The 55,566-nt window shown below is 71.9% G+C and carries 55 protein-coding genes (1 of these 55 only partly in view); 40 read left to right on the top strand and 15 right to left on the bottom strand.

The genetic code is table 11. The features are described from left to right. The 6 genes from MKK60_RS14990 to MKK60_RS14965 all read left to right on the top strand — a co-directional run. On the top strand, nt 1-1,213 hold the final stretch of the coding sequence (locus tag MKK60_RS14990) for a glycoside hydrolase/phage tail family protein (RefSeq protein WP_243986858.1). It extends 2,681 nt beyond the left edge of the window; 1,213 of the gene's 3,894 nt are visible here — the last part of the coding sequence; its start codon lies off the left edge, out of view; the stop codon is at nt 1,211-1,213. A 28-nt stretch (nt 1,214-1,241) separates the two neighbouring features. Continuing rightward, nucleotides 1,242-2,837 (top strand): DUF2793 domain-containing protein, encoded by a 1,596-nt coding sequence (locus MKK60_RS14985; RefSeq protein WP_243986856.1) that lies wholly within the window; start codon nt 1,242-1,244, stop codon nt 2,835-2,837. Between the two features lie 49 nt (nt 2,838-2,886). Continuing rightward, entirely contained in the window at nt 2,887-3,513 is a 627-nt protein-coding gene (locus tag MKK60_RS14980) for a lysozyme (RefSeq protein ID WP_243945578.1), read from the top strand. Between the two features lie 71 nt (nt 3,514-3,584). Further along, on the top strand, nt 3,585-4,091 hold the full coding sequence (locus tag MKK60_RS14975; protein ID WP_147844812.1) for a hypothetical protein: 507 nt from the start codon (nt 3,585-3,587) through the stop codon (nt 4,089-4,091). 81 nt (nt 4,092-4,172) lie between these two features. Beyond that, the gene (locus MKK60_RS14970) at nt 4,173-4,595 is read left to right on the top strand and encodes a hypothetical protein (RefSeq protein WP_243937274.1); all 423 of its coding nucleotides are present in this window, start codon (nt 4,173-4,175) and stop codon (nt 4,593-4,595) included. Further along, nucleotides 4,592-5,101 carry a hypothetical protein gene (locus MKK60_RS14965; protein ID WP_243986854.1) on the top strand — a complete coding sequence of 170 codons (510 nt, stop codon included), beginning with the start codon at nt 4,592-4,594 and terminating at the stop codon, nt 5,099-5,101. Before MKK60_RS14970 ends, MKK60_RS14965 begins: the two co-directional genes overlap by 4 nt. Here the strand turns inward: MKK60_RS14965 and MKK60_RS14960 are convergent. Continuing rightward, entirely contained in the window at nt 5,061-6,347 is a 1,287-nt protein-coding gene (locus MKK60_RS14960; protein WP_243986853.1) for a family 16 glycosylhydrolase, read from the bottom strand. The genes MKK60_RS14965 and MKK60_RS14960 overlap by 41 nt on opposite strands. Before the next feature lie 447 nt (nt 6,348-6,794). Between MKK60_RS14960 and MKK60_RS14955 the strand changes: the two genes are divergently transcribed. From MKK60_RS14955 to MKK60_RS14920, 8 genes are all read left to right on the top strand, one after another. Further along, the gene (locus tag MKK60_RS14955; protein WP_147844218.1) at nt 6,795-7,169 is read left to right on the top strand and encodes a PepSY domain-containing protein; all 375 of its coding nucleotides are present in this window, start codon (nt 6,795-6,797) and stop codon (nt 7,167-7,169) included. A gap of 36 nt (nt 7,170-7,205) precedes the next feature. Next, on the top strand, nt 7,206-7,883 hold the full coding sequence (locus MKK60_RS14950; RefSeq protein WP_147729507.1) for a response regulator transcription factor: 678 nt from the start codon (nt 7,206-7,208) through the stop codon (nt 7,881-7,883). Nucleotides 7,884-8,007: 124 nt separating this feature from the next. Further along, the gene (locus tag MKK60_RS14945; protein WP_147729508.1) at nt 8,008-9,426 is read left to right on the top strand and encodes a sensor histidine kinase; all 1,419 of its coding nucleotides are present in this window, start codon (nt 8,008-8,010) and stop codon (nt 9,424-9,426) included. 266 nt (nt 9,427-9,692) lie between these two features. Next, entirely contained in the window at nt 9,693-11,177 is a 1,485-nt protein-coding gene (ccmI, locus tag MKK60_RS14940) for a c-type cytochrome biogenesis protein CcmI (protein WP_243986852.1), read from the top strand. 144 nt (nt 11,178-11,321) lie between these two features. After that, nucleotides 11,322-11,843: a cytochrome c maturation protein CcmE gene (ccmE, locus tag MKK60_RS14935; RefSeq protein ID WP_147729140.1), complete on the top strand. Its 522-nt coding sequence runs from the start codon at nt 11,322-11,324 to the stop codon at nt 11,841-11,843. Between the two features lie 52 nt (nt 11,844-11,895). Beyond that, the gene (locus MKK60_RS14930; protein WP_147842916.1) at nt 11,896-13,899 is read left to right on the top strand and encodes a heme lyase CcmF/NrfE family subunit; all 2,004 of its coding nucleotides are present in this window, start codon (nt 11,896-11,898) and stop codon (nt 13,897-13,899) included. Continuing rightward, entirely contained in the window at nt 13,896-14,366 is a 471-nt protein-coding gene (locus MKK60_RS14925) for a cytochrome c-type biogenesis protein (protein WP_147842915.1), read from the top strand. Before MKK60_RS14930 ends, MKK60_RS14925 begins: the two co-directional genes overlap by 4 nt. A gap of 129 nt (nt 14,367-14,495) precedes the next feature. Next, nucleotides 14,496-15,152, top strand: coding sequence for a glutathione S-transferase family protein (locus MKK60_RS14920; RefSeq protein WP_147728451.1), 657 nt, complete (start codon nt 14,496-14,498; stop codon nt 15,150-15,152). Nucleotides 15,153-15,217: 65 nt separating this feature from the next. Here the strand turns inward: MKK60_RS14920 and leuC are convergent, their stop codons facing one another. Next, nucleotides 15,218-16,630 carry a 3-isopropylmalate dehydratase large subunit gene (gene leuC / locus MKK60_RS14915; protein ID WP_243986849.1) on the bottom strand — a complete coding sequence of 471 codons (1,413 nt, stop codon included), beginning with the start codon at nt 16,628-16,630 and terminating at the stop codon, nt 15,218-15,220. A 156-nt stretch (nt 16,631-16,786) separates the two neighbouring features. After that, nucleotides 16,787-16,996 carry a DUF1127 domain-containing protein gene (locus MKK60_RS14910; protein ID WP_243986847.1) on the bottom strand — a complete coding sequence of 70 codons (210 nt, stop codon included), beginning with the start codon at nt 16,994-16,996 and terminating at the stop codon, nt 16,787-16,789. Nucleotides 16,997-17,111: 115 nt separating this feature from the next. On the opposite strand from MKK60_RS14910, the gene MKK60_RS14905 reads away from it, so the two are divergent. The 3 genes from MKK60_RS14905 to MKK60_RS14895 all read left to right on the top strand — a co-directional run bounded on the left by MKK60_RS14905 (nt 17,112) and on the right by MKK60_RS14895 (nt 20,388). Then, nucleotides 17,112-18,452, top strand: coding sequence for a PLP-dependent aminotransferase family protein (locus MKK60_RS14905; RefSeq protein WP_243986845.1), 1,341 nt, complete (start codon nt 17,112-17,114; stop codon nt 18,450-18,452). Between the two features lie 125 nt (nt 18,453-18,577). Beyond that, nucleotides 18,578-19,531: a 2-hydroxyacid dehydrogenase gene (locus MKK60_RS14900; protein ID WP_243987063.1), complete on the top strand. Its 954-nt coding sequence runs from the start codon at nt 18,578-18,580 to the stop codon at nt 19,529-19,531. Then, complete coding sequence (locus MKK60_RS14895) at nt 19,528-20,388, top strand: AprI/Inh family metalloprotease inhibitor (RefSeq protein WP_243986842.1); 861 nt, start codon at nt 19,528-19,530, stop codon at nt 20,386-20,388. Before MKK60_RS14900 ends, MKK60_RS14895 begins: the two co-directional genes overlap by 4 nt. 42 nt (nt 20,389-20,430) lie before the next feature. Here MKK60_RS14895 and MKK60_RS28600 read toward each other — a convergent pair whose 3' ends face one another. After that, a complete protein-coding gene (locus tag MKK60_RS28600; RefSeq protein WP_313901130.1) occupies nt 20,431-21,060 on the bottom strand; it encodes a PRC-barrel domain-containing protein in 630 nt (209 codons plus the stop codon). Nucleotides 21,061-21,276: 216 nt separating this feature from the next. Between MKK60_RS28600 and MKK60_RS14885 the strand changes: the two genes are divergently transcribed. After that, nucleotides 21,277-21,843: a glutathione peroxidase gene (locus tag MKK60_RS14885; RefSeq protein ID WP_243986840.1), complete on the top strand. Its 567-nt coding sequence runs from the start codon at nt 21,277-21,279 to the stop codon at nt 21,841-21,843. Nucleotides 21,844-21,860: 17 nt separating this feature from the next. Here MKK60_RS14885 and MKK60_RS14880 read toward each other — a convergent pair whose 3' ends face one another. Both MKK60_RS14880 and MKK60_RS14875 read right to left on the bottom strand, forming a co-directional pair. Next, nucleotides 21,861-22,427 (bottom strand): NAD(P)H-dependent oxidoreductase, encoded by a 567-nt coding sequence (locus tag MKK60_RS14880; RefSeq protein ID WP_409566093.1) that lies wholly within the window; start codon nt 22,425-22,427, stop codon nt 21,861-21,863. Between the two features lie 441 nt (nt 22,428-22,868). After that, nucleotides 22,869-23,015 (bottom strand): hypothetical protein, encoded by a 147-nt coding sequence (locus MKK60_RS14875; RefSeq protein WP_243986838.1) that lies wholly within the window; start codon nt 23,013-23,015, stop codon nt 22,869-22,871. A gap of 170 nt (nt 23,016-23,185) precedes the next feature. Between MKK60_RS14875 and MKK60_RS14870 the strand changes: the two genes are divergently transcribed. Then, on the top strand, nt 23,186-23,593 hold the full coding sequence (locus MKK60_RS14870; protein WP_147842910.1) for a DoxX family protein: 408 nt from the start codon (nt 23,186-23,188) through the stop codon (nt 23,591-23,593). Here the strand turns inward: MKK60_RS14870 and MKK60_RS14865 are convergent. Then, entirely contained in the window at nt 23,587-24,777 is a 1,191-nt protein-coding gene (locus MKK60_RS14865) for an SMP-30/gluconolactonase/LRE family protein (RefSeq protein WP_243986836.1), read from the bottom strand. The genes MKK60_RS14870 and MKK60_RS14865 overlap by 7 nt on opposite strands. Nucleotides 24,778-24,790: 13 nt before the next feature. Then, entirely contained in the window at nt 24,791-25,774 is a 984-nt protein-coding gene (locus tag MKK60_RS14860; RefSeq protein ID WP_243986834.1) for an SMP-30/gluconolactonase/LRE family protein, read from the bottom strand. Between the two features lie 347 nt (nt 25,775-26,121). Here MKK60_RS14860 and MKK60_RS14855 point away from each other — a divergent pair, with 347 nt between their 5' ends. Then, entirely contained in the window at nt 26,122-26,823 is a 702-nt protein-coding gene (locus tag MKK60_RS14855; RefSeq protein WP_279604110.1) for a ParA family protein, read from the top strand. Nucleotides 26,824-26,850: 27 nt separating this feature from the next. Here MKK60_RS14855 and MKK60_RS14850 read toward each other — a convergent pair whose 3' ends face one another. Next, nucleotides 26,851-28,236, bottom strand: coding sequence for a M20/M25/M40 family metallo-hydrolase (locus MKK60_RS14850; protein WP_147727411.1), 1,386 nt, complete (start codon nt 28,234-28,236; stop codon nt 26,851-26,853). A gap of 270 nt (nt 28,237-28,506) precedes the next feature. On the opposite strand from MKK60_RS14850, the gene MKK60_RS14845 reads away from it, so the two are divergent. From MKK60_RS14845 to MKK60_RS14780, 14 genes are all read left to right on the top strand, one after another. Continuing rightward, nucleotides 28,507-29,034 (top strand): (2Fe-2S)-binding protein, encoded by a 528-nt coding sequence (locus tag MKK60_RS14845; protein WP_243986833.1) that lies wholly within the window; start codon nt 28,507-28,509, stop codon nt 29,032-29,034. After that, nucleotides 29,031-30,044, top strand: coding sequence for an FAD binding domain-containing protein (locus tag MKK60_RS14840; protein ID WP_243986832.1), 1,014 nt, complete (start codon nt 29,031-29,033; stop codon nt 30,042-30,044). Before MKK60_RS14845 ends, MKK60_RS14840 begins: the two co-directional genes overlap by 4 nt. Before the next feature lie 7 nt (nt 30,045-30,051). After that, nucleotides 30,052-32,307 carry a xanthine dehydrogenase family protein molybdopterin-binding subunit gene (locus MKK60_RS14835; protein ID WP_243986831.1) on the top strand — a complete coding sequence of 752 codons (2,256 nt, stop codon included), beginning with the start codon at nt 30,052-30,054 and terminating at the stop codon, nt 32,305-32,307. Between the two features lie 210 nt (nt 32,308-32,517). Continuing rightward, complete coding sequence (gene crcB / locus MKK60_RS14830; RefSeq protein WP_243986830.1) at nt 32,518-32,886, top strand: fluoride efflux transporter CrcB; 369 nt, start codon at nt 32,518-32,520, stop codon at nt 32,884-32,886. 13 nt (nt 32,887-32,899) lie between these two features. Then, nucleotides 32,900-33,337 carry an EamA family transporter gene (locus tag MKK60_RS14825; protein ID WP_243937256.1) on the top strand — a complete coding sequence of 146 codons (438 nt, stop codon included), beginning with the start codon at nt 32,900-32,902 and terminating at the stop codon, nt 33,335-33,337. Nucleotides 33,338-33,540: 203 nt separating this feature from the next. Further along, entirely contained in the window at nt 33,541-33,687 is a 147-nt protein-coding gene (locus MKK60_RS14820) for a hypothetical protein (RefSeq protein WP_243986829.1), read from the top strand. Further along, a complete protein-coding gene (locus MKK60_RS14815) occupies nt 33,684-34,004 on the top strand; it encodes a hypothetical protein (RefSeq protein ID WP_147841997.1) in 321 nt (106 codons plus the stop codon). The genes MKK60_RS14820 and MKK60_RS14815 overlap by 4 nt, the downstream gene beginning before the upstream one ends. A gap of 129 nt (nt 34,005-34,133) precedes the next feature. After that, complete coding sequence (locus tag MKK60_RS14810; RefSeq protein WP_187274828.1) at nt 34,134-34,289, top strand: hypothetical protein; 156 nt, start codon at nt 34,134-34,136, stop codon at nt 34,287-34,289. A gap of 268 nt (nt 34,290-34,557) precedes the next feature. Further along, complete coding sequence (locus MKK60_RS14805) at nt 34,558-35,895, top strand: MFS transporter (protein WP_147728166.1); 1,338 nt, start codon at nt 34,558-34,560, stop codon at nt 35,893-35,895. A gap of 93 nt (nt 35,896-35,988) precedes the next feature. Beyond that, complete coding sequence (cyoA, locus tag MKK60_RS14800; RefSeq protein ID WP_409567405.1) at nt 35,989-37,185, top strand: ubiquinol oxidase subunit II; 1,197 nt, start codon at nt 35,989-35,991, stop codon at nt 37,183-37,185. Nucleotides 37,186-37,228: 43 nt separating this feature from the next. Further along, nucleotides 37,229-39,232, top strand: a complete 2,004-nt coding sequence (cyoB, locus tag MKK60_RS14795; RefSeq protein ID WP_243986828.1) for a cytochrome o ubiquinol oxidase subunit I — start codon at nt 37,229-37,231, stop codon at nt 39,230-39,232. A 4-nt stretch (nt 39,233-39,236) separates the two neighbouring features. Further along, on the top strand, nt 39,237-39,863 hold the full coding sequence (gene cyoC / locus MKK60_RS14790; RefSeq protein WP_147728169.1) for a cytochrome o ubiquinol oxidase subunit III: 627 nt from the start codon (nt 39,237-39,239) through the stop codon (nt 39,861-39,863). Further along, nucleotides 39,860-40,285, top strand: a complete 426-nt coding sequence (cyoD, locus tag MKK60_RS14785; protein ID WP_243986826.1) for a cytochrome o ubiquinol oxidase subunit IV — start codon at nt 39,860-39,862, stop codon at nt 40,283-40,285. Before cyoC ends, cyoD begins: the two co-directional genes overlap by 4 nt. A gap of 44 nt (nt 40,286-40,329) precedes the next feature. Next, nucleotides 40,330-40,989: an SURF1 family protein gene (locus MKK60_RS14780; RefSeq protein WP_313901129.1), complete on the top strand. Its 660-nt coding sequence runs from the start codon at nt 40,330-40,332 to the stop codon at nt 40,987-40,989. A 346-nt stretch (nt 40,990-41,335) separates the two neighbouring features. Here the strand turns inward: MKK60_RS14780 and MKK60_RS14775 are convergent, their stop codons facing one another. Further along, nucleotides 41,336-42,625 carry a PQQ-dependent sugar dehydrogenase gene (locus MKK60_RS14775; RefSeq protein WP_147728407.1) on the bottom strand — a complete coding sequence of 430 codons (1,290 nt, stop codon included), beginning with the start codon at nt 42,623-42,625 and terminating at the stop codon, nt 41,336-41,338. Between the two features lie 297 nt (nt 42,626-42,922). Here MKK60_RS14775 and trxA point away from each other — a divergent pair, with 297 nt between their 5' ends. Next, the gene (gene trxA, locus MKK60_RS14770; protein ID WP_147751865.1) at nt 42,923-43,252 is read left to right on the top strand and encodes a thioredoxin; all 330 of its coding nucleotides are present in this window, start codon (nt 42,923-42,925) and stop codon (nt 43,250-43,252) included. Between the two features lie 199 nt (nt 43,253-43,451). On the opposite strand, the gene MKK60_RS14765 is transcribed toward trxA, so the two are convergent. The 4 genes from MKK60_RS14765 to trpA form a co-directional block, all read right to left on the bottom strand. After that, on the bottom strand, nt 43,452-44,303 hold the full coding sequence (locus MKK60_RS14765; RefSeq protein WP_243986825.1) for an outer membrane protein: 852 nt from the start codon (nt 44,301-44,303) through the stop codon (nt 43,452-43,454). A gap of 167 nt (nt 44,304-44,470) precedes the next feature. Further along, nucleotides 44,471-45,796, bottom strand: coding sequence for a bifunctional folylpolyglutamate synthase/dihydrofolate synthase (locus tag MKK60_RS14760; protein WP_147728403.1), 1,326 nt, complete (start codon nt 45,794-45,796; stop codon nt 44,471-44,473). Between the two features lie 14 nt (nt 45,797-45,810). Then, nucleotides 45,811-46,722, bottom strand: coding sequence for an acetyl-CoA carboxylase, carboxyltransferase subunit beta (accD, locus tag MKK60_RS14755; protein WP_243987054.1), 912 nt, complete (start codon nt 46,720-46,722; stop codon nt 45,811-45,813). Nucleotides 46,723-46,828: 106 nt separating this feature from the next. Continuing rightward, the gene (gene trpA, locus MKK60_RS14750) at nt 46,829-47,665 is read right to left on the bottom strand and encodes a tryptophan synthase subunit alpha (protein WP_243986824.1); all 837 of its coding nucleotides are present in this window, start codon (nt 47,663-47,665) and stop codon (nt 46,829-46,831) included. Nucleotides 47,666-47,995: 330 nt separating this feature from the next. Between trpA and MKK60_RS14745 the strand changes: the two genes are divergently transcribed. The 5 genes from MKK60_RS14745 to MKK60_RS14725 all read left to right on the top strand — a co-directional run bounded on the left by MKK60_RS14745 (nt 47,996) and on the right by MKK60_RS14725 (nt 53,096). Then, on the top strand, nt 47,996-48,541 hold the full coding sequence (locus MKK60_RS14745) for a hypothetical protein (protein ID WP_243986817.1): 546 nt from the start codon (nt 47,996-47,998) through the stop codon (nt 48,539-48,541). Between the two features lie 168 nt (nt 48,542-48,709). Further along, complete coding sequence (locus MKK60_RS14740) at nt 48,710-49,558, top strand: oxidoreductase (protein WP_243986815.1); 849 nt, start codon at nt 48,710-48,712, stop codon at nt 49,556-49,558. Nucleotides 49,559-49,672: 114 nt separating this feature from the next. Continuing rightward, entirely contained in the window at nt 49,673-51,697 is a 2,025-nt protein-coding gene (locus MKK60_RS14735; RefSeq protein ID WP_243986813.1) for an ATP-binding protein, read from the top strand. 32 nt (nt 51,698-51,729) lie between these two features. After that, nucleotides 51,730-52,026: a hypothetical protein gene (locus tag MKK60_RS14730; RefSeq protein WP_243945604.1), complete on the top strand. Its 297-nt coding sequence runs from the start codon at nt 51,730-51,732 to the stop codon at nt 52,024-52,026. Further along, complete coding sequence (locus tag MKK60_RS14725) at nt 52,023-53,096, top strand: glutamate--tRNA ligase family protein (RefSeq protein WP_243986811.1); 1,074 nt, start codon at nt 52,023-52,025, stop codon at nt 53,094-53,096. The genes MKK60_RS14730 and MKK60_RS14725 overlap by 4 nt, the downstream gene beginning before the upstream one ends. A 28-nt stretch (nt 53,097-53,124) precedes the next feature. On the opposite strand, the gene MKK60_RS14720 is transcribed toward MKK60_RS14725, so the two are convergent. Continuing rightward, the gene (locus MKK60_RS14720; RefSeq protein ID WP_243987052.1) at nt 53,125-55,197 is read right to left on the bottom strand and encodes a M23 family metallopeptidase; all 2,073 of its coding nucleotides are present in this window, start codon (nt 55,195-55,197) and stop codon (nt 53,125-53,127) included. Nucleotides 55,198-55,566 lie beyond the last annotated feature (369 nt).

Raw genomic sequence — 55,566 nt, 5'->3', positions numbered from 1 at the left:
GACCGCAGAAAACCTTGCCGAGGCGCTCCTCGACCGGGCCATCGCGGGCCGCGACACCGCCGGGCTGACGCTCAGCCCGCGACGCCTCGATCTCGAGCCCGGCGATCTGCTGGCGACGCCGGCCGGCCTCCAGCGCATCGTGCGCATCGACGACGGGCCGGCCGGCCGCCGGCTCGAGACCCGCGGCGTGCCGCTGCACGGGCCGGGCACGCGGCCGGCGCGCCGCGCGTCGACGACCCGGCCCGTCCGGCCTCCGCTGCTCGCCGGCGCCCCGTTCGCGCTCGCCCTCGACCTGCCCGCCGACCGCGGAACCCCGACCGCGCTTCAGTACCTCGCGGCGACCGCCGAGCCGTGGCCCGGCGCGCTGGCGATCTGGCGCTCGGACGGCGCGGGCGCGCCGCTGACGCTCCACGGCACCGCCGACTACCCGGCCTGCCTCGGGCGGACGCTGACGGCGCTGCCCCCGGGGCCGCTCTGGCGTCTCGACCGCGCGACGCGCCTCGACGCGACCCTGCGCAACGCCGGCGCGCTCGGCAGCCTCGACCTGCCTGCGATGCTGGCCGGCGGCAACCTGTTCGCGGTGATCGCGCCGGACGGCAGCGTGGAGGTGATCGCGGCGCAGGAGGCCGTGCTCGTCGGGCCCGAAACGTTCCGTCTCGGCCGTTTGCTGCGCGGGCTCGCCGGCAGCGAGGCGGCGGCATCGCGCCCGGCCCCGGCCGGAAGCCTGATCGTGCGCCTCGACGACGGCGCGGTGATTCCCCTCGTCGACCGGCTCGACGAGGCCGGGCGCCGGTTCCGCTACCGGATCGGCCCGGCCTCGCGCGATCCCGGCGACCCGTGCTTCGTCGAGATCTTCGCCGCCGCCGGCCTCGCGGCGCTGGCGCCGTCGAGCCCGGTCCACCTCCGCGCCCGGCGCGAGCCCGGCGGCGTGCGCCTGTCGTGGATCCGCCGGGCGCGCCGCGACGCCGACAGCTGGGACGTCGCGGACATTCCCCTCGACGAGGCGGTGGAGGCCTACGCCGTCACCGTCTTCGCCGCCGACGGCCACGGGCTTCGCAGCCTCGCCGCCGCCGGGCCGAGCTTGCTTTACGCCGACGAGGCCGCGGATTTCGGCGGCCCGCAGGCGGTGCTCGACATCGCCGTCGCGCAGGTCGGGGCGGTGTTCGGGCCGGGTCCGGCCACCCGCGCGCGCGTCGCCGTGCGCCGGGGGTGACACCTCGATCCCTCGACGGAGCCCGCCGATGCCGGACACCACGCAGAACCTCGCGCTGCCGCTGATCGCGGCCAACCAGGCGCAGAAGCACGTCACCCACAACGAGGCCTTGGTGCAGCTCGACGCGCTGGTGCAGCTCGCCTGCCTCGACAAGGACCTCGCCGCGCCGCCGGCCGCCCCGGTCGAGGGCGACCGCTACCTTGTCGTCGCGGCCGCGCCCACCGGGGCCTGGGCCGGGCTGTCGGGCCAGGTCGCCTGCTTCCGGGACGGGGTCTGGGTCGGGCTCGCGCCCCGACCGGGCTGGCTCGCCTTCGTGGCCGACGAGGGCGACCTCTACATCTTCACCGGCAGCGCCTGGACGAGCTTCCGCGCCACCCTGGCGAGCCTCCAGAACCTCGCCCGCCTCGGGATCGGCACCGCGGCCGACGCCGTGAACCGGCTGGCGGTGAAGTCCGAGGCCGCTCTGCTCTCCTGGGACGACGCGACGCCGGGCTCGGGCAGCGTGCGGCTCACCCTCAACAAGCAGGCGGCGGCGCGCGATGCCGGCCTGGCGTTCCAGACCGGGTTCTCGACGCGGGCGCTGCTCGGCACCTTCGGCGCCGACGACGTGGCCCTGAAGGTGAGCCCGGACGGCGCGAGCTTCTCGACCGCGCTCTCGGTCTCGGCGGCGACCGGCCGGCTCGCCCTCGGGCGGATCGCCGGGCCGGTGGAGATCGGCACCCATGCCGGCGCGCTTCCCGACGCGCCGCCCCAGACGGTGCTGCGGGTCTCCGGCGCCGACGGGACGACGCCGCGGCTCGTCCTCGACGGCTACGGCGCCAACGCCGCGGGACACCTCGCCTTCCGGGCCGCGGCCGGGAGCGCCGCCGCGCCGGCTGCCCTCCCGCCGGGTGCCGCGATCGGGCAGCTCTCCGCATACGGCTACGGCGCCTCCGGCTACGCGTCGGCGCCGCGGGTGCAGGTCGCCTTCCTGGCCTCGGAGGCGTGGTCGGACGCGTCGCAGCCGACGCGGATCAGCTTGCGCACCACGCCGGCCGGCACCACGGCCACAGCCGAGGCGTTCGCCGTCGAGGCCAGCGGGGCGGTGCGCCTCGCGCCGCTGGCCGCCGACCCGACGACGGGGCTCGCGCAAGGGCAGCTCTACGCCGACAGCACCGCGACCGCGCTCAAGTGGTACACCGGCACGGGCTGGGCGCGGATCAGCAATTTCGCCATGGCGGCGGCGACCACGAGCTTCGACAACTACGTCCCGGCCGGCGCCTGGACGAAGGTGCAGTTCAACATCGCCGACAGCAACGACCAGGGCGCGTTCGCGGCCGCGACGAACCGCTTCACCGCCCCCGAGGCCGGCCTCTATCGGGTCTTGGCCATGCTCACCTACAAGCGCAACAACGCGAGCGCGCCGACGGCCTTCGAGGTCCAGCTCTACCGGAACGGCGCCCCCGCCGGGCGCGGCCGCGCCGCCGCGACCGGTGCGCTGGTGGACGGGGTCACCGCCCTGTCGCTCGCCACGACCCTGAAGCTCGCGGCCGGCGACGGCGTCGAGGTCTGGGTGCGGTTCACGGGGGCCGACGGCTACGTGGCCGCGGCCGACGCGTCCTTCGGCGCGCAGCAGCTGGGCTGAGGCCGGGCGCCCGCCGCACCGTCCGCCGTTCCCCGCCCCGGAGATCCCCATGAATCTCACCCCCATCGGCGAGGCGTGCCTCATCGCGCGCGAGGGACGGCGGCTGACGGCCTACCGCGATTCCGTCGGCGTCTGGACCATCGGCGTCGGCCACACCTCCGCGGCGGGGCGCCCCCGCGTCGTCCCCGGCCTCGCGATCACCGCGGCCGAGTGCGACGCGATCTTCGCGCGCGACGTCGCGACCTACGTCGCCGCGGTCCGCGACGGCCTGACGGCGGCGGTCGGGCCGCACGCCTTCGATGCCCTCGTCTCGCTCTGCTACAACATCGGCCCGGCGGCCTTCGCCGGCTCGACCGTCCTGAGACGGATCAACGCCGGCGACGCGGCCGGTGCCGCCGACGCGCTGCTGCTGTGGCGCAAGCCCGCGGCGATCCTGCCCCGCCGCCGCGCCGAGGCCGAGCAGCTCGTCACCGCCTACGCCGTCGCCCTGCCGCGCCCGACCGTGAACGCCGCGCGGCTCCGGATCGCGGCCCCCGTCGCCGCGGTCACGGACCCGGGCGTCGCGACCCCGGTCCTGGTGCCGACCGTGCCGCGGCCGGGTCGGCTCGCGCGGCTGCGGCACCGAATCGAGGCCTGGCTCGCCGCGGCGGCCGCGCCGGCGAAGGCCCGGGCCTGATCCGCCGCGCCCGATCCCAGATCCCGTGCCGGCCGGGTCCAGCCGCGCAACCCCAGCCGAAGGATTCGACCATGTCCCGCTTCTCCGCGGCGCCGGCGCTCGCCGGTGCCCTCTCGATCGGCCTCGCGGCCCCGCCCGCCCTCGCCGCGGCGGGGGGCGCCGTCGTGCTGCCCTGGGGCGACTGGATCGTCGGCTTCGCCACGACGGCGCAGGCGGTGCTGACGCCGCTCCTCGTCGCCCTGGCGACCGGGCTGATCGCCCGGTTCGCGCCGCTGCTCGGCTACGTCCTGTCGAAGTCCGTCGTGGAGGGCATGGTCCGCCGGGTCACCGACTACGCGCTCAACGCGGTGGCCGGCGCCGCCAAGGGGCAGGTGCTCACCGTGCCGGTCGGCTCGGCCGTCATCGCCGCGGCGGTGCAGCGGGCGTCCGACCAGGTGCCGGGCTTCGTCGTGAAGGCCGCCGGAGGCCTGCCCGGCATCGCCGAGAAGGTGTTCCGCCGCCTCGCGTTGGAAGACCGCGCGACCGCCGCCAACACGCTCGCGCCGGCCCTCGCCGCCGCCGGCCTCGCGGCGCGATAGCGCCGGAGCGACGGCCCCGTCCGCGGCCGGGACGCCCACGCGGGTGCTCGAACGACACGCTGGCATCCGCGGAGGGACGGCATGGACGCGACACCACGAAGCCCGGCGGAGCGCGACCCCGCCTGCCGCCGGGCGGCCCTCGCGGCGATCGGCGAGGGCGTCGGCCGGGTGCTGCCGCCCCCCGACGACGGCCTCGGCGAGACCCTGATCCGCCGCGCCTACGCCGAGCGTGCCGCGACCGAGCCGGACGAGGACCGGCTGGTCGTCCGGTTCGGCACCGAGTGGCGCAGCTTCATCCGGCACCAGACGCCGGACCGCCTCGCCGCCCTCGACGCGGTGATCGACGACCGGATCGAGCGGCGGGCGCTGGCCCGGTACTACCGGCGGATGAAGCATGCGGCGGTCGCCGTCGCCGTCACGGCCTTCGCGCTGGCGCAGTTCGGGATCGACCGGCTGCCGCTCGTCCGCCAGATCTGGCGGCTGTTCCGGGGAGATCTGCGATGAGCGCCGCCCTCGACCGCTGGCTCACCCGGCTCTACCACGCGGTCGGCGGGAGCCTGTTCCTGGCGCTGTGCGCCTTCGTCTCCTACACCGCCGGCGACTGGCACGGGCCCTACCGCGTCCGCTCGACGGACCTGCTGACGCCCGAGGTCGCGCCCGGCGGCGCCCTGCGCCAGACGCGGGTGATCGCCTACGGCGCCGAATGCGCGCTGCACGTCACGCGCCGCCTGCAGAGCCTCGGCGCCGACGGGCGCCGGGTGATGCTCCCCGAGATCGCCTTCGATGCGCCGCCCTGGGACCGCGACGGCCGGCCCCAGACCATCGAGACCGAGATCCCGGCCGACTTCCCCTGCGGCCCCGCGATCCTGGTTGAGAGCCCGTCGGCCGCCTGCAACTGGCTTCAGCGCACCGTCTTCCGCCAGCGCCAGCCGGACGCGATCACCCCGTTCCGGGTGACCTGCGGCAGGGTCACAGGTCCAGCATTCCGGGCGACGGCGCGTGCACCGTGAAGGCCGCCCCCTCGTGAACCCAGCTGCCGCCGGCCTGGGCCTTCTCGAAGGCCGCCGTCTCGGCGGTGCCGGCCGTGTAGTGGTGCTCGCCGGTCGCGGTGTCGAGGAAGCGCTGCACCGTCAGCGCGTCGGCGCCGGCCAGCGCCGGGTCGGCATAGGCCTGGAACGCCACGCCCTCGTCGTGGAAGCTCGGCATCATCGCGTCGATGTGGTCGCGCTCCGTGGGGCTCGCCGTATAGAAGTGCTCGCCCGTCCGCGTATCGACGAAGCGGAACACGTCCACCGTGTCCGCGCTCGCGGCGGGCGCCATCCAGGCCACGCCCTCCGCGGTGTAGGACGGCAGGTTCTGCGCGACGTAGGCCCGTTCGCTCGCGCTCGTCGTGTAGAGGTCGTCGCCGGTGCTCGCGTCGCGGAAGTGGAAGGTGTCGCTCGGCGACGCCGCGGTCGGCGCGCTCGCATAGGCCCGGATGTAATCGATCGTCATCTGCGCCGACGCCGCGTCCGGGTCGCCGGCCCAGGCCCCGCCGACGGCGAGGTTGGCGATCAGGTACATCGGCTTGTTGAGATCGGCCGGCGTGGCGACCTGGAAGGTCGGGTGCCCGTCGTAGTACCAGGTGATGGTGTCGGGCTCCCAGTCGACGCCGTAGGTGTGGAAGCCCGACGTCATGTCCGGCACGGCGACGTTCGCCTCGTCCAGGTAATGCGTCGCGTCGACCCGCTGGCTGCCCGAGACTTGGCTGTGGACGGTGTTGCGCAGGGTGTTCGGGTCGCCGCCGACCATCTCCATCACGTCGAGCTCCGGCGGCCAGCTCCCGTCCGCGGGCAGCATCCAGAACGCCGGCCACATGCCGTGGGCCGCGGGGAGCTGCGCGCGGATCTCGAAGTAGCCGTAGGTCTGGCTGAAGCTGTGGTAGGTGTTGATCATCCCCGACGTGTAGGTCTGCCCCTCGATCGAACCCTGGATGTCGGGGGCGGCCGGCGCGGCGGAGATCGTCAGCGCGCCGTCGGAGACCTGGAACGGGTCGGGCAGGCCGGCCGTGCCGCCCGCGGCGCCGTCCGCGCCGGCGACGTAATATTGCAATTCATCGTTGTATGGCATCGTCCCGGTCGCGCGGACCTTCGTCGACCATTGCGGCGCCCCGACCGTGTCGAGGCCCGTCGTGCCGTTCCACGGCGTGAACGCGTCGAACTCCTCGGCGAAGGTCAGCGTCGCGGTCTGCGACAGGTGGTTCGGATCGATCGCCATGACAGGTCCCGCCTCACGCGGGCGGCCGAAGCCGCCGCGCATGATGAATACAACCGAGAGTAGAATAATCGATTTACAAACTTGGTTCCGCGGTGCGCTGGGTCGTTCGCGGTCTTCGGCCGCCGCTTCGGGCGCCATCTGCGTCTTCGTTGGGCGGGTTCGCGCATAAACTACCGACGGCCTCGGCGTTCGACAGTCGTCGCGCATGGCCTCTTCGTCGCCGATCCTCGCTCCGTCCGGCGGCGGCCGGACGCGCATCCCCGTGGATCGCACGGGGCGCGATGGAACCGCTGCGGTTCTCGGCCGTAACGCTTCGCAGCTTCCCACGGACCTTCGATGAGACCCGCCGCCGCCCGAGCCACCCTCCGCCCGCACGGCCCCGGCCATGGGTCCGCGGCCGGCGGCATTCAGGGCGCATTCAGTGCCTCGGGCCGACAGTCCCTCCCCATGCGCTACCCCCTCGCCCTCGCAGCGATCTGCCTGACCGCCGCGGCCCTTGCGGCGGGCGGCCTCGGCATATCGGCGGAGGAGACCCGCGAGGCGGCCCCGGCCGTCGCCGCGCCCGGCCCGCCGCAGCTGCGGGTCGAGGAGTGCCTGTCGCCCGCCGACATGCGCGAGGAGGTGTCCGAGCGCCGGGTGATCGCGCCGGTGACGGCGATCAAGGCCGCGCGCACGGTGATCCCGCGGGCCGAGATCCAGCGGGCGAGCCTGTGCCGCCACGCCGACGGCCTCGTCTACATGCTGACCGCCTTGCGTCGGGACGGCCACTTCGTGCACGTGATGGTCGACGCCAAGACCGGCCAAGTGGCGGGCCAGTACTGACGGCCGGGAAGGCCGTCGCTCGAGGGAGGGTGATCCGTGCGTCTGCTCGTGGTCGAGGATGACCGGGACATCAACCGGCAGGTGGTCAGCGCGCTGGAGGAGGCGGGCTACGTCGCCGACAAGGCCTTCGACGGCGAGGAGGGCGGCTACCTCGGCGAGAGCGAGCCCTACGACGCGATCATCCTCGACATGGGGCTGCCCAAGGCCGACGGCGTCAGCGTCCTGCAGAAGTGGCGCCGCGCCGGGATCAAGACCCCCGTCATCATCCTCACCGCGCGCGACCGCTGGTCCGACAAGGTCGACGGGTTCGATGCCGGCGCCGACGACTACGTCACCAAGCCGTTCCACATGGAGGAGCTGATGGCGCGCGTCCGCGCGCTGCTCCGCCGCGCCGCCGGCCACGCCACCAGCCAGATCGCCTGCGGCCCCGTCACCCTCGACACCCGCTCGGGGCGGGTGTTCGTCGACGGCAACCCGATCAAGCTGACGAGCCACGAATACCGGCTGCTCTCCTACCTGATGCACCACACCGGCCGCGTCGTCTCCCGCGCCGAGCTGACCGAGCATCTCTACGACCAGGATTTCGACCGCGATTCGAACACCATCGAGGTGTTCGTCGGCCGCCTGCGGAAGAAGCTCGCGGTGGACCTGATCCAGACGGTGCGCGGGCTGGGCTACCTGGTCGACCCGAGCCAGCCGCCGGCACGGGTGTGACGGAGCGGGCTACGACCGAGCGCGACCGTCATGTCGGCTCGAGGGGAAGCCTTCCCGCCGAGCCGGATCACGGTATCCCACCCGGCGGTCGGTCCCGCCGCCCGTGCCGCAGCATGCGCCACCCATGAACGCCGTCCTCAGCCTGTTCTCGCTCCGCCGTCGCTCGATCGCCGTGCGGCTCGCCGTCTCGGCGCTGCTCGCCAGCTCCGCGATCCTGCTGATCGCCGCCTGGATCCTGACGACGTTGTATCGCGAGACCACCGAGCGGGCCTTCGACAGTCGGCTGCTGGTCTTCGCCAACAACCTCGCCACCGACCTCGTCACCCCGAGCGACACCGAGAGCCGGGCCTTCACGCTCGGCGACCCCCGCTTCGACCTGCCGCTGTCGGGCTGGTACTGGCAGGTCGGCAAGCCCGACGCCCGGCCGCGGGACCTGCGCACCTCGCGCTCCCTGGTCGGCGTGCCCCTGAAGCCCGCCACCGATCCCGACGGCAAGGCGGGGGTCGGGCAGATCCGCCAGGGCTACGGGCGGGCGCAGGACGACCGGCTGCTCCGCATCATCGAGCGCGACGTCGACCTCGGCGAGGACGGGCGCTACACCGTGCGCGTCGCCGGCCCCGCCGACGAGATCGTCAACGACGTCGAGCGCTTCCGCAATTCCCTGTTCATGACCTTCGGCCTGCTCGGCCTGTCGCTCGCGCTGACGACCCTGCTGCAGATCCGCTTCGGCCTGGCGCCGCTGAAGAAGATGCGCGCGGCCTTGGGCGCGATCCGGCGCGGCGAGGCCGACCGGATCACCGGCACCTATCCGCGCGACATCGCCCCGCTCACCGGCGAGGTGAACCTCCTGATCGAGACCAACCGCGAGATCCTGGAGCGCGCCCGCACCCAGGTCGGCAACCTCGCCCACGCGCTCAAGACGCCGCTCTCGATCATCGTCAACGAGGTCGGCGCCTCCGACGCCCCGGCCGACCTCGCCGAGAAGATCCGCGAGCAGGCGGCGGTGATGCGCGACCAGGTGAACTACCACCTCGACCGGGCGCGCGCCGCCGCGCTCGCCGGCACGCTCGGGACCTCGACCGACGTCGAGCCGGCGCTCGCCGGCCTGGTGCGGACCTTCGGGAAGATCTATCGCGACAAGGACATCGCCTACGAGGTCCATGTGCCGCCGGGCCTGCGCTTCCGCGGCGAGCGTCAGGATTTCGAGGAGATGGTCGGCAACCTCGTCGACAACGCCTCGAAATGGGCGGCCGGCCGCGTCGCGATCCGGGCCGAGGCGGTGGATGCCCACGATTATCCCCACCTTCTCGTGGCGATCGAGGACGACGGCCCCGGCCTGCCGGAGGAGGCGCGCTCGGCGGTGCTCGGGCGCGGGCGGCGGATGGACGAATCGAAGCCCGGCTCCGGCCTCGGCCTCTCGATCGTCGCCGACCTCGCCACGCTCTATCGCGGCCGCTTCCGCCTCGAGCAGGCGGCGCTCGGCGGCCTGCGCGCCGTGCTCGAGGTGCCGGGCGACGTGCCCAAGGGCGCCGCCGGGCATTGAGCCCTGCGGCCGTGGCGGCGGCCGCCCCCGCCCCGTCGCTCCCGTCCCGTCGCCCTTGCCCTGTTTGCTCTCGTCCCGTCCGCCCTTGTCATCGCGAAAAACTTGCGTGACACCGTGACGCCGAGGGCGGGCATCGTGCCGCCCGTGCCCGCTCTCTACCATCGGCGGCACGGCCATTCGGCTCCAGCGGGGGCCGTCTTATCAATCGAAGGGATGGAGCGGCCGCGGCCTCGCCTTGCGCGAACCGGGACCGCTTCGAAGGTGCGATGACGGCGATCTGGTTCATTCTGGCGGGCATGACCGCCGCGGCCGTCCTGGCCCTGCTCTGGCCGATGTCGCGCCGCGTCGCCATCGTCCCCGATGCGGCCGGCACCGTCACCGAGACGGCGTTCTACGAGGACCAGCTCGCCGAGATCGAGCGCGACCTCGATCGTGGGCTGATCGCCCCGGCGGAGGCGGAATCCGCTCGCACCGAGGCCGCCCGCCGGCTCCTGCGCGCGAGCCGCGCGCCGGGCCCCGGAGAGGCGAGCGTGGCCGAGCCGCGCCTGCGCCAGCGCCGCGCGGCCTCGGCCTTCGCGCTCTCGACGATCCCCCTGGTCGCCCTGCTCGCCTACGGCCTCTACGGCTCGCCCGACCTGCCGGCCCAGACGCCGGCCGACCGCCAGGCGGTGCAGTCGGGCGCGCAGGACCTGATGAAGGCCGTCGGCCAGATCGAGGCGCGGCTGGCCGCCGACCCGAACGACGCGCGGGGCTGGGCCGTGCTGGCGCCGGTCTACATGCGGCTCGGGCGGTTCGAGGATGCCGCGCGGGCCTACGCGGCGATCGTCCGGATCAAGGGCGAGACCGCCGAATCCCTGTCCGACTGGGGCGAGGCGATGGTGGCGGCCGGCAACGGCATCGTGCCCGAGGAGGCCAAGGCCGCCCTCACCCGCGCCCTCGCCCTCGACCCGAAGGCGCCCAAGCCCCGCTTCTACCTCGCCCGTGCCGCCGAGCAGAACGGCGACACGGCCGAAGCGATCCGCCAGCTCACCGCCCTGAACGACACGAGCCCGGCCGACGCGCCCTGGCTCGGGCTGGTGCGCGAGAACCTGGCGCGGCTCAAGGGCGAGCCCGCACCGCAATTGTCCGGGACGCCGTCGAAGTCCGCCCCCGGGCTGCCGCCCGAGCAGCGCGCCGCGATCCAGGGCATGGTCGACGGCCTCGACGAGCGGCTCGCGGCCAAGGGCGGCAGCGCCGACGAGTGGCTGCGGCTCGCCCGCTCCCGCGGCGTGCTCGGCGAGCCCGAGCGGGCGCAGACGGTGCTGGAACGCGCCCGCGTCGCGCTGAAGTCCGATCCCGCGGCGCTCGCGAGCCTGGAAGCGGGCGCGCGCGACCTCGGCCTGTCTGGCAGGCCGGCCGACGGCATGGCGCGCGATGGGCGCAGCGCCGCGCCTCCGGCCGCCCTGAACGCCACGACACCCGAATCCCGCGCCGAGACCGAATCGGCGGCCGCCGCGGTGTCGGCGATGCCGCCGGCCGAGCGCGACGCCGCGATCCGCGGCATGGTCGCCGGCCTCGATCGCCGGCTCGCGGCCAAGGGCGGCAGCGTCGACGAGTGGCAGCGCCTGGTGCGCTCCTACAGCGCCCTCGGCGATCCCGAGCAGGCCGGCAAGGTCCTGAGCCGCGCGCGGATGGCGCTCGCCGCCGACCCGGGCGCGGCCGAGAAGCTCGACACCCTGGCCAAGGAGCTCGGCCTTCCGGTCCGCCCCTGACGATCTGTCCCGGCACGGGCGACTTGACCCGGGACGCGCCGCGTCCGACATCCGAGGGACAAGAATGAGGACGGTCCCGCACCGGGCCGACCTCCGTGAGGTCGGCACCGGGGCCGGACCAACCCGCCGGGGACGGACCCACTCGTGACGCGCAAGAGCCGCCGCCTGATCCTGATCGCCGCCTGCGGCGCCGTCCTGGCGCTCGCCGTCGGGCTCATCCTGTCGGCGATGAGCGGCTCGATCGTGTTCTTCCGCTCCCCCAGCGAGGTGGCGGCACAGGGCGTCGGGCCGGGCACGCGCTTCCGCCTCGGCGGCCTGGTCAAGGACGGCTCGCTCCAGCGCGGGCCGAACCAGACGGTGGACTTCGCCGTGACCGACACCAACGCCACCGTCCAGGTCCAGTATACCGGCCTTCTGCCCGACCTGTTCCGCGAGGGGCAGGGCGTGGTCGCCGAGGGGACGCTCGAGCCGGGCGGCATCTTCCGCGCCGACACCGTGCTGGCCAAGCACGACGAATCCTACATGCCGCGCGAGGTCGCCGACGCGCTCAAGGCGCAGGGGCGCTGGCAGGAGGGCGGCAAGGACGGCAAGGGCTCCGTGAGAATGGACCCGCCGAAGGCCGCCGACGCCGCGCCCCCGAACCTCGGACCGCGCACCGAGCGCTGAAACCGATGTCCGAACGCCGAAAACCGATGTCATTGACTCGAGGAACCGCCGCTTGATCGTCGAGGTCGGACATTTCGCGTTGGCGCTCGCGCTGGCGCTCTCCCTGGTCCAGTCGGTGATGCCGATCTGGGCCGCCCGCTCGGGCGACGCCGCCCTGCGGCAGGTGGCGACGCCGGCCGCGCTCGGCGCCTTCGCCTGCGTGCTGTTCGCGTTCGCCGCGCTGACCTACGCCCACGCCACGTCCGACTTCTCGGTCCAGAACGTGGTCGAGAACTCGCACACGACGAAGCCGTTCATCTACAAGCTCTCCGGCGTCTGGGGGAACCACGAGGGCTCGATGCTCCTCTGGATCCTGATCCTCACCCTGTTCGGCGCGATGGTGTCGGTGGCGCGGGACTCGGTGCCGCCGGTGCTGCGGGCCAACACCCTGGCGGTGCAGGGTTTCATCACCTTCGTCTTCGTGCTGTTCGTGATCACCACCTCGAACCCGTTCACGCGGGCGGTGCCGGCGCCGGTGGAGGGCAACGACCTCAACCCGCTGCTGCAGGATTTCGGCCTCGCGGTGCACCCGCCGCTCCTCTACGTCGGCTATGTCGGCTTCTCGATCACCTTCGCCTTCGCCATCGCCGCGCTGATCGACGGGCGCATCGACGCCGTCTGGGCCCGCGCCGTGCGCCCATGGACGCTGACCGCCTGGAGCTTCCTGACGCTCGGCATCGCGATGGGCAGCTACTGGGCCTATTACGAGCTCGGCTGGGGCGGCTGGTGGTTCTGGGACCCGGTCGAGAACGCTTCGCTGATGCCGTGGATCGCCGGCACGGCGCTCCTGCACTCGACCGTGGTGATGGAGAAGCGCGACGCGCTGAAGGTCTGGACGGTCCTGCTCGCGATCCTCACCTTCTCGCTCTCGCTGCTCGGCACCTTCATCGTGCGCTCGGGCGTGCTCACCTCGGTGCATTCCTTCGCGACCGACCCGACCCGCGGCATCTTCATCCTCGCGATCCTGATCCTGTTCATCGGCGGCTCGCTGACGCTGTTCGCGTGGCGCGCCCCGATGCTGCGGCAGGGCGGCCTGTTCGCGCCGATCTCGCGCGAGGGCGCGCTGGTGATGAACAACCTGTTCCTGGTGGCCGCCTGCGCCACCGTGCTGGTCGGCACGCTCTACCCGCTGCTGCTCGAGATGCTGACGGCGGAGAAGATCTCGGTCGGGCCGCCGTTCTTCAACTACACCTTCGTGCCGCTGGCGATCCCGCTGCTGCTGATCGTGCCGTTCGGGCAGACGCTGGCCTGGAAGCGCGGCGACGCGCTCGCCGCCTCGCAGCGCCTGTTCGCCGCGCTGGGCCTCGCCCTGGCGATCGGCCTCGGCACCCTGGCCTGGACCTGGGGCGGCCCGGCGATGGCGCCCGTCGGCGTGGGACTGGGCGCCTACCTCATCGTCGGCTCCGTCCTGGAGATCGTCTCGCGGGCCCGCGGATACGGCAGCAGCCGCACCCGCGCGGTCGGCGTGGTCTGGCGCCGGGCGCTCGGCCTGCCGCGCTCGGCCTGGGGCACGGCCATCGCCCATGCCGGCGTCGGCGTGGTGGTGCTCGGCATCGCGGCGCAGGGCTGGGCCACCGAGGGCCTCGCCACCCTGAAGCCCGGCCAGACGCTGGCCACCGGCCCCTACGTCGCGACGCTCGATCGCGTCGCGCCGCGCCCCGGCCCGAACTACGAGGAGGTCGCGGCCTTCCTCACCATCCGCAACAAGGCCGGCGACGAGATCGGCCGGGTCGACACCGGCAAGCGCTTCTACCCGAGCCGCAAGATGACGGTGACGGAATCGGGCCTGCTCACCCGCGGCGTGAGCCAGGTCTATGCCAGCCTCGGCGAGATCGCGCCTGACGGCAGCATCGGCCTGAGGCTGTACTACAAGCCGCTGGTGCTGCTGATCTGGCTCGGCGCTGTGGTGATGGCCCTCGGTGGCGGCCTGTCGCTGACCGACCGGCGCATGCGCGTCGGGGCGCCCGCCCGCGCCAAGCTCAAGCCGGTTCCCCCGCACGCGGTCCCGGCCGAATGAGCCCCGCGCGCGCCCTCCGCCCCGTCCTGCTCGCCGGCCTCGTGCTCGGGGGGGCGACCGCGGCCCAAGCCGTGCAGCCGGACGAGGTGCTGAAGGACCCCGCCCTCGAGCATCGCGCGCGGGACATCTCGTCGGGCCTGCGCTGCCTGGTTTGCCAGAACCAGTCGATCGACGATTCGGATGCGCCGCTGGCCAAGGATCTGCGGCTGATCGTGCGCGAGCGGCTCAAGGCCGGCGACACCAACCAGGGCGTCGAGGATTACGTGGTGAACCGCTACGGCGAGTTCGTGCTGCTGCGCCCGGTCCTGGCCCTGCACACCGTCCTGCTGTGGCTGACGCCGCTGCTCGCGGTGCTGCTCGGCGGCTTCGGCATCTGGCGCCTGTCGCGCCGGAAGGCGCCGGCGCCGGAGCGCGGCCTGTCCGCCGCCGAGGAGGCCGACGTCGCGGCGCTGCTCCGCCGGGAGTGATCCGCGCGCCGTGGCGTTTCCCGGACGTTCGGCGCATGATGCGCGCCGGCGGATTCGAGACGGCGCGTTCGAAACGGCACGAGTCTTGGATCCGCCTTTCGCGAGAAGAACCCGCGAAGGGGAACGCGCATGGCCACGGCGACTCTCACCATCTCGAGCCGAAACTACTCGTCGTGGTCGCTCCGCGGCTGGCTGATCTGCAAGATGGCCGGTCTCGACTTCGAGACCGAGGTGCTGCCCGGCGGCGACGAGACCTCCCGCGCCGAGCTCCTCCACCTGTCACCCTCGTTCCTCGTGCCGCGCCTGCACCACGAAGGCATCGTGGTGTGGGACACGCTGGCGATCGCGCAATACCTCAACGAGACCTTCCCCGAAGCCGGCTTCCTGCCGAAGGACGCCGCCGCGCGGGCGCATTGCCGCTCGATCAGCGGTGAGATGCATGGCGGGTTCATCAACCTGCGCTCGGCCCTGCCGATGAACCTGAAGGCCTTCCACCCGCGCTTCCGGGTGTTCAACGGCGCCAGGGGCGACATCGAGCGCATCGTCACGATCTTCGACGATTGCCTCGCCCGCTACGAGGGCCCGTTCCTGTTCGGCGAGCGCCCGACGCTGGCCGACGCGATGTACGCCCCGGTCTGCACCCGCTTCCGCACCTACGACGTGACCCTGCCGCCGCGCGCCACCGCCTATCGCGACGCGATCCTGCACTGGCCGCTGATGGTCGAGTGGGCGGAGGCCGCCGCCGAGGAGCCGGAGGAGATCGAAGAGCTCGACATGGAGTTCTGAGGACGGGCTTCTTCCCTCCCCCCTCTGCGGGGGAGGGGAGGTCGCGCGCGAACCTGCCGCCGTGCCTAACCCTTCGGCCAGGCTCGGATGTCGACGAAGCGGCCGGCCACCGCCGCCGCCGCGGCCATGGCCGGGGAGACGAGGTGGGTGCGGCCGCGATGGCCCTGGCGGCCCTCGAAGTTGCGGTTCGAGGTCGAGGCGCAGCGCTCGTTCGGGCTGAGGCGGTCGGCGTTCATGCCGAGGCACATCGAGCAGCCCGGCTCGCGCCAGTCGAAGCCGGCGGCCTTCAGCACCGCGTCGATCCCCTCGGCCTCGGCCTGTGCCTTCACCAGCCCGGAGCCCGGCACCACCATCGCCGAGACGCCCGCGTGGACCTTCTGGCCCGCGACCATCTTGGCGACGATGCGCAGGTCCTCGATCCGGCCGTTGGTGCAGGAGCCGATGAACACCCGGTCGAGGGTGATGTCGGTGATCTTGGTGCCCGGCGTCAGCCCCATGTAGGACAGCGCCTTCTCCTTCGAGGCGCGCTTGTTCTCGTCGAGGATCGTCGCCGGATCGGGCACCGAGCCCAGCACCGAGATCACGTCCTCGGGGCTTGTGCCCCAGCTCACGATCGGCGGCAGGCTCGCGGCGTCGAGCCGGACCTCGCGATCGAAATGCGCGCCCTCGTCGCTGACGAGGCTCTCCCAATAGGTGCGGGCCCGTGCGAAGGCCTCGCCCTTCGGCGCCATCGGCCGGCCCTCGCAATAGGCGTAGGTCGTGGCGTCGGGCGCGACGAGGCCGGCGCGCGCGCCGCCCTCGATCGACATGTTGCAGATCGTCATCCGGCCTTCCATCGACAGCGCGCGGATCGCCTCGCCCGCATATTCGATGACGTGGCCGGTGCCGCCGGCGGTGCCGATTTCGCCGATGATCGCGAGCACGATGTCCTTGGCGCTGACGCCGGCCGGCAGCGCGCCGTCGACGGTGACGCGCATGTTCTTGGCCTTCTTCTGCAGCAGCGTCTGCGTGGCGAGCACGTGCTCGACCTCCGAGGTGCCGATGCCGTGGGCCAGCGCCCCGAACGCGCCATGCGTCGAGGTGTGGCTGTCGCCGCAGACGATGGTCTGGCCGGGCAGGGTGAAGCCCTGCTCGGGGCCGATGATGTGGACGATGCCCTGGCGGCGATCGAGCGCGTCGTAGAACTCGATGCCGAAATCCTGGACGTTCTGCGCCAGCGCCTCGAGCTGGATCCGGCTCTCCGGGTCCTCGATGCCCTTGGAGCGGTCCGAGGTCTGGACGTTGTGGTCGACCACCGCCAGCGTCTTCTCCGGGGCGCGCACCGTGCGGCCGGCCACGCGCAGGCCTTCGAAGGCCTGCGGGCTCGTCACCTCGTGGACGAGGTGCCGGTCGATGTAGAGCAGCGTCGAGCCGTCGGCCTCGACGTCGACGACGTGGTCGTCCCAGATCTTGTCGTAGAGGGTGCGCGGGCTCGTCATGGCTCTGGTCGCTTCGCGGCGTGTCTGTGGCCGGCCTCTAGCCGGCGCGGAGGTCTTTAGTAAGGTTCGAAACGCGATTTCGGAAGTGCTCGCCGGCCGGCCGCCGCAAATGGCTGACCGGCATCGGCTGCAGGGGTGGCGGCCGGCCGCCTCCGGTCACGGCCGCCAGAACGGCTTGTCGGCCTCCGCGCGGACGGCACGGCGGTCGAGGCCGGCGTCGCGCAGCTGGTCGTCCCGCAGGCCGGCGAGCTCGCGGCGCGCCCGGTGGCGCCGGATCCAGGTCCGCACCACGGACGGATCGAGACCGAAGATCCGCCCCAGGTCGGAGGCAGGTGGCGACTGGGGTAGGGACGTGACGGCGGGCATGATCAGCGGTCCGAAGCGGGGAGGGGAAAGCGATCCGGCCGGGATTGCCCGGGCAGGATTGAACCGATACGAACCTCGGTTCAATGCGTTTATTGGCCTCGGATCAATTTAGCGGATGACCGATTACCGGAGCGTCGCCGACGCGGTCGCGGCGGAGATCGCCAGCGGGCAGATCAAGCCGGGCCATCGCCTGCCGCCGCAGCGCGCCTTCGCCTACGAGCGCGGCATCGCGGTCTCGACGGCGAGCCGCGTCTACGGCGAACTGGCCCGGCGCGGCCTCACCCTTGGCGAGGTCGGGCGCGGCACCTACGTCCGCTCGGACCTGAGCGCCCCGGTCCGGATGCAGCCGGAGCCGGCCCCGGGCGCGGTCGACCTCCAGCGCACCCATTCCAACCTGCCGGAACAGGACGTCGTGCTGACCGAGGGGCTGGCCGCCCTCTCGCGGGCCGGCGCCACGGGCGCGGCCCTGAACCAGTACGGACCGGCGGGCACGCCCCGGGCGCGGGCCGTCGCCGCGCGCTTCCTCGCACGCGGCGATTTCGCCCCCGATCCCGACGGCGTCCTGTTCACCGGGAACGGGCGGCAGGGCTTGGCCGCGGTCCTGGCGGCGCTGGCGCGGCCCGGGGACCGCATCGGCTGCGAGCCGCTGACCTATCCGGTGGTGAAGGGCATCGCCGCCCGCCTCGGGATCGCCCTCGTCCCGCTCGCCCTCGACGCGGAGGGCATCCGGCCCGACGCGATCCTGCAGGCGCATCGCGCCGCCCCCTTGAGCGGCCTCTACCTCCAGCCGACCCTGCAGAACCCCCTCGGCCTCACCATGGGGCCGCATCGCCGGTCCGAGATCGCGGCGGTGCTGGCCCAGACAGGCCTCGTCGCGATCGAGGACGCGGTCTACAGCTTCCTCTCGGATGCGGTGCCGCTGGCGGCCCGGGCGCCGGGCCGGACGATCGTGATCGACAGCCTGTCGAAGCGCGTCATGCCGGGGCTGACGGTCGGCCTGATCGCGTCGCCGCCCGATTGGACCGACCGCCTCTCGGCCTCCGTCCGCCAGGGCGGATGGGCCGCGACCGGGTTTCCGCTCGCCGCCGGAACGCACTGGATGGGCGACGGCTCCGCCGTGCGGCTCGCCGTGGTCAAGCGCGCGGATGCGGTCGCGCGGCAGAACCTGGCCCGCGACTGCCTGGGCGACCTGTCGATCGGCGGCGACCCCTGTGCCTATCATCTCTGGCTCGACCTGCCCGAGACCTGGCGCGCCGAGGCCTACGCGGCGGCGGCCCTGCGGCAGGGCATCGCCATCACGCCGGCCTCGGCCTTCGCCATCGTCCCGGGGCATGCCCCGAACGCCGTGAGGCTCGCGCTCGCCGCGCCGCCGCGCGACGACCTGCGCCGCGCCCTCACGGCGCTGCGCCGCCTGGTCGATGCGCGCGACGACCAGATCATCGACGAGATGGGATAGCCTGGACCCGGAGCCGCGCGGCCCGTACGGCCTTGTCGCCACCGCATGGGGCGCCCATCATCGCGCCGGAACCACGCCCCGACGGCGCCAGGAGCCGACCTTTGAGCCTTCGACCCGAACTCTTGATGCTGAAGCCGATGCTCGCGAGCGTCGGCGAGGCGTTGACGCCCGCCTTCGACCTGCACCGGCTCGACGCCGCGACCGACCGCGACGCGTTCCTCGCCGAGGTCGGCCCGCGCATCCGCGGCCTTGCCGTCAACGCCCAGGCCGTGGTCGACGGGCCGCTGCTGGACCGGCTGCCCAACCTGGAGATCGTCGCCAATTTCGGGGTCGGCTACGACACCATCGATGCGGCCGAGGCCGGGCGGCGCGGCGTCGTCGTCACCAACACGCCGGACGTGCTCACCGACGAGGTCGCGGACCTGGCGATCGGCCTGCTGCTCGCCACGGTGCGGCAGATCCCGCAGGCGGACCGGTATCTGCGCGCCGGGCGCTGGCCGGAGAAGCCGTTCCCGCTCACCGCGTCGCTGCGCGGGCGCCGGGTCGGCATCCTCGGGCTCGGGCGGATCGGGCGGGCGATCGCGAGGCGGCTCGAAGGCTTCGGCGTCGCGGTCGCCTATCACGGGCGGCGCCCGCAAGGCGACGTGCCCTACGCCTATCATCCGACCCTGGTCGGGCTGGCGCAGGCCGTCCACGTGCTGATGGTGGTGGCGCCGGGCGGCGCCGGCACGGACGGCCTGGTCGATGCCGCGGTGCTCGCCGCCCTCGGGCCGGAGGGCCTCCTGATCAACGTCGCCCGCGGCAGCGTGGTGGACGAGGCGGCGCTGGTCGCGGCGCTGGAGGCCGGCACGATCCACGCGGCCGGCCTCGACGTCTTCGCCGCCGAGCCGCACGTGCCGGAGCGGCTCGTCGCCCTCGACCGGGTGGTGCTGCTGCCGCATGTCGGATCGGGCACGCACGAGACCCGCGCCGCCATGGGGCAACTCGTCGTCGACAACCTGATCTCGTGGTTCGAGGGCCGCGGGCCGCTCACGCCGGTGGCGGAGACGCCCTGGCCGGCGGCGGGCGCCCGGGCATGAATCCGGCCCGGAACACCGTCTGCCTGCGGCTGGCCGCCGGGGCCTGGCTCGCGCTGGTCGGCGCGGCCGCCGGGCAGGATGCTCCCGCCCCGTCCGCTCCTCCGGCCGTGCCTGCATCCGAGCCTCCGGCCGCGCCCGCACCCTTCGCGATCACCCTGCCCGAGGGGCGCGGCGGCGTGCCCGGCACCTGGGACCTCTCGCGCGACGGCACCAACCGGCGCTGCGTGATGACGCTGGCCTCCGAATCCGGCGAGGCCGGGCAGAAGGTGTACTTCCCGGCCGGGTGCCGGCGGTCGGTGCCGGTGGTGGGCGCGGTCGCCGGCTGGCTCTTCGCCGACGGCGTCGTCCGCCTCGTCGACCGCAACGTCCGCCCGGTGCTGGCCTTCGCCAAGCGGCCCGACCAGCGCAGCTACGTCGCCACCGCCGAGGCGGGCGAGAGCTACAGCCTGGTGGCCCTCGAGATCGCGGCGATGCGCGCGTCGAGCCCCCTCGACCCGACGGCAATCGCCGCGGCGCCGCCCGAGGCCGCGCCCGATCCGGTGCCGGCGCAAGCTCCGCGGTCGGCCCCGGGGCCCGGGGCGCCGGCGGGGATCTACGCGCTCGACCGCCTGCTCAACCGCGACGTCTGCCGCCTCGATCTCGGCGACGGGCCGGGTGCGCCGGTGCGCCTCCTCCCGGGCTGCCGCGACAGCGGGATCGAGGTGTTCGATCCGGCGACGTGGCGCACGAGCGAAGGCCACATGACCCTGGTGGCCAAGCGCGGGCACGTGGTGAACCTCGTGCCCGCCGGCGACGGAACCTGGCGGCGCGACCCGGAGACCGGCGTCGCCTTCGTGCTCCGCCGGGTCGCGCCCTGAGGCTTGCCGCCGCCGGGCTCGTCCGCTGCTCGCGACGGGCCTTTACTTGGCAGCGTCCGCCTTGCCGGCATCGTCCTTCGGCTTCTCCTTGCCGAGGTAGATGTATTCCGGCGCCGCGCGGAGCTGGTCCTTGTCGGTGTTGATCATCGCCCGCAGCGCCTTGCCATCGACGCGCTGCAGATGCATCGCGCTCGGGTCGACCGCGACGTACTTGGTGCCGATCCCGAGGAAGCCGCCGACGCCGACGACCCAGGCCTTCACCTTGCCGTCGAAGCCGATCACCACGTCGGCGATCTCGCCGATGGTCTCGTTGGCGCCGTTGATGATGGTCTGGCCGACGAGCTTCGAGCTGACCATGTCGTCGGGCGACTGCGCGACGAAGGTCGGCCGCAGGTTGTCGGTGAAGGTCGCGGGCTGCCCCGGCACCGCCTCGAGCGGCTTCATCGGCGCCGCCGACGCGTCGGGCTTCACCGGATCGGGCTTGACGACGTCGGGCTTGACGGAGTCGGGCTTGGGCGCATCCGGCGAGGCCGTCGCTGGCTTCTCGGGCGGCACGGCCTGGGTGCCCGGCGCGGCCGTGGTCGGGGACGACGTCTGCGCGAGCGCGAGGCTCGGTCCCAGGACGGTCGTGCCCAGGGTGAGGAGGACCGTTCCGGCAATCAGGCTGCGCATCGCGTCTCGTCTTTCCATCGTCGCCCCGAGCCCGATCCGGCCCGGGGTCTACAGTGAAGCTCCCCCGCAAAAGGCCCGCCGCATCAGAAGGTTCCACCGTGCCCGCGTGGTGCGCCGGCTCCGGAAAACGCGAGGGGGCCGCCCTGGACCTCGCGGCCGCGTGCGCCATCTGGTCGTGGGCCGAGCCCGCGACCGCTCCGGAGGCCGTACCCGCCCATGACCCTGCTCCGCCGCGAAGCCCTCACCCTCCTCGGTGCGGCCATGAGTGCCGCCGCCGGCAGCGCCCACGCCCTCGATGCCGGGACGCGCGCCACCGCCTTCGCCTTCGACGGGCCGGAGGGCGGGGCGATGCCGCTGTCGGCCTATGCCGGGCGGCCGATCCTGGTGGTCAACACCGCCACCGCGTGCGGCTATGCCGGGCAGCTTACCGGGCTGCAGACGCTGTGGACGCGCTTCCAGGAACGCGGGCTGACGGTGATCGGCGTGCCCTCGCCCGATTTCGGCAACCAGGAGCCCCTCGATGGCGCCGCCATCGCCGAGGCCGCCCGCAAGAACCACGGCGTCACCTTCCCGCTCACCGCCAAGACGCGGGTGAAGATGCCGGGCGCCCACCCGTTCTACCAATGGGCGGCGCTGGAGAAGCCCGGCGAGACGCCGCGCTGGAACTTCCACAAGTATCTCGTGGCCCGCGACGGAACGCTGGCCGCCGCCTTCGCGACCCAGGTCGAGCCGACCGACCCGCGGGTGATCAGCGCGATCGCCGCGGCGCTCGACAAGGCTTGAGCGTCACGGCCTGAGGCTCACGCCGCCGGCGCCTTCTCCCGGTCGGCCCCGCGCGACACCTTCAGCAGCGCGTCGAGCTCGCGTCCTGCCGCCTCGATGCGCGCGGCCACGGTCGCGTCGGCGACGACGCCGTCCGCGATCTCGTCGCCGCCGGCATAGACCGAGGTCGGCGCGATGTGCGCGGAGAAGAACCCGAACAGCGGCCGGAGCGAGTGCTCGACCACCAGCGCATGGCGCAGGCCGCCCCCCGTGGCGGCGAGCGCCACCGGCATGCCGACGAGGGCCTCGGCGTCGACGAAATCGAACACGTGCTTGAACAGGCCGGAATAGGCGCCCTTGTAGACCGGCGTCCCGACGATCAGCGCGTCGGCCCCCTCGATCGCCGCGACCAGCGCCTCGGCCGCCGGCGGGAGGCCGTCGCGCGTGAGCGCGCCGAGGCCCGGCCCGGCATCGATCAGGTCGATCACGCTCAGGTCGATGCGGCGATGGCGGCCGAGCTGCGCGCCGATCGCTTCGACGAGCGTGCGGGTGCGCGAGGGCCGGTTGATGCTCGCCGAGAACGCGACGACGCGGGGCAGGGGCACGGATGGAACCTCGGGACTCGCCGGAGCGCCCCGGCCCGTGGAGGCCGGCGGCGCGATCGGTCCGTTGTGACCGGTCCGGCGACGCTTGGGAACCACCGCGGGCCGCGACTCCGGCACCGTGTCAGGGCCTGTCCGTCCGCTCCCTGGGGGCCCCGACGGAAGACCCGAGGTCATAGCGTCGGTCCTTCGAGCGCGGGGGACGATCCGGCGGAGCGCCGGATCGCAGGCTGAGGACGGCGCCCACGAGACCGGGACCGGTCGGCCCGTGCTTCGGGCCGAAGCCGCGCAGCCGCCGGAACCGGACCGCGCAGGGGGGGCGAGCCGGTGCGCAGGGCGACGACCGCCTCGATGCGGTCGACATCCGATAAGGATCGCGACGTCGACCAGCGCCGGCCGCCACAGCCGCGGCGCGACCGCCCACGCGATGCCGAGCGTGCCCGCTCAGGCGGAGAACGGCTCCGGTCCGCCCGCCGCACGCTCCTTGGCCCGTGCCATCGGGGCGGTTCGTAGCGGGACGCCGAAGGCGACGTGCTTCGCGATCATCGTCACCGCGAGCGCCGCCGTCGTCGAGACCGGAAACAGCGGCATCGTTCCCCAGAGCGTCGCCCCAGGCCGGAAGCGTTGCACGCGCCGGTTGGCATCTCCTGAACCGGCGCGGGCGCGCGGGCGGCGTTCCGTTCCGCAAATGCGAAAGCTTGACAGGCGGGGCGAAGTCCTCGCGATGGTGCCTCCTCGAAGCGTCGGAGACCGGTCCGCCCATGAACTCGCTCGTCCCGCGCCTGAACGGCTACGCGCCCTACGCCCTGTCGCTGCTGCGCGCGGTGACCGGCCTCGTGTTCTTGCAGCACGGCACGCAGAAGTTGCTCGGGCTTCCGCCGCGGACGATGCCGGCGCCCGAGCTGCTCTCGCTCGCCGGTGCCGCGGGCCTGCTCGAGCTGGTCGGCGGCACGCTGATCGTCCTCGGGCTGTTCACCCGGCCGGTCGCGTTCCTGCTGTCGGGCCAGATGGCGGTGGGCTACTTCCTCGTCCACGCGCCGAAATCGCCGTTTCCGGCGGTGAACGGGGGCGATGCCGCGATCCTGTTCTGCTTCGTGTTCCTCTACCTCGTCTTCGCGGGCGCCGGCCCCTTGAGCGTGGACGCCGCCCGCGCCGGCCGCCGCTACTGAGCGAGGCCGTCGACCGGGTCGGCATCGATCCGCACCCGCAGGATCGCGTAGGGCGGCTCCTGCAGGTCGCGGCCGTGGTTGTACTCGGGCCGGCGGTTCACCTGGGCGGCCGAGATGTAGAGCCAGCGGTCGGCGGTGATCCAGAACGTGTCCGCCCAGATCAGCCGCGGATCGGAGGCGATCACGGTGATCGTCCCGTCGGGGTCGCGCCGCCCGACGGCGTTCTGCTCCTGCAGGCTGAGATAGACCCGGTCCTTGGAATCGGTGGTGAGGCCGCCGGTCATCCCCTTCTCGCCGAGGTCCTTCACGGTCGCGGCCACCTCGGCATCCGAAACCTTCGGGTCGAGCAGGCCTGCCGTCTCGACCGAATACAGCCGGCGCGCCATCAGCGGCGCGTAGTACAGGCGGCTGCCGTCGGGGCTGAGCGCGATGCCGTTGGCGCCGCCCTTCGGGTGCTGCGGCGGGCTGTCGCCCTTGGTCTGCATCACCGGGCGCTCCTCGACGAACTTCACCACCCCCTTCTGCGACTTGGTGCTGGCATGCTCGGCCAGCCGCCGCGCCACCTGGCCGGTGGCGAGGTCGACGGCGAGGATCGCCCCGTCCTCCCCCTGGCCCTGGTCGGTGATGTAGGCGCGCTGGCGCCCAGGCCTGATCTCGACGCGCAGGTCGTTCAGCGACGAGGTCGGCACGATGCCGGCCTCGAGCGGGATCATGCGGACGATGCGGTTCGTCGCCAGGTCCATCTGGACGAGCTTCGCCCCGCCCGGCACCGGCGCGCCCTTGCCCTCGGGCAGGCCGGAATCGAGCAGCCACAGACTGTCGTCGGGGGCGAAGACGCCGTTCGGAACGTGGAAGAACGTCGCCTGCGGCCGGCCCGCGTCGGGGGTGTTGGTGGCCTGGTCGGGATAGGGCTTCACCGAGCCGTCGGGCAGCACCTCGCCGACGGTGACCGTCTCCTTGCCGGTGAAGCGCGGCATCATCACGAAGACGCGGCCCCCGTGCGAGATCGCCAGGCCCGTCGGCGTCGAGGGCGCGTGCGCGGCGAGCGCCAGCTCCATCCGCAGCGCGGTCCGGCTCGCGACCGCGGTGCCGCCCGGCGCGGGCGAGCCCGTCTCGGCCGCGGCCGCGGGCAGGGCGAGGGCGGCGAGGCCGCCGGCGAGGAGGTGGCGTCGGACGAGGGGCATGGAGCTTACCGTTTTAGCCGCGAGGCGCGACGCGCAGGTCGATGGCGAGGATGGCGTGGCCGGCGGCGACGAACAGCCGCCGCCCGTCCGATCCGCCGAAGGCGAGGTTCGCGGCCGGCGTCGGCGTGGCGATGCGGCCGAGCGGCGTGCCGTCGGGAGCGAAGATGCGGATGCCGTCGCCGCAGGCGGCGTAGACCCGCCCGGCGCCGTCGACCTTCAGGCCGTCGGGCACGCCGGCCTCGATCGGCGCGAAGGTCCGCGGCGGCCCGAGCCGGCCGTCCGCGCCGACGGCGAACGCCATCACGGCCCGGCCGGCCTCGGGGTTGAGCGACGCGCCGGATTCGCTGACGTAGAGGGTGCGCCCGTCGGGTGCGAAGGCGAGGCCGTTCGGCTGGTCGAGGGCGTCGGTCATCGCCTCGACCTTGGCCGCCGGCATGCCCGGCGCGGTGATCCGGTAGACGCGGCGCGCGCCCTGCTCGGGCTCGGCCAGGATGCCCTCCTCGGGCTGGGTGATGCCGAAGACCGGGTCGGTGAACCACACCGCCCCGTCGGCGGCGACCACCGCGTCGTTGGGCGAGTTTAAGCGTTTGCCGGCGAAGGCGTCCGCCAGCACGATCTTCGTCCCGTCCGGCTCGCGCCGCACCACCCGCCGGGTGCGGTGCTCGCAGGTAATCAGCCGCCCCTGCCCGTCGAGCGTGTTGCCGTTGCCGTTCTCGGAGGGGTCGAACAGGGTTTTCACCGACCGGTCGTCGGCGAGCACGCGGATGCGGTTGGCCTTGGTGTCGCTGAACACCAGCCCGCCGAGCCCGGGTGCCCAGCACGGCCCCTCGCACCAGCGCCCGTCGTCGAACAGCGTCCGGATCGGGGCGGCGGGATCGATCAGGGCGTCGAGCCGCGGATCGTCGACCCGCACCACCGCGCCCGCTGCCCGTACCGTCGAGGCCGCGAGCAGGCCGAGGCCGGCCGCGAGGACGACGCGTCTGTGAAGGTTCGGCATGGCATTCCAAGGACCCGAGCCCATCACCCGGGACCGGGTGAACGCCCAAGGCCCGCAAGCGATCCCGGATCCGATCCGCGCCCGCATCCGGGGCCGACGCGTGCCGCGCGGGCCCTCTGAATGCGTGGGGATCCTCGGGCTGGCGGTCGTGCGCATTCGGCATGGCCGACGGGCGAGAACCGCTGGCCTATCCGACTATCCTCCCATAAGCACCTCCCTGCGGGCAGGTGACGGAATGGATTCCTGTGGCGAATCGGTCCCACCTCGCTCGCCTCCGCGAAGGTCGCGGACGGCCGCGGAGCACGACCGCGCCGCGCATGGATCGAGATCGAACGGGCGGGACGCGCATGGCCCTCGAAGGATCCCACCCGCATCCGCCGATCGGGAGCGGCCTTCTGCGGCCCCGGGTCGTGGCCGTCGCGGTGCAGAAGGGCGGCACCGGCAAGACGACGCTCGCAGCCTCGTTGGCCGTCGCCGCGGCGGAGGCGGGCGAGCGCGTGATCGCCCTCGACCTCGATCCGCAGGGCTCTCTCGCGTCCTGGGGGGCGATGCGCGCGACGGGCTCGGTCGCGGTCGACCGCATCCAGCCCTGGGAGATCGGGCAGCTCGACGACGTCCTCGTTCAAGCCGCCGACGACGGCGCGACGCTCGCCGTGGTCGATACCGCGGGCGCCATGGCCGGGGTCGCCCACGCCTTGCGGATCGCCGACCTGGTCTTGATGCCGGTGCGTCCCTCCCGCCTCGATCTCATCGCGGCCGGGCCTACGCTGCAGGCCCTGGTCGGCCTGGGGATGCGGCGGAAGCTGGCCTTCGTGCTGAACCAATGCCCGCCCCCGCCATCGCCGCGGACGGAGGCCTATGCCGTGCAGATGCGGACGCTCGGCGTGCTCGCCGAGCCGAGCATCATCCAGCGGGTCGACCACCAGGATGCCCTGGCCATGGGCCTCGGCGTCACCGAGTGCGCCCCGGGGGGCCAGGCCGCCGCCGAAATCCGCGCGCTCTGGGCGTGGATCGACGCGAAGATGGGGCATCCGGTGCCGGCAGCCTGACCCCGTGCCCTGCCGTGCGCGCGGGGGTCAGCCCCGTCCGAGCGCCGACAGGATGCGCGCCCACGAGCGCGTGCCCTTGTGGAAGCTGCGCAGGTCGTACTTCTCGTTCGGCGAGTGGATGCGGTCGTCGTCGAGGCCGAAGCCGATCAGCAGGGTGTTGCGGTCGAGCAGGCGCTTGAAGTCGCCGACGATCGGGATCGAGCCGCCGGCGCCCACCGTCACCGCGGGCACGCCCCACTCGTCGGCGAGCGCGGCGCGGGCGGTCTCGAGCTCCGGCATGTCGAAGGGCAGGCTGATCGCGCGCGAGCCCTTGTAGCAGATCACGTTCACCGAGCAGTCGGCCGGGATGCGCTGGCGCACGAACGCCTCGAAGGTCTCGGCGAGCCTCTGCGGGTCCTGGTCGTCCACGAGGCGGAACGAGACCTTGGCGCTCGCCTTGCCGGCGATCACCGTCTTGGTGCCCTCGCCGGTGTAGCCGCCGATGATGCCGTTGACGTCGCAGGCCGGCCGGGACTGCACCAGCTCGATCAGCAGCCGGCCGCGCTCGCCGGCCGGCTCCGACAGGCCGATCGGGCCGAGGAACTTCTCGGGGGTGAAGTCGAGGCCGCGCCACTGCTCCAGCACCTCGGGCGGGCGCTCGTGCACCCCGTCGTAGAAGCCCGGCAGGGTCACCCGGCCGTCGGCGTCGTGCAGGTCGGCGAGGATGCGCGACAGCACGTGGATCGGGTTGCGCGCCGCGCCGCCGAAGAAGCCCGAATGCAGGTCGCGGTCGGCGCAGGTCACCTCGACCTCGAAGTACGCGAGCCCGCGCAGGGACGAGGTGATCGCCGGCGTCGTCGGGTTCCACATGGAGGTGTCGCACACCAGCACGACGTCGGCACCGAGCCGGTCCTTGTTCTGCGCCACCCATTCGGGCAGCCCCTGCGAGCCGTTCTCCTCGGCGCCCTCGATCAGGATCGTGACCGCGCAGGGCAGCTCGGCGTTCATCGCCAGATGCGCCCGACAGGCCTCGACGAAGGTCATCACCTGGCCCTTGTCGTCGGAGGCGCCGCGGGCGACGATGGTCTTGTTGCCCTTGGCGTCGGTGGCGATCCGCGGCTCGAACGGCGGCGTCTCCCACAAGGCCAGCGGATCGACCGGCTGCACGTCGTAGTGCCCGTAGAACAGCACGTGCGGCGCCCCCGGCTTCGGCTTGTGCGCCAGCACGACCGGATGGAGCGAGGTCTCCTCCACCGAGGTCTCGAACCCGAGCGCCGTCAGGTCCGCGGCGAGCCAGGCCGCCGCCTCGCGGCACGGGCCGGCATAGGCCGGATCGGTGGAGATCGACGGGATCCGCAGGAAGGCGAACAGGCGCTCCAGGGCGTTGTCGAGATCCTTGTCGATGTCGTTGAGGACGGAATCGAGGGCGGCCATCGGGGCTCCTGGGACGGTTCGGCTGTCCGGCCCAGGGTTAGCCGAGGCGTGCGCAAACGGAAACCGTTTCGCCCGCAGCGCGATCGCCCGCCCCGGGGAACAGCCGCAGATTGGAACCGTTATCGGGAGGAACGGCGGCCGTCGCGCAGCCTGGCCGGACGCAAGTCCTGCGACACGTCCCGCGACCCGTCGCGAGACCGGGCGGTGCCCGACGTCGGTCGCCCTCCCCCGCGCGGTTCGTGCGGAAACCCCTTTTTCTTGGAACGCCCCATGCTCATCGAAAGCGGCTCGCCCGTCGCGGCGGACAACCGGATCGGCATCCGCCTCACCATCAACGGCCAGCCGCGCGAGCTTCAGGTCGCGCCCTGGACCACCCTGCTCGACCTGCTGCGCGAGCACCTCGACCTCACCGGCACCAAGAAGGGCTGCGACCACGGCCAGTGCGGCGCCTGCACGGTGCTGGTCGACGGCACGCGGGTGCATTCCTGCCTGGCGCTGGCGGTGATGAAGGACGGGGCCGAGATCACCACCGTCGAGGGCCTCGCCGGCATCGCCAACGCGGGCGCCGGCTCGAACGGGCTCCACCCGATCCAGGAGGCCTTCATCGAGCACGACGCGTTCCAGTGCGGCTACTGCACGCCCGGCCAGCTCTGCTCCTCGGTCGGCCTGATGAACGAGGGCCACGCCCACTCGCGCGACGAGATCCGCGAGGCGATGAGCGGCAACATCTGCCGCTGCGGCGCCTACACCAACATCGTCGACGCGATCGAGGACGTGATGCAGGGGGAAGCCCGATGAACCGCTTCGACTACGTCCGCGCCGACACCGTGGCCGAGGCGGTCCAGGCCTTCGCCGCCGCACCCGGGGCCCGCTTCATCGCGGGCGGCACCAACCTGATCGACCTGATGAAGTACGACGTCGAGCGGCCCGGCCGCCTCGTCGACATCACCCGCCTGCCGCTCGGCGAGATCGTCGAGCACGACGGCGGCCTGCGCCTCGGCGCGCTGGCGACGAACGCCACCGTCGCCTACGACGCGCGCGTCCGCGCCCGCTACCCGCTGCTGTCGAACGCGATCCTGGCCGGCGCTTCGGCGCAGCTGCGCAACGCCGCCTCGACCGGCGGCAACCTGCTCCAGCGCACCCGCTGCTATTATTTCTACGACACGTCCACGCCGTGCAACAAGCGCCAGCCCGGTTCCGGCTGCCAGGCGATCGGCGGCGTCACCCGCATCCACGCGATCTTCGGCACCAGCCCGAGCTGCATCGCGACGCACCCTTCCGACATGTGCGTGGCGCTGGCCGCGCTGGAGGCGGTGGTGCAGGTGAGCGGGCCGGACGGCGACCGGGTGATTCCCTTCTCCGAGTTCCACCGCCTGCCGGGCGACGCCCCGGAGCAGGACACCACGCTGAAGCCCGGCGAGATCGTCGTGGCGGTCGACCTGCCCGAGCGCGATTTCGGCCAGCACGTCACCTACCTGAAGCTGCGCGATCGGCTCTCCTACGCCTTCGCGCTGGTCTCGGTCGCCGCCGCCCTCGAGCTCGACGGCGACACGGTTCGGACCGCCCGCCTCGCGCTCGGCGGCGTCGCCCACAAGCCCTGGCGCAACCGCGAGGCCGAGGCGCTGTTGCAGGGCAAGCCCGCCACCCGCGAGAGCTTCCAGGCGGCGGCCGACCTGATCGTGGCCGAGGCCCAGCCGCAGGCAGGCAACGCCTTCAAGGTCGAGCTGGCGCGGCGCGCCATCGTGCGCGGCCTGGAGCAGGCCGCCGCCGGCACGCCGCAATCGATCACCGACAAGCGCATCCAGTGAGGCCCCGATGACCCAGACCTTCTCCTCCACCGGCCGGGACACGTTCGTCGGCAGCGCCCGCAGCCGCGTCGACGGCCCCGCCAAGGTGACGGGCCTCGCCAAATACGCGGGCGAGTTCGCCGCCCCCGACCTGCTGCACGGCTACGTGGTGTCGAGCGGCATCGCCAAGGGCCGAATCAGGACCATCGACACCGGCAAGGCCGAAGCCGTGCCCGGCGTCGTCAAGGTGCTGACCCACGAGAACCGCACCCGCACCGCCTGGCTCGACTACAATTACCAAGATCAGGTCGCGCCCCCCGGCTCGCCCTTCCGCGCCCTGTACGACGACAAGATCCACTACAGCGGCCAGCCGATCGCCCTGGTGGTGGCCGAGGATTTCGAGACGGCCCGCCACGCCGCGGCGCTGGTGGCGGTCGACTACGAGGTCGAGGAGCCGCTGACGGATCTCGAAGCCGCCAACGCCTTCGCCTACGAGCCGCCGATGCGGCGCAACGGCATCAAGCCGCCGCCCAAGCCCTGGGGCGACGCGGATGCGGCGTTCGACGCCTCGGCGATCCAGCTCAAGCAGGAGTATCGCCTCGCCACCGAGCATCACAACCCGATGGAGCCCCACGCCTCGACGGTGATCTTCGAGGGCGACGGCAAGTACACGGTCTACGACAAGGTCCAGGGCGTCTCGAACAGCCATGCCTACCTCGCGAAGGTGTTCGGCATCGCCAAGGACGACCTGCGGGTGCTCAACCCCTATCTCGGCGGCGGCTTCGGCTCGGGCCTGCGCCCGCAATACCAGCTCTTCCTGGCGATGCTGGCCGCGCGCGACCTCGAGCGCTCGGTGCGCGTGGTGCTGACCCGCGACCAGATGTGGAGCATCACCTACCGGCCGGAGGCGCTGCAGACCATCAGCCTCGGGGCCGAGCGCGACGGCACGCTCCTGGCGCTGCGCCACGACGCGGTCGGCGCGACCTCGACCTTCGAGGACTACCAGGAGGTGGTCGTGAACTGGTCGGGCGTGATGTACCGCTGCGACAACGTCCTCTTGACCTACAAGATCGCCAAGCTCGACACCTACACCCCTGGCGACATGCGCGCGCCGGGTGCCGTCACCGGCGTCTTCGCGATCGAGACCGCCATGGACGAGCTTGCCTACGCGAGCGGCCTCGATCCGATCCAGCTCCGCCTGAAGAACTTCACCGAGGCCGACGCCACCGCCGAGAACAAGCCCTTCGGCTCGAAGGCGCTGAAGAGCTGCTTCTCGGAGGGCGCCGCGCGCTTCGGCTGGGACCGGCGCAACCCGGAACCGCGCTCGATGCGCGAGGGCCGCGAGCTCGTCGGCTGGGGCATGGCCTCGGGCGTCTGGGAATCGATGATGATGCAGACGAGCGCCCGCGCCATCCTCACCCCGGACGGCAAGCTCGAGGTCGGCAACTCGACCGGCGACATCGGCACCGGCACCTACACGATCCTCACCCAGATCGCCGCCGACACCCTCGGCCTGACGATGGAGGACGTGACGACGAAGCTCGGCGACACCGCGCTGCCCGAGGCGCCGGTGGCGGGCGGCTCCTGGACCGCGGCCTCGTCCGGCACCGCCGTGATGAAGGCCTGCCGCGACGTCGGCGAGCAGGTGTTCAAGCTCGCCCGGCAGATGGAGGATTCGCCGCTGGCCAACGTCGACTTCGAGCGCGTCGCCTTCGCCGACGGGCGCATCGCGGTGGCGGGCGACCCCACGCGCAGCGTCGCCCTGGTCGACGTGCTGCGGGCGGCCGGCGTCGACAAGGTCGAGGCCACGGCCAACGCCGCCCCCGACAAGGACTTCAACGCCAAGTACGAGGCCTACACCCACTCGGCGATCTTCGTGGAGGTGAAGGTGGACGAGGAGCTGGGCCAGGTCCGCGTCACCCGCGTCGTCTCGGCGATCGCGGCCGGAAAGGTGCTGAATCCCAAGACCGCGCGCAGCCAGATCCTCGGCGGCGTGGTGATGGGCATCGGCTCGGCGCTGGAGGAGGAGTCGATGATGGACGACCGCATCGGCCGCTTCATGAACCACAATCTCGGCGAGTATCACGTGCCGGTGAACGCCGACATCCACGACATCGACGTGATCTTCGTCGACGAGGAGGACAAGGCGAACCCGCTCGGCGTGAAGGGGCTCGGCGAGATCGGCATCGTCGGCACCGCGGCGGCGGTGGCCAACGCCGTGTTCCACGCCACCGGCAAGCGCATCCGCAACCTGCCGATCACGGTCGACAAGATCCTGGGCTAACGGACCCGGCCCGAGCGACGTCCGCTCGGCGACGGTACGGTCGAGACGGCCTCGGCCGCGGCACCCGCCGCGGCCGAGGCCGTTCGCCTGCGAGGAGATCGCGACGGGCCCCGGGCGCCCGTCCGAAGCCGGCGGCCCGGATGCGGGCCGTCGCCGCGGTCCCGAATGTGCTACGGCGCCCGCTCCGAATCCTCGGGCCGTGCGGTCGTCATGAACCTCCTCCTCGTCTTCGTCGGTGCCGGGGTCGGCGGCGTGGCGCGCTACGGCGTCAGCACCGCGTCCCTGCGGCTCGGGTCGGGCTTTCCCTACGGCACCATGGCGATCAACATCGTCGGCTCGGTGCTGATGGGCCTGTTCACCGGCTGGTTCGCCCTGCGGGGCGGCGGGCAGCCGCTGCGGCTGTTCATCGCCACCGGCGTGCTCGGCGGCTTCACCACCTTCTCGTCCTACTCGCTGGAGGCCGTGATGCTGCTGGAGGGCGGCCAGGCCGGCGCGGCGGCGATCTACATCGTCGGCTCGGTCGTGCTCGGCCTCGCCGGCCTGTTCGCCGGGCTGCTGCTGATGCGCGCGATCCTGTGACGGGCCCGGCGTGATGATGGCCTTGATGCAGTCCTGGCGCTTCTGGGCGCTGCTCTCGGCGGCCTTCGCCGCGCTCACCGCGATCCTGGCCAAGGTCGGCGTCGCCGGCGTGCCGTCGGACGTCGCCACCCTCGTCCGCACGGTGGTGATCCTCGGCCTCACGGCGGCGATCGTGGCCGTCACCGGCCAGGCGGCCGACCTCGCGCGGATCCCGGGGCGGAGCGCGGTCTTCCTCGTCCTGTCGGGGCTCGCCACCGGCGCCTCGTGGCTCTGCTACTTCCGCGCCCTGTCCCTGGGCGATGCCGCCCGCGTCGCGCCGATCGACAAGCTCAGCGTCGTGCTGGTGGCGATCTTCGGCGTGGTCCTGCTCGGCGAGACGCTGAGCCCGACCAACTGGCTCGGCGTGGCGCTGATCGCCGCCGGCGCCGTCCTGGTCGCGATCGGTGCATGACGGCTGCGGCGTACCATGGAATCGTTTCAACTATAAACTTCGATATCGCCCGACGAAGATTGAAATTACAACGTTTCCAATATTGTCGACGTCGCTTGATTGTCGATTTCCATCCCTGCTAGACCGTTCTCCGGCGATGTACTTCCGCCTTGCTCTCAAGGTGGCGTGCTCGCCGAGCGCTGGAGGCCGGAATGGGACGGGTGATGGACCTGATCGATGCCTGCGTGACGGTGGCGTGGTGGGACGGCTCGTGCCTCGGCCTGCGCCTGCACCGCCTGCCGGACCTGATCGACCACGTCGCGGCGAGCCCGCAGCCGAAGCGGGCGCGCCGCTTCGGAGGCCGCCGATGATCGCCGAATCGAATCGGTGCCGCTGCGACGAGACCCGCGGGCAGGCGGCGGTCGAGCAGGCGCTGACGCGGGCGTTCTGGCACGCCCTCGATGGTCAGGGCCTGTCGGTGATGGCCGCCCTCGAAGCCGCGTCGCGCACCATCGGCGTGCTCTACGGCCAGATCGCCGCGGCGCACGGCGCCGGCACGACCTGCACCTGCGGCTGGGTGCCCGACCCGGACACCGACCTGATCGTGCTGGAAGCGCATCTCGCCGCCGCCCTGCTTCAGCCGCGTGCGCCGGACCTCGCCCGGATGGAGGCCGCCGGCAGCGCCTGACGGCCCGACCCGCCCCGGCGCACGGCGCCCGCTGGCCTTCCCCCGGACAAGCCGGGCGGGCGGACGTTACGGTTCGCTTAACCCACCCGCGCGATCATCGCCCCCTGATGCGAGGTCGGAGCTCGGGCGATGGACGCATTCTACCACGGCCTCGAAACGTCGCTGCTGGCCTTCGGCTTCGCCCTGAGCGTCGCCGCCTTCGCGCTGCTCGCGAGCCCGCCCGCGCCCGCCGGCACGATCACGCTGCCGATGCTGACCGTCGACGTGCCGCAGAACGCCCGCTGACGCGGCTGCGTCGCGGCTCCTGCGTGACACGACGAAGACGTGGGACAGACGTGGTCATGCGTCCGGGACGGCATGGACATGCCGGATTCAAGGGAGACCATCGCGCAGCCTTGCGCTATCAGCCGGGACAGCCCTGATCGGCCTGCGACTACGCGGCGGTGTCACCGACGGCCCTGAGCGGATACCTTCCGGTCGCGGTCCCGGCGCACGCCTCGCGTCGATCGCCGCACCGCGTCACCGTCGTCATCGAGCAAGCCGGCTGTCCGACATGATCCCTGAGCCCGCCCTGGCAAACTCCTCGCCCCTCGAGCGCGACGCGCACCTCGTCTCGACCGACCATAAGGTCGCGCCGGGAGAGATCGCGGCCGGCGTGGTGATCGGCCGGGCCTCGGAATATTTCGACTTCTTCGTCTACGGCATCGCCTCGGTGCTGGTGTTCCCGAAGGTGTTCTTCTCGTTCGAGCCGGATGCGCTCACGGCCACGCTGTACTCCTTCGCGGTGTTCTCCCTCGCCTTCATCGCCCGGCCGATCGGCTCGGTGATCTTCATGGCCGTCGACCGGCGGCACGGCCGCGGCGTCAAGCTGACGATCGCGCTGTTCATGCTCGGCGGCGCCACCGCGGCGGTGAGCTTCCTGCCGAGCTACGCCAGCATCGGCCACGCCTCGATCTGGCTGCTGGCCGGCCTGCGCATCCTCCAGGGCCTCGCGCTCGGCGGCGCCTGGGACGGGCTCGCCTCGCTCCTGGCGCTGAACGCCCCGCGCGAGCGCCGCGGCTGGTTCGCGATGATCCCCCAGCTCGGCGCGCCCCTGGGCTTCATCGTCGCCAGCGCCCTGTTCTCGTTCTTCCTCGTCAACCTCGATTCGGCCGACTTCCTCGATTGGGGCTGGCGCTTCCCGTTCTACTGCGCCTTCACCATCAACGTCGTGGCGCTGTTCGCCCGCCTGCGGCTGGTGGCGACCGACGAGTTCGTCCGCCTGATGGAGAAGGGCCGGCTCGAGCCGGTGCCGGTGATCGAGGTGGTGCGCCACCATGCGGTGGACGTGTGGATCGGCGCCTTCGTGCCGCTGGCCGCCTTCGCGCTGTTCCACCTCGTGACGATCTTCCCGATCAGCTGGCTGACCCTGTTCACCGATCGCTCGCCCGGCGAGTTCCTGATCGTGCAGTGCTCGGGCGCCATCGTCTGCGCCGGCGCGGTCGCGGCCTCCGGGCTGATCGCCGACCAGATCGGCCGCCGCAACGCGCTGCTGCTCAGCTCCGGCCTGATCGCCGTCTTCGCCCTCGGCAGCATCATCGCGCCCCTGGTGTTCGGCGACAGCGCGATCGGCCAGACCATGTACGTCACCATCGGCTTCATGCTGATGGGCCTCGCCTACGGCCAGACCGCCGGCGCGGTGACGGCGCGGCTCGGCGCGCGCTACCGCTACACCGGCGCGGCGCTGACCTCGGATCTGGCGTGGCTGTTCGGCGCAGGCTTCGCCCCGCTGGTCGTCCTCTGGCTCTCGTCCCGCTACGGGCTGTGGATGGTCGGCCTCTACCTGCTCTCGGGTGCGGCGGCATCGCTCCTTGCCCTCACCCTCGACCGTTCCGAGATGCGTCAGATGTAGTCGGGAGGCCCGCGTCGTCCCTCACCCGTTCCGATACATGTTCGCGCCGAACGGCCCCAGGGCCCGCCGGCCAGGCAAACCGAGTTGATCGCCGTGGCACGCTCCGCCTCACCTTCCCGTCCCCCGGCCCGCACGGCCGCCCGGCTCCTGCGGGGCCTCTGCGCCGTGTCGCTCTCCGGGCTGCTCGCCGGCTGCAACCTCGTGGTGATGCAGCCCTCGGGCGACGTCGCCCTGCAGCAGCGGAACCTCGTCCTCGCCTCGGTCGGGTTGATGCTGCTGATCGTGCTCCCGGTGATCGCGCTGACGCTGATCTTCGCCTGGCGCTACCGGGCGACCAACGAGTCGGCCCCCTACGATCCGGACTGGCACCACTCGACCCAGCTCGAGGTGGTGATTTGGACGGCGCCGCTGCTGATCATCATCGCGCTCGGCGCGCTCACCTGGATCAGCACCCACACCCTCGACCCGTTCCGGGCGCTCCGGCGGATCGACTCCGCCCGCCCCGTGGCGGCCGGCGTGAAGCCGCTCGCCGTCGAGGTCGTCGCCCTCGATTGGAAGTGGCTGTTCTTCTACCCGGAATACGGGATCGCCACCGTCAACGAGCTCGCCGCCCCCGTCGACCGGCCGATCGACTTCAAGATCACCGCCGCCTCGGTGATGAACGCCTTCTACGTCCCCGCGCTGGCCGGGATGATCTACGCGATGCCCGGCATGCAGACGCAGCTCCACGCGGTGATCAACAAGCCGGGCGAGTATGCCGGCTTGTCCTCGCACTACAGCGGCACCGGCTTCTCGCGGATGACGTTCAAGTTCCACGGCCTCGACGATGCTGGGTTCGACGCCTGGGTCGCCAAGGCGAAGGCGCAGGGCTCCGACCTCACCCGCGAGGACTATCTCAAGCTCGAGAAGCCGAGCGAGGCCGAGCCGGTGAAGTACTACAAGTCCGTCGCCGACGGGCTGTTCGACACCATCGTCAACATGTGCGCCGTGCCGGGCAAGATGTGCATGAGCGAGATGATGACCATCGACGCCAAGGGCGGCGCCGGCAAGGACTCCACCGAGAACCGCGAGCGCCTCCGCTACGACAACCGCCACATCGAGCAGGGCGACGAGGCGCCGGGTGCCACAGCACCCGCGTCCGGCCGCACCCCGCACGGCCAGGAGCAGCCGCAGGGCATGAAGCCCGACGGCAACAACCCGCACGTCCACGAAAACGGAACGAAACCCGAGAACCAGATGCCGGCGCCGGAGCGGGACTCGGTCGCCCCGTCGCAGCTCAACAACAAGTAGGACCGGCGCCCCGCCGCCGAACCACCCTCAACGGATCGAACCCATGTTCTCCAATCCGGATCTCCAGAAGCTCGTCTTCGGACGGCTCTCGCTGGAAGACATCCCCTACCACGAGCCGATCCTTCAGGTGACCTTCGCCATGGTGGCGCTGGGTGGCCTCGTCGTGCTCGGCGCGATCACCTACTACCGCTTCTGGGGCCCGCTCTGGCGGGACTGGCTGACCTCGGTCGACCACAAGAAGATCGGCGTGATGTACATCGTGCTGGCCTTCGTCATGCTGCTGCGCGGCTTCGCCGACGCGCTGATGATGCGCGCCCAGCAGGCGGTCGCGTTCGGCGCCAACGAGGGCTACCTGCCGCCGCACCACTACGACCAGATCTTCACGGCGCACGGCGTGATCATGATCTTCTTCGTGGCGATGCCGTTCGTCACCGGCCTGATGAACTACGTCGTGCCGCTGCAGATCGGCGCCCGCGACGTGGCCTTCCCGTTCCTCAACAACTTCAGCTTCTGGATGACGGTCTCGGGCGCCATGACGATCATGGCTTCGCTGTTCGTCGGCGAGTTCGCCCGCACCGGCTGGCTCGCCTATCCGCCGCTCTCGGGGGCGGACATGAGCCCGGGCGTCGGCGTCGACTACTACATCTGGGCGCTGCAGATCGCCGGCATCGGCACGCTGCTCTCGGGCATCAACCTGATCGCGACCATCGTGAAGATGCGCGCGCCGGGCATGACCATGATGAAGCTGCCGATCTTCGTCTGGACCTCGCTCTGCACCAACGTGCTGATCACGGCGGCCTTCCCGATCCTCACCGCCGTCCTCGCCCTGCTGTCGATGGACCGCTACGTCGGCACGCACTTCTTCACGAACGACCTCGGCGGCAACCCGATGATGTACTTCAACCTCATCTGGATCTGGGGCCACCCGGAGGTCTACATCCTCATCCTGCCGGCGTTCGGCATCTTCTCGGAGGTGACCTCGACCTTCTCCGGCAAGCGCCTGTTCGGCTACGCCTCGATGGTCTACGCGACCGTGGTCATCACCATCCTCTCGTACCTCGTCTGGCTGCACCACTTCTTCACGATGGGCTCCGGCGCCGACGTGAACTCGTTCTTCGGCATCACGACGATGATCATCTCGATCCCGACGGGCGCGAAGATCTTCAACTGGCTGTTCACGATGTATCGCGGCCGGATCCGGTTCGAGCTGCCGATGATGTGGACCGTGAGCTTCATGGTTACCTTCACCATCGGCGGCATGACCGGCGTGCTGCTCGCCGTGCCCCCGGCCGACTTCGTGCTGCACAACTCGCTGTTCCTGATCGCGCACTTCCACAACGTCATCATCGGCGGCGTGCTGTTCGGGAGCTTCGCCGGTGTGACCTACTGGTTCCCGAAGGCCTTCGGGTTCAAGCTGGACCCGTTCTGGGGGAAGATGTCGTTCTGGTTCTGGACGGTGGGGTTCTACTTCGCCTTCATGCCGCTCTACGTCCTCGGCCTGATGGGAGTGACGCGCCGCGCCAACCACTTCGACGATCCGTCGCTGCAGATCTGGTTCGTGATCGCCGCCTTCGGCGCGGTGCTGATCCTTCTCGGCATCCTGTCGATGATCGTCCAGTTCGTGGTCTCGATCCGCAACCGCGAGGCGCTGCGCGACCTCACGGGCGATCCCTGGAACGGCCGCACCCTCGAGTGGTCGACCGCCTCGCCGCCGCCGGACTACAACTTCGCCTTCACCCCGGTCATCCACGATCTCGACGCGTGGTCCGACATGAAGAAGCGCGGCTACGAGCGCCCGCTCAAGGGCTACAAGCCGATCCACATGCCGAAGAACACCGCCACCGGCGTGATCCTCGGCGTGGTCTCGATCGGCTTCTCGTTCGCGATGATCTGGTACATCTGGTGGCTCGCGGCCGCGACCTTCGTGACGATGTTCCTCGTCACCGTGATCCACACCTTCAACTACAATCGCGAGTTCTACATCCCCGCCGCCGACGTGGTGCGGGCCGAGGGGCAGCGGACGAGCGTGATGGCGGGACGGGCCTGAGCCGATGATGCACACCGACACGGCCCCGCCGGGCACCGAGGCTCCGGCCTTCTACCTCGACGAGGACCACGCCCACGAGTCGAGCACCATGCTCGGCTTCTGGATGTACCTGATGAGCGATTGCCTCATCTTCGCGGTGCTGTTCGCCACCTACGGGGTTCTCGGTCGCAACTATGCGGCCGGGCCCTCGCCGCGCGACCTGTTCGAGCTGCCGCTCGTGGCGCTCAACACCTCGATGCTGCTCCTCTCCTCCATCACCTACGGCTTCGCCATGCTAGAGATGGAGAAGGACAACGTCCGGACGATGCAGGTCTGGCTCGCGATCACCGGCCTGTTCGGCGCGTGCTTCATCGGCATCGAGCTCTACGAGTTCGCCCACCTGATCCACGAGGGCGCGACGCCGCAGCGCTCGGCCTTCCTGTCCTCGTTCTTCGCCCTGGTCGGCACCCACGGCCTGCACGTCTCGCTCGGCATCGTCTGGCTGATCGTGCTGATGGTGCAGACCGCCCAGAAGGGGCTGATCGTCGAGAACAAGCGCCGGCTGATGTGCCTGTCGATGTTCTGGCACTTCCTCGACGTCGTCTGGATCGGCGTCTTCACCTTCGTGTACCTGATGGGAGTGCTGCAATGAGCTCGGCGACGGGGGCGGGGCACCACGCCGAACCGCACGGTCACGGCCACGACGCGTACGGCCACGACGCGCACGGCCACCCGGCCGGGGCGCACGGCTCGTTCAGGAGCTACATGACCGGCTTCGTGCTCTCGGTGATCCTCACCGCGATCCCGTTCTGGCTGGTGATGAGCGACGTGCTCGGCAACGCCGTGCACACCAGCCTGATCATCATGGCCTTCGCGGTAGTGCAGATCGTGGTCCACATGATCTACTTCCTGCACATGAACACGAAGTCCGAGGGCGGATGGACGATCCTGGCCCTGATCTTCACGCTGACCCTCGTCGTGATCACGCTGACCGGCTCGATCTGGGTGATGTATCACCTGAACACCAACATGATGCCGACGTCGCCGCACGACCTGATGCACCACAAGCCCTGAGGACGTCCCGCCTCGGCCTGGCGGCCTTCAACCTCGCGAGCGCGTTGGCGGTCGCGGGGCTCGTCGCCCTCGGGATCTGGCAGGTCGAGCGCCGGGCATGGAAGCTCGACCTGATCGCGCGGGTCGAGGCCCGAATCGGCGCGTCCCCGGTCCCGGTGCCCGGGCCGGCGGCGTGGCCGAGCGTGACCGAGGCCGCCGACGCCTACCGCCACGTCCGGGTGGCGGGCCGCTTCCGCCACGAGTCCACCACGCTGGTCCAGGCGGTGACGGTGCTCGGCGGCGGGTTCTGGGTGCTGACGCCGCTGGTCGCCGACGGCTTCACGGTGCTGGTGAACCGCGGCTTCGTCCCCTCCGATCGCCGCGATCCTGCCGGCTGGCGCCGTCCCGAGGGCGAGATCGACGTCACCGGCCTGTTGCGCCTCACCGAACCCGGCGGCGCGTTCCTGCGCAGCAACGCGACCGCCGAGGATCGTTGGTATTCCCGCGATGTCGCCGCGATCGCTTCGGCCCGGGGGCTCTTCGGCGTCGCGCCCTACTTCATCGATGCGGATGCGTCGGCGGATGATCGCTTGCCCGTCGGCGGGCTGACGGTGGTCGCCTTTCACAACAACCACCTCGTCTACGCGCTGACCTGGTTCACCCTCACCGCGATGACGCTGGGCGCCGCGATCTACGTGAACGTGGAGCGGCGGCGAGAGGGGTGAGGGGATCGTGCGCCGGACCGTCGTCCGTTGCCGCGCAGATCTGTCGCTGCTCATCGTTCAACGCGAGCGACCGGTACGCATTCCCTCTCCCCGCTTGCGGGGAGAGGGCCGCGACGACCTCGTCGTCGTCGCGGCGAGGCGGAAGCCGACGGTGAGGGGGCTTCCGACACGTGAGGCTCGTGCGGACGCGCCCCCCTCACCGCCGCTGCGGCTTCGCCTCCGCTTCCCGGCTGCACGACGGGGTGCAGCCGGGCCTCTCCCCGCGTGCGGGGAGAGGGGAAACCTGAGCCCTATCCGATGCCCCATCGGGCCGTTCGGTCAGCCGGCCTGCAACACGTTCGGCCGCTCAGCCCGCGTTGGCCTTCGGCGTCAGCTTCAGGATCCGTCCGTCCGGGCCGTCGGTGACGGCGTAGACCGCGCCGTCGGGGCCGACGCGCACGTCGCGGATGCGGGCGTCGAGGGGAACGCGCTCCTCGGTGACGACCTTGTCGCCGTCGCGCTTCAGCACCACGATCCCCTCGCTGACGAGGCCCCCGACGAGGAAGTCGTCCGTCCAGGCGGGAAACAGCGTGCCGGTGTAGAGCGCCATGCCCGACGGCCCGATCACCGGATCCCAGTAATAGACCGGCTGCACCGTGCCGGCGGCCTGGGTCACGCCCTCGCCGAGGGGCTCGCCGGAATACTCGATGCCGTAGGTCGCGACCGGCCAGCCGTAGTTGAGGCCGGGCCGCGGACGGTTGAGCTCGTCGCCGCCGCGGGGCCCGTGCTCCACGGTCCAGAGCCGGCCCTGGCCGTCGAGCGCCGCCGCCTGGACGTTGCGGTGGCCGTAGGACCAGATCTCGGGCTTGGCCTTGTCGCTGCCGTAGAACGGGTTGTCCTTGGGGGCTTGGCCGTCGGCGTCGATGCGGAACACCTTGCCGAGGCCGCTGGCGAGGTCCTGGGCCTGGACGCGCGTCGCCTTGTCGGAGCGCTCGCCCACGGTGACGAACAGCTTGCCGTCGGCGGCGAAGACCAGGCGCGAGCCGAAATGCTTGTCGCCGTCGTAAGTCGGCATCTGCCGGAAGACGACCTTCACGTCGTCGAGCTTCGCTCCGCCCTTGCCGTCCTGGACGAGCTTGGCCTTCGCCACGGTGGTGCCGTTGCCCTTGTCGCGCGGCTCGCTGTAGCTGAAGAACACCAGCCCGTCGGTGGCGAAGCCGGGGCTCAGGGCGATGTCGAGCAGGCCGCCCTGGCCGCGCGCGTCGACCTTCGGCACGCCGGCGATCGCCGGGCCGACGGTGCCGTCCTTGGACACGATCCGGATTTTTCCGGCCTTCTCGGTGACGATCATCCGGCCGTCCGGCAGGAACTCCATTGCCCACGGGCTCGCGAGCCCCTTCGCGACCGTCGCGACCTCGACCTTCGTGGCGTCCGCCGGCTTCGGGGCGCGGGTCTGGTTCGGCAGGAGCGGCTTGTAGCCGGTGTTCGGCGGGGCGGTCTCGGCGGGGGTGTCGCCGGCGCTCTTCGCCGCGGGCGCGCTGAAGGCGTCGCCCTCGATGCGGGACGGCCGCTGGGCGGCGCTGTCCTCGGCGAAGGCACCCGGTGCCAGCGCGACCGCCGCCACGGTGGCGAGCGCGAGGGATCGGAAGCGCGGCACCTGCAAAAATCCTGTCACCGTCAAGAATCCTCCTGGATCGGGGCGGCCGCACCCGCGGCATCGGTCTGGCGTCCTCGGTCACATGGGGCGGGGGCGCCGCCAAAGCGAGCGCGGGACGGTCGGAGCCGTCACGTCCGCTGCGCTGCGGACCGAATCGCCATGAACCGGGTGGGCAGCCGGCATGCGGTCCGGTCGACCGCCTTGACCGCAGCACGGCGGGTCGCCAATTCTTCCTTCACCGATCGGCGGGCGGCCTGCTGCAGGCGCTCGCGCGGTCCTTGAGAAGGGTATTTTCCGATGGCGACGGTGAAAGTGACCGACGCGAGCTTCGAGCAGGACGTCCTCAAGTCCGTCGAGCCCGTGGTCGTGGATTTCTGGGCGGAGTGGTGCGGTCCCTGCCGGCAGATCGGTCCGGCGCTCGAGGAGATCGCGTCCGACATGCAGGGCCGCGTGAAGATCGCGAAGGTGAACGTGGACGAGAATCCCGGCATCGCCTCGCAGTACGGCATCCGCTCGATCCCGACTCTGCTGCTGTTCAAGAACGGCGAGCGGGTCGACCAGAAGGTCGGCGCGGCGCCGAAGGGCGACCTGTCCCGCTGGATCAGCGCGCAGACCGCCAGCGCCTGACGCGGCGACCGATCAGGACGAGCCCGCCTCCTCACGGAGGCGGGCTTTTTCGTGCGCGTCGGTTTTTTCGGCGCGTCGGACGGTGCGCGCAAAAAGAAAGCCCGGCCGTCGGGCCGGGCTTTCTCGCGTTTCGAAACCCAATTCGAATGATCGGAGCCGACCCCGGGCTCTGAGCGGCCCGTGGGTCGGAGGTCGGATCCTAGTAGGAGCCGAACTTGTAGTTCAGGCCTGCGCGGACGACGGCGAACTCGGTGTCGTTGCGGCGGGCGACGTAGCCCGGAGCGAAGAACACGGCGCCGGCGGCGTTGGTGGCGTAAGCGCCGTTCAGACGGTTGTTCTGATCGAGGTTCACATAGAGGGCTTCGACCTTCACCGTCACGGCCGACGAGCGGAAGAAGTTCAGGAACGAGTCGGTCGGGAGGGCGTACTCGACGCCGCCGCCGGCGGTCCAGCCGGTCCGGAAATCGTCACGGCTGCTGTTCGGCAGGCCGAACTCGCGGCCACCGCCGGCGCCGTAGGCGAAGCCGCCGGTGCCGTAGAACAGGGCCTTGTCGACCGCGTAACCGATGCGGCCGCGCACGGTGCCGAAGAAGTCGAGGCTGGAGATGCCGTTCGGGCTGAACGCCTGGACGCCGGGCGCGAGGGCGAACCCGGGGGTGACGACGTAGCGGTTCCGGTTGCGACCGAAGTCGACGTACTGGGCGTCCGCCTCGATACCGATCACGACGCCGGAGCCCGGGGTGAACTGGTAGTTGTAGCCGACCTGGCCACCGCCGGTGAACCCGTCGGTGGAGTTCGAGCCGCCGAAGGCGATCTGGGTCGGGACGGCGGCCGCGACGGCGGTGACCGGAGCCACGTTCACGACGGTCGCGCCGGAGCGGTCGTTCGCGTCGAAGCCGTAGCCGGCGTTGATACCGAAGTAGAAACCGGTCCAGGTGAAGACCGGCACCGGCGTGAACACCGGCGGAGGCGCGCGGCGCGGCAGGTCGGCGGCCGAAGCGGCGGCGGTGAGCGCCGTGAAGGCGGCCAATGACGTCAGAAGCGTTTTCATGTTTTTTTGATCCCCAGCGTGTTGCCCGATCGATGCTGAGGATAAGTGATTTCCCACGGCCAAGATGTAACATCCGGGCCACAGCTGCCTGGTGTCTGCATTGTTGCGCCGATCGCGTGTGCTGTGCAGCAAAATAAGTCTGAGGTTTACCGCAGATCAACGCAAGGTCAGGTTGGCGGCGTGCCGTTGGCGGTCAGGACGGCGCCGACGAGGTAGAGCGAGCCGCAGATCAGGATCCGCGGCGGCTGCTCGAAGGCGATGTCGGCGACCATGGTCAGCGCCGCCTCGATGCTCGGCGCGATGCGGGCGCTGAGGCCGACCTGGGTCGCGATCTCCTCGACCTCCTCGGCGGGCCGCGCCGCCATCGATCCGGCGATCGGCACCGCGATCAGCGCGCGCGCCAGCCCGACGAAGTGGCGCAGGAAGCCCTCCGCGTCCTTGGTGCCGAGCAGGCCGACGATCAGGACCAGCGGCACGTCGCTGCGCTCGCCGAGGTCGGCCAGCGCCGTCGCGAGGATGCGTCCGCCGTCGATGTTGTGGCCGCCGTCGAGCCAGAGCTCGGAGCCGGGCGGCACCAGGGCCGCCAGCCGTCCGCGGGCGAGGCGCTGCATCCGGCCCGGCCAGTCGACGTTGCGCAGGCCGGCTTCCACCGCGCCGACGCCGATGTCGCCGAAGCCCGCCGCCCGCAAAGCTGCGATGGCGGTGCCGGCATTGGTGAACTGGTGGCGGCCGACGAGCTTGGGGCGCGGCAGATCGAACAGGTCCGTCTCGTCCTGGTAGACGAGGCGGCCGCTGTCCTCGTGGACCGAGAAATCCTGGTTGCCGACCCAGACCGGCGTGGCGCCGACCGCCGCGGCGCGGCGGCACAGCACCGCGTCCGCCTCGGCGTAGTCCTGGGCCGCGATCACCGCCGGGCAGCCGCGCTTGAAGATGCCGGCCTTCTCGATCGCCACCAGCTCGACGGTGTCGCCGAGATACTCGGCGTGGTCGCGCCCGATCGGCGTGACGACCGCCGCCGCGACCGTGTCGATCACGTTGGTCGCGTCCACGCGGCCGCCCAAGCCCACCTCGAGCAGCAAGACGTCGGCCGGCGCCTCGGAGAACAGCAGCAGCGCCGCCGCGGTGGTGATCTCGAACACCGTGATCGGGTCGCCCGCGTTGGCGGCCTCGCAGCGCGCGAAGGCCTCGGCGAGCCGGTCCTCTGGGACGTAGTGGCCGCCGCCGATGCCGCCGAGCCGGATGCGCTCGTGGAAGCGCACGAGGTGGGGCGAGGTGTAGACGTGCGCGGCCAGGCCCCCGGCCTCCAGGATCGCCCGCATGAACGCGATGGTCGAGCCCTTGCCGTTGGTGCCGCCGACGTGGATCACGGGCGGCAGCCGGCGCTCGGGGTGGTTCAGGCGCGCGAGCAGGCTCTGGATCCGGCCGAGCGACAGGTCGATCGTGCGCGGGTGCAGGGCCAGGAATCGCGCCATCAGCGCATCGGAGGAATCCATGGGCGTGCGGCGCGTCAGGCGGGTTCGAGGATCGGTGCGGATGCGGCCGGCGCCGGCGCGGCGGGCGGGCTCACGTTCATCAGCAGGCCGCAGATCCGCACGATGGTGTCCTTCAGCGCGTGGCGGTGGACGACCTGATCGAGCATGCCGTGCTCGAGCAGGTACTCGGCGCGCTGGAAGCCGTCGGGCAGCTTCTCCCGGATCGTCTGCTCGATGACGCGCGGGCCGGCGAAGCAGATCAGGGCGCCGGGCTCGGCCAGGTGCACGTCGCCGAGCATCGCGTAGGAGGCGGTGACGCCGCCGGTCGTCGGGTTGGTCAGCACGACGACGTAGGGAAGCCTTGACGCGCGCAGGCGCCGGATCGCCACGGTGGTCCGCGGCATCTGCATCAGCGAGAGGATGCCCTCCTGCATCCGCGCGCCGCCCGAGGCCGCGAACATCACGTAGGGCGTGCGCTTCTCCAGCGCCGTCTCCGCGCCGCGGATGAAGGCCTCGCCCGCCGCCATCCCGAGCGAGCCGCCCATGAACGCGAAGTCCTGGACCGCCAGCGTCATCGGCTGGCCGCCGACCCGGCCGAACCCGACCTTGAACGCATCCTGCATCCCGGTCTTGGTGCGCGCCTCCTTGAGGCGGTCGGCGTAGCGCTTCTCGTCGCGGAACTTGAGCGGGTCGACGGCGACCTCCGGCAGCGGCACGTCGATCCAGGTGCCCTCGTCGAACATCATCTTGAGCCGCGCGCTCGCGCTCATCTTGAGATGGTGCTCGGAGCCGGGGATGACCCAGTGGTTCCCCTCGACTTCCTTGTGGAACACCATCTGCCCGGTATCCGGGCATTTCACCCAGAGGTTCTCGGGCGTCTCGCGCTTGAACAGGGTCTTGATCTTGGGGCGCACGACCTCCGAGATCCAGTTCATCGGTTCGACCATCATGAAGCGCCCGTCCGGTTCGATCGGGCCGACATCGTCGATCGGCCCCGCGTAGCTCAGGCTTGCATATCGGGGCCGGTGCCCCGGTCGGCCAGTGCCGTCGGCGTCAGGCCGCGCGGGCCGAGGCCGAGCGCACCCCGGCGGCGAGCTCGCGCACCAGCGTCGAGACCGCCTCGACGCTGCTGCCGGTGGCCTGGCCCGCGCCGTCGAGCGTCCGATGCAGCGCGTCGACGAGCGCCGAGCCGACGACGACGCCGTCGGCGCCCTTGGCGATGGCCGCGGCATGCGCCCCGGTCCTCACGCCGAAGCCGACCACCACCGGCAAGGCCGTGTGGCGGCGGATGCGCCCGACCGCGGTGCCGACCGCGGCGAAATCCGGCGTCGCCGTCCCGGTGATGCCGTTGATCGACACGTAGTAGACGAAGCCCGCGGTGTTCGCGAGCACGGCCGGCAGGCGGCGCTCGTCGGTGGTCGGCGTCGCCAGCCGGATGAAGGCGAGGCCCTTGGCCAAAGCCGGCAGGCAGAGCTCGTCGTCCTCCTCCGGCGGCAGGTCGACCACGATCAGCCCGTCGATGCCGGCCGCCGACGCGTCGTCGAGGAAGCGCGCGACGCCGTAGGTGTGGATCGGGTTGAAGTATCCCATCAGGATCACCGGCGTCTCGGCGTTGCCGGCGCGGAACCGGCGCACGAGGTCGAGCGTCTTCGCCACGCCCTGGCCGGCCTTGAGCGCCCGCAGGCCCGCGGCCTGGATCGCCGGGCCGTCGGCCATCGGGTCGGTGAAGGGAAGGCCGAACTCGACGATGTCGGCGCCCGACGCCGGCAGCGCCTCCAGCACCTTCAGCGAGGTCTCGGGATCGGGATCGCCCGCCATCACGTAGGTCACGAGGGCGGCGCGGCCTTCCGCGCGGCAGCGGGCGAAGGTGGCGTCGATGCGGGCGGCCATGGTGCCTGTCCGTTCCTGGTGTCGAAGAAGGAGATCGCGAAGGGATCGAGGAGCGATCGAGGGTTGGCGGACGGGATCGCCCGAGGGATTGGTGCCGCGCCTACACCATCGGCGGCGGCCCGTGAAGCGGAGGCGGTTTGGCGGCCCGTCCTCGCGTGCGCGAGGCGGCCGGGTGCGCATGCCTCGAAAGCGGGCATGGACGTTCGCGCGCCAGCCGCCTATTGTGCAGGCAGGCGGGAATACTTTGCACACTATTGTGGCATATCAAGAAAAACCCTAGGTCTCGAATCACGGTCGCCAAAGATCGACAATCGAATCCGAGGACACGCCATGACCAATCCTTCCGAGATCAAGAACCGCTTCCACGCCAGCCTCGAGGCCTCCGAGGCCCGCGAGAACGGCTTCCGCAGCCGTCTGCTCGCCGAGGGCGCGCGCGCGCTCCAGCCGGTGCTCGGCGTCCTGACCCTGATGTCGGAGGTGCTCGACGAGCGCGACAACGTGCACGGCAGCATCACCGGCCTGGATTGCGCGATCGACAGGGAAGACTTCGTCACGCTGCGCGCGGTCCTCAGCGGCACCTCGCAGCCCGAGCAGCGGATCGTGATCAAGTACGGCCCCGAGCTCGGCGGCCGCAACCTGATCTCGGTTTCCGGCATCGGCCAGACCTACGCCGAGAAGCTCGTCGCCAAGACCCATTGCGCCGCGAGCCTCGGCCGCTCGGTCGGCAGCGACATGCAGCTCGACGTCGCCCGCGCCGAGGACCTCGCCGAGGTCGTGCGCGAGATGGTCGAGGCCTACTTCGTCGGCCAGGCCCAGGTGCCGGTGCAGCACCATGCCGGCGCCATCGAGGGCCACGCCCGCTACGCCGTGCAGTGATCCCGCGCCGCAAGGCGCCCGCCCGACCTCCGCTCCGGCGACGGTTCCCCCGTCGCCGGAGCGTCGGCGCGTCCTATCTGCGTGACGACGCAGCGTGTCCCGGCCCCTGCCGGACCCGCGACCCCCTCACGCATCGCCCCGGTTCTCAGGGCGCACGGGACGCTCCGCATGGCTTCCATGACCACCCCCGTCTGGTTCATCACCGGCTGCTCCACCGGCTTCGGCCGCGACCTCGCCCGCGCCGTGCTCGCCCGCGGCTGGCGCGCGGTGGTGACGGCCCGCGACGTCGGCCGCGTCGCCGACCTCGCCGAATCGTCCGGCGACCGCGCCCTCGCGCTCGCCCTCGACGTCACCGACCAGGGCCAGGTCGACGCCGCGGTCGCAGCCGCCCACGCGGCGTTCGGCCAGGTCGACGTGCTCGTGAACAATGCCGGCTACGGCTACCAGGCCTCGGTGGAGGAGGGGGTCGAGGCCGAGATCCGCGCGCAGTTCGACGCCAACGTGTTCGGCCTGTTCGCGCTGACCCGCGCGGTGCTGCCCGGGATGCGGGCGCGGCGCAGCGGCCGCATCCTCAACATCACCTCGGTGGCTGGCTTCATCGGGTTTCCCGCATCCGGCTACTATTCGTCGAGCAAGCACGCGGTCGAGGGCTGGTCGGACGCGCTCGCCGCCGAGACCGCGCCGCTCGGCATCAAGGTGACCTGCATCGAGCCGGGCCCGTTCCGCACAGACTGGGCCGGGCGCTCGCTGAAGCAGACGCCGAGCGCGATCGCCGATTACGCCGAGACCGCCGGCGCCCGCCTCACGGCGACGTCCGAGAAGAGCGGCACCCAGGCCGGCGATCCGGCCCGCGCCGCGGAGGCGATGATCCATGTCGCCGAGATCGAAGATCCGCCGCGCCACCTCGTCCTCGGCGCCTGGGGCTACGATGCGGTGACCGCGAAGCTGAAGGCGCGGCTCGCCGAGATCGAGGCTTGGCGCGAGACCAGCCTCGGGGCGGATTTCCCGGAGGGCTGACGCGGGCTCGCGTCCATTGGCGCAACCTCCGGTTAAGCGCCCTTGCAAACCCATCGTTCAGCCTCTGCTGCGATGGTCGCTCCGCCCGGACGCGTCACGCCGGGGGAGATCCGCATGGACCCCAGGGACCTCGTCGTCGCGCTCGCGCTCCTCGTCGCCATCGCCAGCCTCGCCTTCGCCTGGGCGCGGCGCGGGCAGGCGGGCGCCCTGGACGACGCCGAAGACCTCCACGACCGGATCTGGCAGGTCTCCGAGAGCGAGGACCGCTACCGCGCCCTGGTCGAGGCCACGACCGACGTGATCGTCCAGCGCGACGCGGCCGGCCGCATCACCTTCGCCAACGAAGGCTACGCCGCGCTGTTCGACCGGACGCCGCTCGCGATGATCGGCGCGACCCTCGATCTCCAGGTGCTCGAGACCGCCGGCGCCGAGACCGGCCCGGACGGCGTGCGCCGGAGCGAGGCGCGGGTGATGCCGGCCGACGGCGTGCCGCGCTGGTTCGCCTTCGTCGAGGTGCCCGTCGCCCGCGGATCCGAGCCGATCCAGTGGCTGCGGGCCGGCCGCGACGTCACCGGCCGGGTCGAATCGGCCCGCGCCCTCGACGTGGCGCTGTCGCGCGCCGAATCGGCGAGCGTCGCCAAATCGCGCTTCCTCGCCACCGTCAGCCACGAGTTCCGCACGCCGCTCAACGGCATCCTCGGCATGGCCGACCTCGTCCTCGACACGAGCCTCGACGGCGAGCAGCGCACCTACGTCCAGGCGGTGCGAACCAGCGGGCAGGCGCTGCTGGCGCTGATCGACGGCATCCTCGACTTCTCCCGCATCGAGGCCGGCCGCATCGACCTCGCCGCCGAGCCGTTCGACGTCTCCGCCACCGCCGAGGCGGTGGTCGAGCTGCTGGCGCCGCGCGCCCAGGACAAGGGCATCGAGATCGCCCTCGACGTCGCCGACGGCGTGCCGGGCCTGGTGATCGGCGACGGCGACCGGGTGCGGCAGATCCTGGTCAACCTCGTCGGCAACGCGGTGAAGTTCACGCAGGGCGGCGGGGTCGGCGTCAGCGTGGCGCAGGCCGACGGCGCGATCGTGCTCGCGGTCGCCGATACCGGGCCGGGCATCGCCGACGACCGGGTCGGATCGCTGTTCGAGGAGTTCGAGCAGGGCGACGGCAGCGCCAGCCGCAGCCACGAGGGCACCGGCCTCGGCCTCGCCATCACCCGCCGCCTCGTCCTGCGGATGGGCGGGCGGATCGAGGCGGAATCGAAGCTCGGGCGCGGCTCGACCTTCCGCGTCGTGCTGCCGCTGCCGGCGGCCGAGCATCAGCCCGCCGCCGTGCCGCGCCCGGTGCTCGCCGCGCGCAAGGTGCTGATCGTCGCCGATTCGCCGTTTCAGGCCCCGTTCCTCGCGCGCAACCTCGCGCGCACCGGCGCGTCCGCGGTGGTGATGCCGAACCTCAAGGACGGGCTCGATGCGCTCGCCGGCGTCGGCTTCGACGCGGTGATCGCCGACCGCGCGCTCGGCGACGACGCCGTGCGGCGCCTCGCCGACCAGGCCAAGGCCTGCGGCGTGCGCTGCAGCCTCGTCCTGCTCTCGCCGTTCGACCGGCGCGAATTCGGCGCGCCGAATGCGGCCGGGTTCGATACCTACCTGATCAAGCCGGTGCGCGCCCGCTCGCTGTTCGACCGCCTGCTCGCGCCCACCCCGCCGGCCGAGCCCGCGCCCGAAGCGGCCAACGCCGCGCCCGTGCGCGCGGGCACGGGCCTGCGCGTGCTTCTGGCCGAGGACAACCCGATCAACGCGCTCCTGGCGACCAAGGCCCTGGAGCGCCTCGGCGCCGAGGTGGTGCATGCGGCCGACGGTCTCGAAGCTCTGGCCCGCCTCGCGGAGGGCGGCACGTTCGACCTCGCCCTGATCGACATCCGCATGCCGAACTGCGACGGCCACGAGACCGCGCGCCGCATCCGCGCCGCCGAAGCCCGCGGCAAGGGCGGCCGGCTCCACCTGGTCGCGCTGACCGCCAATGCGGGCCGCGAGGACGAGAAGGCCGCGCGCCGGGCCGGCTTCGACGGGTTCCTGGCCAAGCCCCTCGACCTCAAGCTCCTGCCCGGCCTGCTCGAGCGGCGCGTCGCGCGGGCGGCTTGACGGACGCGTCCCCCCGCGCGAACACCGTCGCCATGCCTTCCGACACGCCCGCCAACCTGCCCGCCGACCCGCACCCGACGTCCCGCGACCCCGGCGGCCTGGCTGCCTGGGGCATCGCCGCCCTCGTGGCGGCGACGGTGCTGCTCGGCGTGCTCCTGCCCAACCGCGCCCCCCACGGCCCGGCCTCGCCGGCCGACGACGCGACCTGCGCCGAATGGGGCGACGGCTGCCGCGTCTGCCGGCGGCTCGCCGACGGGCCGGCCTGCTCGCTGCCGGGCATCGCCTGCACGCCCGGCCCGCTTCAGTGCCTGCATCGCGTCGGCGGTTGAGGCCGGAGGTCGATCCGCGGCCCGTCTTCCGCTTCGCCCCGAGCCCGAACGGCCGGCTGCATCTCGGCCACGCCTATTCCGCGCTGCTCAACGCCGCGCTCGCGTCCCGCACCGGCGGCCGCCTGCTGCTGCGGATCGAGGACATCGACCCGACCCGCTCGCGACCCGAGCTGATCGACGCGATCGGCGCCGACCTCGCCTGGCTCGGGCTCGTCTTCGATTCACCCGTCCGCCGCCAGTCGCAGCACATGCCGGACTATCGCGCCGCCCGCGACGGGCTGATCGCGCGGGGCCTGGCCTATCCCTGCTTCTGCACCCGCGGCGACATCCGTGCCGCCGCCGGCGGCAGTGCCGGGCGCGACCCGGACGGCGCGCCGCTCTATCCCGGCACCTGCCGGGCGCTCGATCCTGAGACCGCCGCCGCCCGCCGCGCCGCCGGCGAGCCGCACGCTTGGCGGCTCGACATGCCCCAGGCGATCGGGCAGGCGCCGGGCCCTCATGTTTATTCGAATCTGGCGCTTCTCCCTCCCCCCGACGGATCTCGAGCTTGCCCGGGATCCGCACCTTGCGTGCCCAAGTCGGGCAGGACCGACTTGGGTGCGGGGGAGGGTGGGCCTCGCGTCGGCGAGGGTCGGGAGAGGGGAGCGCCGGATCCGGCATCGTCGCACCCCTCTCCCGACCCGCTTCGCGGGCCACCCTCCCCGCTTCAGGGGGGAGGGGAGGGCGCGTTTCACGAGATGGTCCGGGTCGTTGATCCCGCCCGCTGGGGCGATGCCGTGATCGCCCGCCGCGACGTGCCGACGAGCTACCACCTCGCCGTCGTGGTCGACGACGCGCATCAGGGCGTCACCCACGTGGTCCGCGGCCACGACCTCGAGGCGGCGACAGACCTGCACGTCCTGCTCCAGGCGCTCCTCGGCCTTCCGACCCCGCGCTACCACCATCACGCCCTGGTCCTCGGCCCGGACGGGGGCAAGCTCGCGAAGTCGAAGGGCTCGGAAAGCCTCGCCGACCGTCGCGCGCGGGGCGAAACACCGGAGACGATCCGCGCGGCGCTCGGCTTCGCCTGAAGCGCCGGCTCGCTGCGGGAAGGCCGCCTCAGCGCACCGCCGCGTCCCGCTGCGCCATCGCGGTGGCGCTCTTCGACTTCTGCATCACCGCGTCGATCTGCTCGCGCTGGCGCTTGAACTCGGCGAGCATCCGCCCGTCGAGCTCGCGCCCGCGCGGCACGCGGATCTTCATCGGGTCGACGAAGTGGCCGTTGATGATCACCTCGTAGTGCAGGTGCGCGCCGGTGGAGAGCCCGGTGGAGCCGACATAGCCGATCACCTGGCCCTGCCGCACCCGCGCACCTTCGGTGACGCCACGCCCGAACCGCGACATGTGGTTGTAGGTGGTGACGTAGCCGTTGATGTGCTGGATCTCGACCCGGCGTCCGTAGCCCGAGGTCATCTCGGCCCGGATCACGGTGCCGTTGCCGGCCGCCACGATCGGCGTGCCGATCGGGTTCGACCAGTCGACGCCGGTGTGGAGCTTGGCATAGCCGAGCACCGGGTGGCGGCGGTAGCCGAAGCCCGAGCGCATGATCCCGTCGGCGATCGGCTTGCGGATCAGGAACTTCTTGAGCGAGCGGCCCTGGTCGTCGAGGTAGTCGATCGAGCCGTCGTCGGGCGACTGGAAGCGGTAGACCTTGCGGCTCTCGCCGCCGAGGTTGAGCGAGGCGTAGAGCAGGTCCGGCCGGTCGGCGCTGGCGCCGGCATCCTCGTCGTAGGTGTAGAACACGTCGAGTCCGTCGCCGGCCGAGATCCGCCGCTGGAAGTCGAGATCGTAGCTGAACACCCGCACGATGTCCTCGACGGTCGCCCGCGGCAGGTCGTGCCGGGCCGCGGTCTCGTAGAGGCTCTGGTAGAGGCGCGGGCCCGAGCCGCCGTCCTCGTCCTCGTCCTCCGAATTCTCGGCGCTCGCGGCGGGCTTCTGCGAGGGCGTGTCTTCCGGCGGTGGGGCCACCGAGACGAAGGCCCCGCGGTCGTTGATCGCGGCGATCCCCTCGATCCCGCCCTCGCCGTAGAGCACCACGCGGGTCACCTGCCGCGGATCGCCCGGCTTCGCGCCCGGCGCGATCTGGAGCCGGAACTGCTGGCCCTCGGCCAGCGCGCCGGTCTTGGCCTTGCCACCGAGCGCCGTGACGATGCCGCGGATCTGGTCCTCGGAGGCGAAGCCGGTGGCGCGCACCACCGCCTCCAGCGTGTCGCCGCGCTTCAGGGCGAGGTCGCGCTCCTCGACGATCGGCGTCTCGTTGGGGCGCAGCTCGACCTTGGCGAGCTTGGTCACGTTCTCGGGGACGACCAGCACCTCGATCGACTTGAACGGGTTGCCGTCGGCGGCATTGCCGGCCTTGGGGCCGCCGTCCTTGGCCCCGGCGTCGAAGTCGGGTGCCGTCGCGCCCTGGAGCGTGCGCGACAGGAGGATCTGCGGTGCGATCGGGATCGCGGTGCGCCGGCCGGCCTCCGCGGTGCTGCGGCGCTCCTCCTCGACCTGCGCCGTCACGTCGTCGTCCGACAGCGCGGCCGCCCCGGCCTCGACCGCCGCGTCGACGAGGTCGCGCTTGACCACGCTGACCTCGGCGCCCGGCGCGTCGGCGGAGCCGGCATCGGCGGCGCGCTCGAGCGGCTCGTCGGACACGAACTTCATCGGATCGAATTTCGGGATGTCGCCGGCGAACACCCCGGTCGACATCGAGAGCGCCGTGGTGATCCGGACGAAGGGCCGGACCTTGATGATCTCGCGATCGCCGAGCCGCACCGTCACCGGGGAGCGGAAGCTCTGCTTGGCCGAGGCGATCATGAGGTTGCGCACGAGCCGGTCGCCCTTGCGCGCGAGATTGGCGCCGCCCTCGCTCGGCTGCGGCCGGGCGGGGATGCTCACCCGCTCGGGGATGGCGGCGAAGGAGGCCTCGCCCTGCAGCGATACGTGGAGCGCCGCGCCGATCAGCGCGGCCCCGGTCAGGCCGGTGAGGGCGGAGGCGCAGAGCCAGCGCAGGTTCACCTCGCGCCGATCGATGCGCGTCGCATCCGATCCGAGCAGGTCGAGGGCGGGCTGGATCCCGTGGGCGTAGCCCGGCAGGGTCCGCGGGCCGCTGGCCTCGCCGATCTTGAGACGGTCGCGGTTCACCAAGAGCGCCTTGTCGGAGGAGGGCGGCATCGCAGCCGCCAAGACATCAGCATGTCGAAGGGCAGCATGTCGAGATTGAGGCGCCTCGCGCGCGAGCGCGTTTCCCCTCCCTCCGGTCGAGCGGATCCCCTTCACCCCGAAACGCCGAACGCACCCGTCTCGGGATCGCTGGAGGGCCGTCCGGGTGGCCTGTCGTGGTTCTGTCGTCGAAATCGAAGAAAGTTCCGTTTTGGCTGTTGACGGGCTGCTGGGTGGTCCGTATACCCCTGTTCATCGAGACGGGGCGGCGGCGACGCGGTTCTGGACTTGGTCCACCGACATGACGAGCGATGGGGCAGCTGGCGAGAGCCGGGTGGCCTGGTGTTTGTG

The sequence above is a fragment of the Methylobacterium sp. J-092 genome (genome assembly GCF_022829325.1).
Lineage (GTDB): Bacteria > Pseudomonadota > Alphaproteobacteria > Rhizobiales > Beijerinckiaceae > Methylobacterium.
Note: the sequence above shows the minus strand (reverse complement) of the source record. Positions and strands in the feature narration are given on the sequence as shown.

Excerpts from the sequence above, each read along its gene's own strand:
- MKK60_RS14985 (WP_243986856.1), top strand. The coding sequence starts at position 1,242 with ATGCCGGACACCACGCAGAACCTCGCGCTGCCGCTGATCGCGGCCAAC.
- MKK60_RS14980 (WP_243945578.1), top strand. The coding sequence starts at position 2,887 with ATGAATCTCACCCCCATCGGCGAGGCGTGCCTCATCGCGCGCGAGGGA.
- MKK60_RS14975 (WP_147844812.1), top strand. The coding sequence starts at position 3,585 with ATGTCCCGCTTCTCCGCGGCGCCGGCGCTCGCCGGTGCCCTCTCGATC.
- MKK60_RS14970 (WP_243937274.1), top strand. The coding sequence starts at position 4,173 with ATGGACGCGACACCACGAAGCCCGGCGGAGCGCGACCCCGCCTGCCGC.
- MKK60_RS14965 (WP_243986854.1), top strand. The coding sequence starts at position 4,592 with ATGAGCGCCGCCCTCGACCGCTGGCTCACCCGGCTCTACCACGCGGTC.
- MKK60_RS14960 (WP_243986853.1), bottom strand. The coding sequence starts at position 6,347 with ATGGCGATCGATCCGAACCACCTGTCGCAGACCGCGACGCTGACCTTC.
- MKK60_RS14955 (WP_147844218.1), top strand. The coding sequence starts at position 6,795 with ATGCGCTACCCCCTCGCCCTCGCAGCGATCTGCCTGACCGCCGCGGCC.
- MKK60_RS14945 (WP_147729508.1), top strand. The coding sequence starts at position 8,008 with ATGAACGCCGTCCTCAGCCTGTTCTCGCTCCGCCGTCGCTCGATCGCC.
- ccmI (WP_243986852.1), top strand. The coding sequence starts at position 9,693 with ATGACGGCGATCTGGTTCATTCTGGCGGGCATGACCGCCGCGGCCGTC.
- MKK60_RS14925 (WP_147842915.1), top strand. The coding sequence starts at position 13,896 with ATGAGCCCCGCGCGCGCCCTCCGCCCCGTCCTGCTCGCCGGCCTCGTG.
- MKK60_RS14920 (WP_147728451.1), top strand. The coding sequence starts at position 14,496 with ATGGCCACGGCGACTCTCACCATCTCGAGCCGAAACTACTCGTCGTGG.
- leuC (WP_243986849.1), bottom strand. The coding sequence starts at position 16,630 with ATGACGAGCCCGCGCACCCTCTACGACAAGATCTGGGACGACCACGTC.
- MKK60_RS14910 (WP_243986847.1), bottom strand. The coding sequence starts at position 16,996 with ATGCCCGCCGTCACGTCCCTACCCCAGTCGCCACCTGCCTCCGACCTG.
- MKK60_RS14905 (WP_243986845.1), top strand. The coding sequence starts at position 17,112 with ATGACCGATTACCGGAGCGTCGCCGACGCGGTCGCGGCGGAGATCGCC.
- MKK60_RS14900 (WP_243987063.1), top strand. The coding sequence starts at position 18,578 with ATGCTGAAGCCGATGCTCGCGAGCGTCGGCGAGGCGTTGACGCCCGCC.
- MKK60_RS14895 (WP_243986842.1), top strand. The coding sequence starts at position 19,528 with ATGAATCCGGCCCGGAACACCGTCTGCCTGCGGCTGGCCGCCGGGGCC.
- MKK60_RS28600 (WP_313901130.1), bottom strand. The coding sequence starts at position 21,060 with ATGCGCAGCCTGATTGCCGGAACGGTCCTCCTCACCCTGGGCACGACC.
- MKK60_RS14885 (WP_243986840.1), top strand. The coding sequence starts at position 21,277 with ATGACCCTGCTCCGCCGCGAAGCCCTCACCCTCCTCGGTGCGGCCATG.
- MKK60_RS14875 (WP_243986838.1), bottom strand. The coding sequence starts at position 23,015 with ATGCCGCTGTTTCCGGTCTCGACGACGGCGGCGCTCGCGGTGACGATG.
- MKK60_RS14870 (WP_147842910.1), top strand. The coding sequence starts at position 23,186 with ATGAACTCGCTCGTCCCGCGCCTGAACGGCTACGCGCCCTACGCCCTG.
- MKK60_RS14865 (WP_243986836.1), bottom strand. The coding sequence starts at position 24,777 with ATGCCCCTCGTCCGACGCCACCTCCTCGCCGGCGGCCTCGCCGCCCTC.
- MKK60_RS14860 (WP_243986834.1), bottom strand. The coding sequence starts at position 25,774 with ATGCCGAACCTTCACAGACGCGTCGTCCTCGCGGCCGGCCTCGGCCTG.
- MKK60_RS14855 (WP_279604110.1), top strand. The coding sequence starts at position 26,122 with ATGGCCCTCGAAGGATCCCACCCGCATCCGCCGATCGGGAGCGGCCTT.
- MKK60_RS14850 (WP_147727411.1), bottom strand. The coding sequence starts at position 28,236 with ATGGCCGCCCTCGATTCCGTCCTCAACGACATCGACAAGGATCTCGAC.
- MKK60_RS14845 (WP_243986833.1), top strand. The coding sequence starts at position 28,507 with ATGCTCATCGAAAGCGGCTCGCCCGTCGCGGCGGACAACCGGATCGGC.
- MKK60_RS14840 (WP_243986832.1), top strand. The coding sequence starts at position 29,031 with ATGAACCGCTTCGACTACGTCCGCGCCGACACCGTGGCCGAGGCGGTC.
- MKK60_RS14835 (WP_243986831.1), top strand. The coding sequence starts at position 30,052 with ATGACCCAGACCTTCTCCTCCACCGGCCGGGACACGTTCGTCGGCAGC.
- crcB (WP_243986830.1), top strand. The coding sequence starts at position 32,518 with ATGAACCTCCTCCTCGTCTTCGTCGGTGCCGGGGTCGGCGGCGTGGCG.
- MKK60_RS14825 (WP_243937256.1), top strand. The coding sequence starts at position 32,900 with ATGATGGCCTTGATGCAGTCCTGGCGCTTCTGGGCGCTGCTCTCGGCG.
- MKK60_RS14820 (WP_243986829.1), top strand. The coding sequence starts at position 33,541 with ATGGACCTGATCGATGCCTGCGTGACGGTGGCGTGGTGGGACGGCTCG.
- MKK60_RS14815 (WP_147841997.1), top strand. The coding sequence starts at position 33,684 with ATGATCGCCGAATCGAATCGGTGCCGCTGCGACGAGACCCGCGGGCAG.
- MKK60_RS14810 (WP_187274828.1), top strand. The coding sequence starts at position 34,134 with ATGGACGCATTCTACCACGGCCTCGAAACGTCGCTGCTGGCCTTCGGC.
- MKK60_RS14805 (WP_147728166.1), top strand. The coding sequence starts at position 34,558 with ATGATCCCTGAGCCCGCCCTGGCAAACTCCTCGCCCCTCGAGCGCGAC.
- cyoB (WP_243986828.1), top strand. The coding sequence starts at position 37,229 with ATGTTCTCCAATCCGGATCTCCAGAAGCTCGTCTTCGGACGGCTCTCG.
- cyoC (WP_147728169.1), top strand. The coding sequence starts at position 39,237 with ATGATGCACACCGACACGGCCCCGCCGGGCACCGAGGCTCCGGCCTTC.
- cyoD (WP_243986826.1), top strand. The coding sequence starts at position 39,860 with ATGAGCTCGGCGACGGGGGCGGGGCACCACGCCGAACCGCACGGTCAC.
- trxA (WP_147751865.1), top strand. The coding sequence starts at position 42,923 with ATGGCGACGGTGAAAGTGACCGACGCGAGCTTCGAGCAGGACGTCCTC.
- MKK60_RS14765 (WP_243986825.1), bottom strand. The coding sequence starts at position 44,303 with ATGAAAACGCTTCTGACGTCATTGGCCGCCTTCACGGCGCTCACCGCC.
- MKK60_RS14760 (WP_147728403.1), bottom strand. The coding sequence starts at position 45,796 with ATGGATTCCTCCGATGCGCTGATGGCGCGATTCCTGGCCCTGCACCCG.
- accD (WP_243987054.1), bottom strand. The coding sequence starts at position 46,722 with ATGGTCGAACCGATGAACTGGATCTCGGAGGTCGTGCGCCCCAAGATC.
- trpA (WP_243986824.1), bottom strand. The coding sequence starts at position 47,665 with ATGGCCGCCCGCATCGACGCCACCTTCGCCCGCTGCCGCGCGGAAGGC.
- MKK60_RS14745 (WP_243986817.1), top strand. The coding sequence starts at position 47,996 with ATGACCAATCCTTCCGAGATCAAGAACCGCTTCCACGCCAGCCTCGAG.
- MKK60_RS14740 (WP_243986815.1), top strand. The coding sequence starts at position 48,710 with ATGGCTTCCATGACCACCCCCGTCTGGTTCATCACCGGCTGCTCCACC.
- MKK60_RS14735 (WP_243986813.1), top strand. The coding sequence starts at position 49,673 with ATGGACCCCAGGGACCTCGTCGTCGCGCTCGCGCTCCTCGTCGCCATC.
- MKK60_RS14730 (WP_243945604.1), top strand. The coding sequence starts at position 51,730 with ATGCCTTCCGACACGCCCGCCAACCTGCCCGCCGACCCGCACCCGACG.